A 57,671-nucleotide genomic window follows, 5' to 3' on the forward strand; every position below is an offset into this window, starting at 1 on the left:
AGTAAATAAGTATATTGCACATATAAGTGGTACGATGATTTGTAATAAGAGTGTCATAATTGATTCCCCTAATATATTGATTCTTATATTATATACAAAATTGTAATAAAAAGGAATACGACTTATTTGATACTAACAAAACTACTCTAATCATATTCTTCTATAAAAAAGAAGAAAAAGGGGTGTACAGTTAATTGACAAAAGTTAAAGTTAGTTTACGACCCATTGTTCAAAACGTAAATTTACCAACCGTATTGAAAACAACGATACTTCCAGGTGAATCGATCGAAAGACTATTTATCGCAACCCAATTAGGAGAGATTTTTTACATAGGGGACGGAGTTATAAAGACATTTTTAGATATTCGTCACCTAATTATTAAATTAGGTACATTTGAAGAAGGTGTTTCTAGTAGCGGTTATGATGAACGCGGATTGCTTGGACTTGCGTTCCATCCACAATTTTATCAAAATGGGTTATTTTATCTTCATTATTCAGTAGCTGGAACTCAAGGGCCAGGTGCATTTTCTGAGCAATTTAAACCGAATCCTTGTGACCCTAAAACGTTAAATTTAAAGTGGGTTAATAGAAATACGCAATATGATCACATTGATACAGTAGAAGAATGGACTTTACAATCTAATGGTCAAGCTCAAAAGCGACGAACATTACTGAATGTAAGAAGACCATTTTTTAATCATAACGGAGTCAATAGTTTAAACTTTTCACCTGAGACTGGAAAACTTGTTTTTACAAATGGAGATGGCGGGTCAGGTTATGATCCATTTAATTTAAGCCAAGATGATTTAGAAATAGCAGGTAAAATAATTGAAATCGATGTAAGTAAAAATACATTTATAAATAACCCTCCTGTAGTTACACGCTTTAATGAACTCCCTTTATCTATACAAGAAACACTTACAGTAATTGCAAAAGGAGTACGTAATATAACCGGCATTTCATTTCAAAGGTTTTATAATCAATATATCAAATACGCCGGAAATGTCGGACAAGATATTGTAGAGTCTATTTTTTCATTTATTCAATATAAACCTATATTGGTTACAGAACTTGTTCAAATGCATTTTATGAGGTTAACTCCCAATCAAGATGGGGTTATCAATTTTGGGTGGCGAGGATGGGAAGGGGATTTACCTACTTCTTTTATACGACATTGTTCTGAGAATCAGACTTTGGATGAGAGAACAATAGTTTATTATGATGAAACAATACAAACTTCAGTGAAGCGTATTCTGCCTCTACTTAGTTATTTTCATAAAGATTCTAGAACAGATAAGTTTGGAGGAACTTCACTTACAGGAGTTCAGCCATATATGGGAAATGCAATTCCAAATTTAACAGGTAGCGTTGTGTTTACTGACCTTGCCAATAAAGGAGAATCTCAGTCTCCAATTAAGGGTGTTTTAGCCTATACTAGAGCAGGTACAGACGGTAAACATGCTGACTTTCATGTTATTGAAACCAATTATGATTTTGGTACGCAACCAGCTTATTATATGAGTTTAGGAACAAATTCGGATCAAACTAAATTATATTTAGGAGTTTACGGTTCTATGAAAGTAACTGATTTTAATAAAGGTACCATTTTTGAAATTATTCCCTGATACGATACACACTCGTAGTTTAATAATCCAAGGAATTTATTTTGTTTCAAAACGCACAATTTATCCCCCTAAAAGCCTTTTATTATATAGTAATTCATAACAAGTAGAAAGCAGCTCATAAACCACTAGTGTATGAATAATATAGAAAGTAATGAATGAGGCATCTTTAGGGGGAGATATTGATGAATTGGTTTGTACGTTATTGGTATCAACTGATGATAGAACATGATACGAGCTTTGTTCATAAAAGAAAATTGTCCCTTGCGAATAAGTTAGTACTTACAGCTTTGATGAGTACATTAGCCACCATGTTTCAAGCAGCAGGAAACCTAGTTCCTGGTATAGGTTTGCTCATTAGTCCATTTTCGACATTACCGATTTTTTTTGCTATTTTCTATTCTATTCGTGAGGGAATACTTTCTTATATTCTTACTATTTTTCTATTATTTATTATTGAGCCAAGTGAACTAATTGTCTTTCCTTTTACTACAGGCTTATTAGGTCTAGCCTTAGGAGTATCCTTTTTAAAATTAAAGAGGAGAATTTGGATTGTTTCCTTTTCAGCAACTTGTCTAATTATTGGTATTATGATTGTTCTCGATGTTTTCCGTTTTCCGGTACTTGGTCCTGCTGTTCATACAACTATGGATATAAAAATTATTTTATCAATATCTATAATGAGCTTTCTATACTGTTGGATTTATGCAGGTTTTTGCAGAATAATGATGAATAGATTATATAAAGTGTTGTATTAACAATGGCATAATGAGGATTGGAGATTGAATTCATGACTAACGTTGCAGTTAGAAGACCGAATTTGAATGATGTAGATGAACTATATTTATTTTTCCGTATCGTTATTACGAATACATACAAAAATGAAGGATTGTCACAATCATTGGATGACATAGAAAATGAAATTAACTCAAAAAAGCAGTATTTGAAAAGTGATTTTGATAGTAACGGAGAAAGTCGTTACTTTTTATTAGCAATTGATACAAGTAACGATAAAATCATTGGAACAATCGAAATCGGTCCAGCAAGTACATTGATTAATAGTTGTACAGGTGGTGTACTTAAAAATTTGTATGAAATAGGAACTGTATTCATACTTCCGGAGTATCAGAGAAAGGGAATAGGGAGTTTATTACTACATACAATGTTTCTTACATTACTTAGCAGAGGGATAACAGAATATTGTTTAGATAGTGGATATAAAAATGCGCAAAGTATATGGATAAAAAAGTTTGGAAAACCTAGCTATGTATTGAAAGATTACTGGGGAGAATCCAGTGATCATATGATTTGGAAGAAAAGTTTACATGATACACCTATAATATTTGAATTATAAAATGAAATATACCTCTGAACATAGCTTTTCTTACTTATGTATGCTATTATTTATCTTTATAATAAAAGAGGACGTGAATGAACTTGATTAAAATTAATATTCCTGAAGCTGATGTTTCAATTACTGAACGTAAACAAGTTATTAAAGGAGACGAGCCAATCATTACTCCAATTAATGGATTTATCGATTTCCACTTGTTCCCTAGAGATAAAGGCGGCATTTTTATGTTTTACAATATTAATGACGAACTTCTTTTCGTAGGTAAAGCTCGTAAAATTAGACAACGTATTAAGAAGCATTTTGAAGATAATGTTTCACCAATTAAAAATCACCGTGATGAAGTATACCGCATTGATGCATGTATCGTAGAAGATCCAACAGAAAGAGAAATTTACGAAACATATATCATTAATGAATACAAAGCGAAATATAACGTTGATAAAGTATTCTACAAATAATCAACATTAATAAAAAACAATCCTAGCTAATATGCCAGGATTGTTTTTTATTTAGATTTATTCTTCATATCTTTCTCCTTTTTTCAAATGATTAGCAGCAACAAAACAGATTACACCTATAAATATAAGTACAATACCAACCGTTTTATGTTTTCCCTCAAAGAAAGGAATATCTGAAATAACATTTGTCATACATAGTCCTAAAAATACAAGGATAGGGCCCACCCAAAGTAATACATTACCGAATTTTGTGTGCTTCCACATAATAACCCTCCTTAACCCTCTTTACATATATATCCATAAATGAAAAGTAAATTCATAGAGAAATATAGTTTTTTTCATATCGAAAATTTAACCCTCATATATTGGTACAAGCAAAAGAGAAAGGAGACCATCATGAATTGGTTAGAAGCTTTCATACTAGGTATAATTCAAGGTTTAACAGAATTTTTACCAATCAGTAGTACCGGACATCTTTATTTAGGAAGGCATTTGTTCCGATTAGATGAGGCTGGCTTATTTTTAGATACGATGCTGCATATTGGGACTTTACTTGCGGTTTTTATTTATTACAAAAAAGAATTTATATATTTAATTAAAAACCCATTTTCAAAGCTCATGTTATTACTTATCGTTGGGACAATACCCGCAGTTGTAATTGGTTTATTGTTTAAAGATTTCTTTGAAGATATTTCAAAAACAGGAATCACGATCGGTTGGGAGTTTTTAGTGACCGGATTCTTTCTTTACACGGCAGATAAACAAAAGAATGGTCGTAAAAAAATGGATGACATAACATATAAAGACGCATTAATTATCGGTTCATTTCAAGCTGCTGCTATTTTTCCAGCCATTTCCCGTTCTGGAATGACAATTGTCGCTGCATTATGGAGAAAATTAGACCGTGAAACTGCTGCTTACTTTTCTTTTTTACTGTCGACACCAGCTATTGTTGGAGCTATCATTTTGCAATTTGCAGACGTTTTTCAAGGGAAAGCAGAATCTATTTCTAGTACATCTTTAATTGTCGGAACGTTATCAGCAGCGTTTTTTGGATACATAGCCGTTTCATGGATGATTCAATATTTAAAACGTCACTCCTTAAAAGTATTCGCGTATTACGTATGGGGATTAGGTATTTTAATTTTAACGTTGCAATTTACTGATGTATTTTAAGTATAATGATAAAGAAGTTAATTAGTTTAAGATCCTGTTTCATTCATACAAGGCAGGATCTCTTTTTATTAAGGGGGAAAATATGTTTAATAAGGCTATCGTTATTGGTGGAAGTATGGCAGGAAAGTTTGCAGCAAAAGCATTATCAACTTTTTTTAAAGAAGTAATCATTTTAGAAGTCGGTGAAAAATGGGATGGAAAAGCTTCAAGAAAAAGAGTTCCACAAAGTAATCATCCTCACGTGTTATTAAAAGGTGGAGAAAAAGCAATTGAAGAATTGTTTCCTACTATTACGAATGAATTAATAGAAGCGGGTAGTATTATAAACAACTTTACACGTGATTTGAAATGGCATCAATTCGGTCTATGGAAACAACCGTTCATAGGGGAAGTACATATGATTCAACAAAGTCGTCCTTTACTAGAATGGCATATTCAAAAACGAATACATCAGATTTCAAATATTACTATTAAATATGAAACATTGGTTAAAGGGTTATTGGTAGATGAAAAGCTTAACAAAGTGTGTGGAGTAAAAGTTAAATATTTAGAGACAGACATACAAGAAGAAGTTCATGCAGACCTTGTAGTTGATGCGAGTGGATTTGGCTCAAAAAGTATAGAGTGGTTACGAGAATACGAAATTGAAGTACAAGAAGAGAAAGTTCGTATTGATTTATTTTACGCAACGAAAATGTTCAAACTTAAAGAAAATGAGAAATTAGACTGTTGCAATGTGCTAATGTCTCCGAGTTTCCCTGATAACCCTTATGGCGTTCTTATTCAAACGATAGAAGATAATCGTTATTTTGTTACTTTCAGTGGATACGCAAACGAGAAAGCACCACAAACAGATGATGAGTTTTATGATTTTGCTGAAAACCTATCAATTTCTAATGTTACAGACTTCCTAAACAAGGCTGAGGGAATTACTGATATAAAGACATACAAAATTCCTTATCAAGTACGCCGGCGATTTGATTTAGTGAATAATGTACCAGAAGGCTTATTAGTTGTTGGAGATGCGCAATGTCGTTTTGATCCCGTTTTCGGCCAAGGCGTATCAGTTGCTGCTATGGAGGCTCACCAGTTGCAATTACTTCTGCAAGGTAGAAAACAACTCGATAAAACATTTACACAACAATTTTATAAAAAGGCAGCTACTATAATAGAAACCCCATGGGATATGACAACAACGGAAATATCACGTCATCCGCAACTAAAGAGAGAATTAACTACAAAACAAAAATTTCAGCTATGGTATACGAAACAAATATATCGACTATCCGCAAGTAATTCTGATGTTTATATTCGGTTAGTACGAGTTATGAATTTAATTCGTAGTCCATTTCATCTTTTTCATCCGAAAGTGCTACTATCTGTATTACTTAATCGAAAGTAATAGCAGGAATATAATTGATTAAAAAAGAATGTATAACAGTTAGTAAATCTAGAAGGAGAATACGGGATGGAAATATACATAGAGCAACTAAAGAAACAAGATGCTAAGGATTTATTTACGTTTGAACTTACGAATAAATCTTTTTTTGAAACAATGGTACCAAATCGTGACTCAAAATATTTTGAATTTGAATATTTCCAAAAACTACTAGACGATTTATTAATAGAACAAGCAGATGGAGATTCTTATTTTTATTTAATTCGTAATGAAGAAAAAGAAATTGTAGGGCGAATTAATTTAGTAGATATAGATACGGAAACTCGAATTAGTTCGCTCGGGTATCGGGTCGGAGAAAAATTTACTAAAAAAGGAGTTGCAACAGCAGCCGTAAAATTAATTTTAGATGTAGCGAAAAATAATGAAATTACTGAAGTTCATGCTAAAACAACGACTAATAATCTCGCATCACAAATTGTACTAGAAAAAAGCGGATTTTCTTCTTACCAAAACGAATCAGATATAACATCTGTAGAATTACATGGAGAACATGTGAAGTTTGTACACTATATTTGGAGAAATACTTCACGCTTATAATAAGGAGGACTTATTCATGAATGATTTACGTTATCCAATTGGCCAATTTACATACAAACGTCCTATAACTGAAGAAATGATTGATACATGGATTCAAGAAATTGAAGATTTACCTAATGAACTAACAAAGGCAATTAAAGATTTAGATCAGAAGCAGTTAGATACACCATATCGCGTTGGAGGATGGACTGTACGTCAAGTAGTTCATCACGTCGTTGATAGCCATATGAATAGCTACATACGCTTTAAATTAGCACTGACAGAAAAGAATCCAACTATTAAGCCGTATAAAGAAGAGAAGTGGGCAGAGTTACCCGATTCAAAATTACCGGTGGATGTTTCACTAGTAATGCTAGATTCATTACATAAAAGATGGGTTAACCTTTTATATTCTCTAGAAATTGAAGATCTAGAAAAGACATTTAACCATCCTGAAACTGGTGAAACAAAACTTGCTGTTGCAATAGGACTATACGCATGGCACGGACGGCATCATACAGCTCATATAACTTCATTAAGAAAGCGACTAAATTGGTAACATGGAGATTACATTAGAGAAGGCGACAGAAAGTGATGCAACAGATTTATTTCAAATGCAAATAGACTCATTTAGCCCTTTATTACATAAATATAAAGACTATGAAACAAATCCAGCAAATGAAACTATCGAAAAAACTATTTGTAGAATAAATTATGTAGACGGTGGCTTCTATAAAATAATAGTGGCAATGAATCTTGTTGGAGCGATATGCATTTCACAAAAAGAAACACCCTCTAAATTTTGGATCAGTCCAATGTTTATTCACCCGAGTTATCAAGGAAAAGGAATTGCCCAAAAGGTACTTACATTAATTGAGGAAATGTTTCCTGAAGCAACGAGCTGGGAACTTGCTACTATTTTAGAAGAAGAGAAAAATTGTTTTTTGTATGAAAAGATGGAGTATAAAAGAACAGAAGTTATAAAGAAATTAAATGATGAAACTACACTTATTTATTACAAAAAAGAAAGGTAAAGCATATAAAATACGCTTTACCTTTTTATGTTATTTTAGATTAAATATACAAAAACAATGTATTTTCTTCCAAAATACTCGGGTTAGTAATTTTAAAAATGAATAAAAATACAAAAGCCACTACTTGGTCGTAAAGGTTACTAACGCTTTTTGAATGCTTAAAATACTATCGTCACCTTTAAATTCTTTCGTAATTGGATCCTCCATACTAGACACCCAAATTTTAAGTTCTGCATCTAAATCAAAATGCCCAGCCGTTTCGATGCTATATTGTGTAATACTTTTATAAGGAATAGAATGGTATTCTGTTTTTTTGCCAGTTACTCCTTGTTTATCTACTAAAATAAGACGACGATTTGTAAATACGATTAGATCACGAATTAATTTATAAGCATGCTCTACTTTTTCATCGTCTAGCATAATCTTCTCTAAATCACGTTCTACACTTTCAGAACTCGTATTTGATGCATTTCCTAAAATACCGCTAAATAAACCCATATTAAATTCCTCCTTTAATATATGTGGAATGAATTACTTATATTGTAACATGTTACTCACAAAGATATTATGACATTACTTTAGTAGTTTCTGGTTATTGTTGTAATTAGTTTATAAAACCTCATCTTAAAATCTTATGCTAATATGAAATTAAGAAAAAAGAAGCAGAGGGATATAGCATGAAGAATATTGGTTTAGTATTAGAGGGTGGAGGAATGAAAGGTTTATATACTGCAGGTGTACTCGAATATTTCATGGAAAAGAACTTATTCTTTCCGTATGTAGTCGGCGTATCAGCTGGAGCCTGTATGGGAGCAACCTATTTGTCACGTCAAAAAGGTAGAAATAAGAAAGTAAATACAGAGCTAGTATCAGATTACAGGTATATATCTTATCGAAACTTAATTCGAAAACGTGAATTATTCGGAATGGATTTTTTATTTGATGAAGTACCTAATAAAATTGTACCATTTGATTTTCAAACTTTCTTAAACTGTAATGAACAGTTTGTTATAGGGACGACTGATTGCGAATCAGGACAAGCCATTTATTATAATAAAGCAGAACACGGAAATGATATTTTAAAAATCATTCGTGCATCTAGCTCTGTGCCGTTTATAGCACCTGCTGTAGAATATGATAATCGAAAATTACTAGATGGAGGAATTATAGATCCTATACCAGTTTTAAAAGCCCAAAAGGACGGTTATGAAAAGAACGTTGTAATTATGACAAAGCCAGAAGGATATGAGAAGCAGCGGAATAAATTTTCAGGCCTAGCTAAAATTTTATATAGAAAATATCCGAAAATCGCAGAGAATTTAGTAGACCATTATCGTTTTTATAATGAGACGATATCTTATATGAATCGAGAAGAACAAAAAGATAATTTTTATGTAATTCAACCAAGTGTACAGCTTCCTATAAGCGGAATAGAAAGAAATAAGGAAAAGCTTGTTAATCTATATAATCTTGGGTATATCGATGCTCAATATCATTATGAAAACTTATTAAATTGGATAGAGAAATAAAGGAGGAGAAAGTTGAAGTTAGGAAAACAAATTATTTTTAAGGAATTGCAGAAAATGCATAGTCCACTTCATAAACCGTTTCCTTATCGTGCTACAGCAAAATTGCAGCGAGACTTAAAAAGTAAATTTACCGAAGATGATTGTATAAACGCTGATTTTAATCATTATTGGATGCATACAGCAGCTACTTTAAATTCTATACTAAATGGAAACGAACTGAACATTACGTTTCAACAAATAAAGTGGTTAAGAAAATCGTTTTTTGAGTGTTTTCCGCAATATCGTTTTCTAGAAACAGAAATTGTGAATTATCCCATTTTGTATAGAGATTTCATAAGTTATGAGAAGACCAGGAAGCTATTACTTTATTACCTTACTGAATAAAAGCGAAAACGTACAGGTTACATTACTTGTACGTTTTTTTGTTCATAAAACATTCAATTTTAACAACTAGTTTATATAGGAATTCTAACGAGAAGAAAGAAGTACATATTATAGAATGATGTAGGGGAGGAGAGAGGAATAGCTGTTTTCCTTTAAGATATTGTCCAATTCGAATACAGTTAGTTAGTTATTTATGTTAAAATATTTCGAATGAAATCAAGCTTTAAACAAAATAAGTCAACAATGCAGAAGGGACAACATTAACATGGAAAACGTATCAAAAATAGATAAATTGGAATCAATAAAATCTTTACAGTCAACAATCCGTAAACTTGAAAATGCCTTATCACAGATGACTCAAAAGGGCTCAAATACTACTTTAGTGAAAAAAAGACTCAAAGCAGCTAGTATCGGCTTAGCTATGTTAGAAAGTGTTTGGAATCAAGAAACTCATCATTATACTCAAGAAGATTTAGCAGAAGCTCGTAATGTTCTGATTGGTTTGCTTCCATCAATTGAAAAGATTTACGATAAGTCAAAGCTTGGGAGTCCTCAAAGAACACTTTTAGAAAGAAGAATAAAATCATTGGAACTTTCTATTCAAGCGATTGATAATTTTTCTAATCAATAACTTCTCTAAACACATTACTTACGACTACTTTTATATAGGGATTCTAATGAAAAAACTACATATAGAGTACTACAAAAGAGGAAGAGAGGTGACTTCGATCATTAGTCATAAGTTAGAGCAGCTTAAAAATCAATTAAAGAATGGAAACGAAAAAGCTCTTTATACTTTTTTGCATGAAATAAAGTCAAATCACACGCCACTAATAGAACAATGCCCTGCAGATAATCAGTATAAGCTTATAACGTATATATGGTTAGGGGATCAAAACACTGAAAACGTTTATGTATTCGGTAGTTTTCCTGGTTGGGATTTGTCTGTAAATCAATTACAACGATTGTTACAGACAGAAATTTGGTATGTAACGTTTAGGACGGATAAGAGTTTTATTTCAACGTACTATTTTTCAGTAAACGATGTTTTCGAAAATGATTGGATAAAGCGTAGTGAACAGTACGAAATAGACCAATTTAATCGAAATACATTTGGAGAAGGTACCAATAAAGCGTCTGTGTTAAACATAGGAATGGAGGTGCAATATAGCAGTCGTTTTCCTTCAAATGATTATCCATCCGGAAAGATTGAAACATATTCTTTTTATAGTTCGATTTTAAATAACACACGCAAAATTCATATTTATACGCCTCATGATTATTCTCACACTTTACATCTTCAAGAACTTCTCATTGTATTTGATGGGAATTCATTCATTAATGACCTTTCAATCACAAAAACACTTAATTATTTAATTTACAAAAAAGAAATCCCATCGTGTATTGCTGTTGCTATAGATCCTGTCGATCGATTAGAAGAGCTAACTTATAACGATAAAATGAATGCATTTTTAACGAAGGAATTACTTCCGTGGATTCAAGCTAAGTATCACGTTTATCAAGAAAAGAATCATACAACAATTGCTGGTTTCAGTCTTGGTGGCTTAGCTGCTTTTTATGCAGCACTTCAAAATCCACATATTTTCGGAAATGTGTTGTCAATGTCTGGATCCGTACATTGGAAAAAGGATAATTATGAAAATACAATTCCTTGGATTGAAAATCAAATTTCATCAATAAATTCTAATGCGACTCATCTACATTCTTACATAGCAGTAGGTGAACTCGAAAACGAACCTCTTTTAACGGCTAATAGACGGCTATATAAAGCTTTAGAAGCAAAGAAATACCCAAACCACTTACGAAGAGTTTCAAGGTGGACATGATAGCGTATGGTGGCGAGAAAAGCTATTCGATGGATTAAGGGCATTAGAATTTACAAAAACGACATTAGAAAATAAAAAGGAGAGAGAATCTATGAATCAAGAAGAACTAGATAAAAAACTAAAAAAACAAGAGATTTTAGTAAAAGATGAGAAAGTTTGGTCTTATACGTATGAGGATCATATTAGTTCTATCGTTAAACAAGCAGAACAGAAAGGAGCTTTTGATCATTTACCTGGTAAAGGGAAACCTCTTAATCTTGATAAAGATCTTTCGTACAATCCTGAAAAGCAACTTTATAGAACTTTAGCAAATAATCATGTTTTACCTAGGTGGATTGAGCTTTCAAAAGAAATTGATGATTTAAAAGAAAAGCTAAAAGAAAATACAAATACTGCAGAAGCAGCGGATTTAATTCGAACTATTAATAAAAAGGTATTAGAACATAATCTACTTTGTCCACCAAGCGCGCAAAAAATGAGGGTGAAAATGGATTTTTAACGATTTTCAATTAAGCTATCGCTTACTATATAATTAAGATAGGCATTTTCAATTCATTACTAAAAGGAGGCAAATATAGTGAAGAATACGTATCAACTTCAAATTCCGAAAGAACTAGAACAGTATCGTAGTATTTTAGAAGAAAGTGTGAAACCGTATGTTAAAGTGTCTGGAACATTAGCAGAGACAACGCTTTTTGAAAGTAAGTTTGGTGGATATCCGTATTTACCTATAGATCAAGAGCATCCTAAAGACTCAAACGGACAACCTATGATGCTACTTGCGCAGTTAAACCTTGAAGAAATACCAAACATTGAACATATGCCTCAACATGGAATGTTACAGTTTTTCATAAGTGCTGAAGAAGATCTTTTTGGAGCAGATTTTGATCATCCCACAAGCCAAAAAGACTTTCGAATTGTTTATCATTCTACAATCACAGCGGATTTAACTAAGGTGATTACTGATTTTAGTTATTTAAACACTTTAGATTTAGAGAATTTTATCATACCCAAAGCAGCAAAACTAAAGTTTGAGTTGGCATATCAACCAGTAACACCAAGAGATTATCGATTTGAAATGATTTTTAATGATAACATTGATTGGGAAGAAATTGTTGATGAAGAAAATAATACAGAATTAGGCGAACTGTATGATGATTTATGTAAGGATCAAGGACATAAAATTGGTGGTTATCCATTTTTCACACAGACAGATCCAAGGGAATGGGAAGAAAAATACCAGCAACATGACATATTATTGATGCAAATCGATACAGACGATTCATTAAATATTATGTGGGGAGATTCTGGCGTTGCTAATTTCTTTATACGTAAGGAAGATTTGTTAAATCTAGATTTTTCCAATGTCATTTACAATTGGGATTGTTACTAGAAGATATAAATAAAATAATAGCAAACAAAAAATCTTCCTGAAGGTGAGGAGGATTTTTTTTATGTTAAAAATAAGCGTTATGTTAACTAGAATAAAAAACAATGAGTGTACTGAAAGTCAAGTCTAAATAACAGAAATAACAACAAATAATGTAAAGTTGTAAAACATGTGCAAATAGCAATAAATTCATTAAGTAAAACATAAAATAAAATTACTAATTTATATTTTGTATAGAAATAATTTTTCTGTATAAAAATTTCTTGCCAATCAAAAATGTTTTTAATTCGTTAAATCTTAAGCGATTATTGATTAAGATTTGCTGTGATGAATTTATAACAAATAAAAACGATAAAAACTGAAGAAATTTGTTTAGATAAGATTTAATGTAAATCTCACCAAAAATCTCCGTTTCGTCTCATTAAGTATAGTTTACTTGGGTTTTGATACCTGGTATTACTTTGTTTCTATAACTGCCTATAATATATATTATGTCTACTAGAAAAAAGTAATAAACTTATTATAGGTTAGTTTCATTTGGTATACTTCCCTTTTCTTTATTTATTAGTGAATAGTTCGTTGATGCAGGATTAGTGTAAATAATCATTAATAAAACATAATAAAAAGCAACTTGTTTAATTATTAAATTTAAACAAGTTGCTTTTTATTTGACTAAACTATATTTATAATTTGTTTGCTTTAGCAATTACTTTGATTTCAATTAATAATTCATCGTGAATTTTAATTTTATAATTGAACTTGTTTGTGAATTATTCGATTATCATTACAATTATTCTTTTTCTTGAAAAATATTGTATTTACGCTTTAAATGTAAACCTTTATCTTTATAAATCCACCGTGAAAATTTATTAACATTATTTTTACCACTTAGGTAAATACGATATTGTTTTTCTTTGTCAACAAAACTTAATTGGAATTTATTATTCTCAAGGATATCTTTAAAAGAATTCATAAAATTATATGATCCACCAACAAAACTAACAAAGTATTTGTGAGAGTTAACATGACCATCCCCATCAAAATACCCACGAACAAAATGATGCAAATATTCTTCTGGTACAAAAGGAAATTCGATGTTAAATGATTTACATGACATAATTCCGTGTATGTTCATAAGGTCGTCTTTTATTGTTTTGCTATTAATATTTAGCATATATACGCCTGTTTTTTTGTTTTGATAAAGTGGCTGGTTTGTTTTTAGTTCTTTTTTTATATCTTCTAAAATATAACTTTCTTTTTGAGATATACTAACACATTGATTTTCTTTCTGTATAACACCATCTGCTGCTATAAACCCTAAAATATAAGCCATATTGTTTGACCACGTTTTAAAATAATCTTCTGTTATGTCATACTTTCTCTTCCAACTCCCTATAGCGCGTCTTGGTACGTTATTGTCTGATAAAACCATACGAATATACCTTGCAGACACATTAGCAAGCATGGCGATTTCTGAGGTGCTCTTCCCTTCAGTATACAAATGCATGATTTCAGATTTTGATAGTTTACATTTTGATTTCTTTTTTCGCTCTATGTGCACTTACATCCTCTCCTTCCTTTCTTTTATTAGAGACATATTTTCTTCTATAACATACAACGAAACGTATGTTCTTTGTTGCGTATAAGAAGGAATTTACTAAATAAAAACAATTTACATGTACTTAATATTTGTTTTAGCTGCCACTGTGCAATTTGTACTTTATAGATACAAATAATGAATTTGACGAATTTATGAAATACAAGGCAATTTAGATGAAAGGTAAAATAATATAGTTTAAACTACAAATAGCTACAATAACAACATACATAAATTGTTAATCGTAAAAAGGAGAACGAATGAATAAGAAATATACAAATCAAATTCATACTGATATGAGTTTTAAACCGAAAGATATTATAAGTTTAATGACGGATTACTTTAAAATAAAATCAAAGCTGCGTCCTATAAAGGATTTGCCTATCGTTTTATCAAATAAAGATAATGAATCATTAGAGAGTGTTACATGGTTTGGCCATTCTGCTTCTCTTTTGAAAATAGAAGGTAAAAAACTATTATTAGACCCTATGTTTGGAGATGCCTCTTCCCCATTTCCTTTGTTTAATAGTAAACGCTATAGTGGTACTTTTTCTTTAGAACGTGATGACCTTCAAGAAATTGATGCGATTATCATTTCTCATAATCACTATGATCATTTGAATTACAAAAGTATTATGCAGTTAAAAGATCGCGCAAAGCACTTTTATGTTCCAACTGGAGTTGCACAATATCTTATTAAATGGGGTGTTTCGCCTAGTAAAATTAGTGAACATAATTGGTGGGACGAAATTACGTTTGATAATATTAAGTTAGTATGTGCGCCTGCAAGGCATTTCTCGGGACGTGGCATGACAGATAGAGATCGTTCATTATGGTGTTCATGGCTTATTCTTGGTCAAGAGACTAAAATTTTCTTTAGTGGTGATAGCGGTTATGCCCCTCACTTTAAGGAAATTGGTGATAAATACGGTCCATTCGATCTTACATTAATGGAATGCGGGCAATATGATCCGAGGTGGTCTGCGATTCATATGTTGCCTGAAGAAACTGTACAAGCTCATATTGATGTACAAGGAGAATTACTTCTTCCGATTCATTGGGGTGCTTTTACATTAGCATTACACGAATGGAGTGATCCGATAGAGCGTGTTACGAAAGAAGCTAACCGTTTAGGAGTTAAAATTACAACGCCTCAAATTGGCGAATCTATTACGTTAAAATCTACAAACTATCCTTCAACAGCTTGGTGGAGAGAAATTTAATTATAAATAGAAAAAGAGCGAACTCTCTTATAAGGAATTCGCTCTTTTTCTGTATTTAAACTTATTTCACTATATTTGATTTCCCGCTATCTAAAATTCTATTTGCTGGTACACTGAACATTTCAATCACTGTATTCATACTTTTATCAGTTAGTTCAATGAGTTCGTTTTCATGTTTTATTTTATTTAAATCCCACACCATCCCATGAAATTCATTATACTGACCACTTACTTTTATAATGCTTTTTGTTTTATTTGAAGGCTGTATTTGAAGATTTGTAAATTGATTCCCACTAATTTCATTTGGCGTAGTTACTTGACTATCCATATAAATCATATTCACACAGTCTTCTAAAGAAAAGTTCATAAAACGATTGGCATTTATCCAAGCTTGTCCGGTGCTCGTTTTTTTTGCTACTAATTTTAGTCCGGTTTCCATTCCTACAATTTTAATGTTTTCGAAGTTAACAAACGAAATTTCATTTTCTTTTCCAGCAGAGTATAAAGAAATTCCGGTACCTTTATTCGTTTCCGTCCAATTAATAATATTTATATCTTTTATTTGTGTTTTGTTCCAAGTGTTATAATATTTATTTTTACCGTCTAAATAAATAACTTCAGAGTTAAATTTAGGATCGTCAATAGCTATATACGCTCCTTCAATGGATGCGTTGTTCTCCAGTTCTAGAACTCTAAAGTTTCCCTCAACTACAAATTGGGATCCATAACCAAATAATAATTTCACACCTTTTTTAACAATGATTGGTGACGTAATTTTATACTTCTTATCATCAAGTAATACCGTTTTAATTTTACTAGATTCTGCTTTATTAATAGCAGATTGTATTTTTATTGAATCATTTTCCCCTTTAAAGTTTTCTACATACAAGTTAGTACTTTTAGCTGCATAGTCTTTTTTGTTGTATTGATAAAAAGCAAAAATAATTAAAACTATACCAATGAGTAAAACAATTATTTTCTTCATCATACTCACCCCATATCGATTAATCTATGGCTTTTATATTGAGGTTATTATTATTTTACTTTGTATTTCAGATTACCATTGTTGCTTTGTCTATGAATTATATTATGTAGGAATTAGTAAACTGTTTGCTTTACTAATACATCATTCTTATAATGTATTGATTTATGATTTCATAAAACAAAAGTCTGCTTGTACATAATGTAATTCCTTCATCTATCCCTAATACGCTCTTACTGGTGATATAAGATGTACTGCTGCAGATTGTTCTCCTGCTTCAATCAATATCGGTCTCATAGAACCGCCAAAGCTTAAAGTAATCGTTTCTTCTTTTATTGCTCGTAAAGCATCAACCATAAAACGCCCATCGAAAGATATATTTAATTGTTTTTCACCTTGAATTGCATCTATTTGTTGCGTTTCGGATATTTGTCCAATTTGAGAAGCGTTTGAAGAAATTTTAATTGTGGATTCGTTTATGATTTCTAAGTTAACATTGTTATTGGCCCATTCACTTGCTAATAAACTTGATCGGTCTACACCTTGTAATATCTTTTTTCTATCTACGTTAATAGTCGTTTTAAAATCATTTGGAATAAGGTTAGAAATATTAGGATATTTCCCTTCAATTAGTCTTGAATATAATGTAGTTGTTCCAAACGTAAATATAATATGACTCTCCGAAAAGTAGATATATACGAATTCCGAATTGCTGTTCATTAATTTTAGAAGTTCATTAATGGTTGCGCTTGGTACAATACAATTTGCTTTTACATCTGAGGAAAGTAGCGTTTCACGTATCGCTAGTCTATGTGAGTCAGTTGCAGCACAAATTAACTTATTATTAGATAACTCTATATGCACCCCAGTAAGAACAGGTCTAGATTCATTTTTCGCTACCGCAAAAACTGTTTGTTTAAATACTTCAATCAATTGCTCTGTCTCTACTTTGATTTCTGCATGATTGTCTATAAGTGGTACTTTCGGAAACTCATCTGCAGGAAATCCATTTAAACTTAATGTGATTTCTTCTGATTGTATCTTAATAATTTGCTCATTCTTACTTTTTATTGCTATATCACTTGGCATTTTCTTTATTATTTCAATGAAATACTTTGCAGGTACAACAATAGTTCCTTCCTTTAAAATAGTTGCAATCTTTTCGTCTTCAATTAAAACAGGAATGAATTTTTCAATAAAAATATTCGAGTTACTTGCAATTAAAGTAATTCCAGATTGATCTGCAGTTATTTTTATACCAGATAATATAGGAATTAAAGATTTTGTTGATATTGCTTTGTTGACTTCTGAAAGTGCTTGAGTGAATTGTTTGTGATTAACGATAAACTCCATGTTTTCCCCGCCTTACATGAGATAATATTTTTATGAAGATTGATGAACGATTGTTCCGTTAAAAAAATAAGGTACTGTTTCTTTCTTTTGTAATAAATCTAGTAAATGTTCTGGTATGCGTAAATATGGAGCTGCTATATATAATTCCATCCAAGTAATCTCTTCAATTTCTTTTGGCCTTGATATATATGTCTCTCCGCCAATTATTTCACCTAGAAAATTAAAGAAAATTGCATGATGATCTCTTTCCTCGAAAAAGGCTTCGCTGATAGAACAAATCCCTTTTACGTTTATATGTAACCCTGTTTCTTCTTTTACTTCTCGAATTACTGCTTCTTCCAATGTTTCTCCTAATTTAACTGCGCCACCTGGTAATGTATAATAAGAACCATTTTCCCCTTTGTTTTTTACCATTAAAATCTTTTCATTAGTTTTATCGTACAAAATCGCGTATGTAACATTAACTTTTTTCATATGTACCTCCTCTATTTTTAATAAAAGGAATTTTCTGTCTTCTATTCATTCTACCATTAACTCCTTTTAATATATATAAGTTAGTTAAGTCTTGCCTTTACCACTATTGGTGGAGTTAATAAGAATAGGCTACTGATAAAAAAAAGAACGTACCTTAGGAAGATTATCCAAAGTACGTTCTTGCAGTTTTAGAATAAAAATTGATCCAATTAATACTGAAATTAATAATAACCTCGCCCTTATTGCATTTGTATTCCAAATACTAATGTTAACAAATTCTATATACTTTTTAGCCGTTTTTCTAAATAATAATGATTATGTCCTTTCGGATGATCTTCACTTACTCCGATTACTTTATATCCATGCTTCTTATAAAAATCAGGCGCCTGAAAACTAAAAGTATCTAAATTGATTAACCTGCACTCTTTTTCAATTGCAAATTCTTCAATAAGTTTTATTAACTTGGTTCCATAACCTTCGTGTCTATATTCTTCAGAAACCCACAGGAAATCAACATGTACGTGGTGCCAAAATGTAATTGCAGTTATTCCACCTACAATTTTTCCCTTTTCATTTCTCACTATAAAACTAATTTTTTCTGAAGGCTTTTTCTCTTCATCTGAAATATGTTTTTGGTTATATTCAATTACTTTTTCTCTTATGTAATCACTATCTTCTTGGACCCATTGTTTTACTATTTTCATTTTAATTATCACGCTCCTTTTACGATAGCTATTCAACTTCATAATGCTAATGTCCTGTCTAAATAATAGTCGTAGATCACTAATACAATTGTTTCATTTCACTAAAATAAAAAAAGCCCTACTACATTTCATCTGTAATAAGACTTATATACGTTGTGTAGAATCTAATTAATCTCAATGAATATAATTGCTCAAAAAATATTAAAATTGTTCAATTCTTTTTTATGAAAACTTCCGTTATTTCAACACCTTAGGAGAATAGTCCAATTGTACCACTACGAAAAAGAATGAACATTCCTAAACCAATTAGAACAATTGGAACAATAATATGACAGTTTTCCTCAAGTACTTTAGCTAGTATAGGAGCTTTTATCAATTTGTAGCTAATAAAACACCATATCGCTATCATGGAAAAAAAGATAACTAATGTAACGATATTTGTTTCAAGAGTTTGACTAGCAAACATTGGTATATAAATCGAAATATTGTCAGCTCCATTAGCTAATGTAATTGAAGCTACTTTAAATAATGAAACAGTAACGTTATCGATAACTTCATTACTTTTATAAGAACGAAGTGACAATAGTCCTTTAACCCCCATATAAATTGGCACGAATCCTAATAATCCAATCCACGAAACAGGAATGAAAAAAGAGCTTAAAGACCCAATGATACTTAGAAAAATAATCATACTAAATCCTAAATATTGTCCAATAACAATATAAAGTTTTTTTCTCGTAGCTTTTTCGCGGACAACTCTACCTTCTTTCCTAAGTACTTCTGTTCTTACTTGTGAAAATAAAACAAGCAGTATAAAAATGTCATCAATATTTGTTGTAGCGAATGCCACAACAGAAGAAATTATGGTTGTAATCAATGTAAGCCAATTACTTTCATTGTATTTCATTGTAAACTTATAAGAAAATAATGGTCTATGAATGAAGTGCACGTTCCATCACAAAGTTTGTTAACTGTAATTCTCTAAATGTTTTTAACAACATGTTAGTTCCTTTATAAAACAATATGAGTATTCTAAGTATCTGCTACTCATTTCATTTTAAATTAAATAACTCTATTCTCTCTACACAAAAAATGTTTTGTACTAAAAAGAGCCCTATATTAGGACTCTTTTTAGTATTACGCCACTTTCCGATGTAGATGTTTTAGTTCCTTTGTCTTCTCTACAGTTGGTGGACGGATTAATATTGAAATAATGAAGGAAATAACACTTAAAACACCGATTATAATGAAAGTTGGTTGAAATCCCCCGAGTATCGCTCCAATAAATGATCCTGCAAGCGCACCAAATCCGAAACCTTGGTAGACAATCCCGTAATTTGTACTATGGTTTTTTAATCCAAAGAAATCTCCGACAATAGCTGGGAATATAGTTATATTACCGCCGAAGCAAAAGGCGACACTTGCTACACAAGCAAAATAGATCCCGTAATTTAGCGGAATAAAACTTAAAGTAAAGACTGACAAACCTATAATAATAAACGTTGCAGAGACAATTTTCATTCGCCCGATTTTATCTGATAACGTCCCAAGAATGATTCTACCTACTGTATTAAAGATTGCAATCATAGCAACGGCGTTTGCAGCGGTTGCTGCGCTAAGTCCAACAAGTTGTACGCCGATATCTTTTACCATACTGATTAAATACAAACCACCCATACACGAGGTGAATAACATAAAAAATAGCAGATATACTTGTTTCGTTCGCATCATTTCACGCGGAGTATAGTCATTGTGTAATGTTTCAGTTACAGCATTACTTACAATTGCCTCACGTAAGAAGAACGATCCGATTAACACTAAAAGTAACACGATAATACCCCAATATAAGAATGCTTGTGATACACCAAGGTTATCGATAAGATTTCCGTTTATATATCTAAAGATTAAGCTGCCCATTCCATACGCTGATACAGATATACCTGAAATAAGCCCTTTCCGATTTGGAAACCATTTAATTAAATTAGATAGTGATGTAATATAAGCTGTTCCATCCGCATAACCAACAACGACACCAGCTAATAAATATAATAGTGGTAAGGAAGAAACTTGTGAACTAAGTATTAAGCCGAGTCCTAAAACAATTCCTGCAGTAGCAATAAGTTTCCGAAGTCCTAATTTTTTCTGCAACTTGGCTGCAAATAAAGTTGAGAATGATAAAGAAAAACTTGTTATGGAGAAAGTTATCGCTACTGAATTAAGATTCCATCCAAACTTACTTACAAGGGGTTGATTAAATAAACTCCATGTATAAATTGTTCCAAGGCCAATTTGAACAATGATTGTACCTAGAACAATTAGTAACGGATTTATAGAAGTTTGTTTCATACTAACTGTCCCCTTCTTTTATCTTGACATGAATTTTCACAGTTAGTATATCCATCATAAATTGCAAGATACTGTACGGAAAATGGTAATTAAGTTCATATACACAAAAAGACACTTCATAAAGAAGTGCCTTTTGCAGGTTATATCAGATATTTCTAAAGAAAGCTTTGTTAAGATAAGACATTTTCAAATGCTTATGTATATATGTTATCAAATAATTTCTTAAATGTTATGAGACTTAAGACGTATTTTTCATTCATCATATAGTCGGATGAAAAATTAATATTCGATTTCATCAAAATCCTTCGGCTGCGGTACAGTTTGCATATTAGCTGCATCTTTAGGATCGCTATAAATTGCATTTTGCTCTGTATTTACATCTTTTATATTTTGCTTTTTATTTTTGTTCACTTTATCTTTCATTTTCAATCACTCCTTTTCGTTATAGGAGTAATTATGCCCTATTACCGTTACTAAATGTATCTGCGACTAAATTACTAAATTCACGTAAATAATATAAGTAATTATCACCACCGTAGTTATATTTTTTATTATACATTTTTGCAACAACTACATTATATTCAGGTATTACTAAAATGGTCGGTCCAGTAATCCCTAATATTTGATACGACCCTTTTGGAACACGTTCACCAAGTTCGCTTAATTGCGCAGGCTCATTTTGGATGAACCAAAACAATCCATTTTGTGGTAGCTCTTTGTTTATATATGTTGGACTCTGCAAACTCGTAGCGATTTTTATAACTTCTTTTGGAACAATTTGTTTACCATCTATCCCACCTTGATTTAAATGAAGATTGCCCCACTGCGCAAATTCTCTAGCTGAGACAAACAAATTTTTTTCAGTACCGTCATCTACCGTACCAATTTCACTAATTGCGTCTTCATTTGGATTATTAACAACGTCAACTAAATTTTCATCTCGCTGAACTCTCCAACCTGTTTCTTGAAAATTAGCAGGCTTAAACACACGCTCCTTTAACAATTCAGGAAAACTTTTGTTATATAGCTGATAAATAAGACGTGTCATCATTCTTACATTAATATCTCTATACGCCCATGATTGCCCCGGTGCAAATTCACGAAAAATTGTCCTGTCATTCGTTTCTTCTAATCCGTGCGAATGTGTTACTAAATGTCTTATCGTCGTTTTACTAAGCAATGCAGGATCAAAGTCTTTAAAATATTTTATCGCTTCATCATCAATAGAGTTTATTTTCCCCTCATAAAGCGCATACGCTATCATTAATCCTAAATAACTTTTTCTAGCAGAAGCAACGTTAAATTGTGAAGATGCTGTTACTCTCTTGGTTGTAGATGTATTTGAGTGATAACCACTATAATGCTCTAGTACGATTTTATTATCTTTTATAATACAAAGTGCTGTAGCAGAACTATGATTTTTTTCTTTTATATCCTCTACCCAAGAAATCAACTTATCATATGTATACAAATAAATCCCCCTTAATACACATCAAAATTACAGCATGAAAGAAAAGTGCAAAATAGTTTTTACACCTTTCTTTCATATAAAATAACTTGAATTTTCTATACTTAAATAATCCACCAGTTCCAGCAATTAAAGCAACTGAAACATCCTGCGCATCCTATGCATCCGCCGCAACGACCTGCACAACCACCACATCTACCGCCACATCCACCGCAACGTCCACCACAACCGCCACATCCGCCGCAACGACGTGCATCGTCTTGAATGTAATAGTATGGATATTGACTTTGTTGTTGATCCCAATACACAACATTGCCAGTTTGATAATCATTAAGGTTTAATGATTGTAGTTCTTGTTGAAACTGATTCATTATGAAACCCTCCATTTATAAATGTAAATTTCGTCCAAATATTAAAGTTAATAAATTCTTGTAAACAAAGTAGAAACAAGACTATAGACTAAATGCGTACATCAACAAAATATGAACTTACACTAGGTGATGTACCTTGTTTTTTAGCCTATTTTCTTTATATTCATTTGATGGACGTATTTACTATAAATAAAGTGATTTAAAAATTACTAATCCAACAATTTAGTAGTTCATCATTTACCTTTCTTTTTAGTAATTCCTTCACTAAAGGCATTGGCATGATTTCATAATGATTTAAGGCTTCTTTATTATAATCTATCCAGTGAAATGCTAAATGAGACTCGCTAGATTTCGGTGTTAAGTCCGTATGTAAATCTTGTGACTCTACTTCAAAAATGTGGTTAATTTCATGATGAAGCACTTCTTTATCTTGCCATTGATTTTCTATGACGCCTAAAAATTGTTGTATAATACAGTTTACTCCAAGTTCTTCTCTTAACTCTCTTTTTAATGCATTCTCTGCTGATTCTCCAATTTCAACATGGCCACCAGGTAAAAAATAATGATGGTCAATATATTCAGCAACTAATAATTTTTCATCTTTTATCATGAGTGCTCGTACAATATGATGAAATTTACTTTTCAATTGGTATTCCTCCTAGTTATTCAATGTATAGTTGCTCAAAATAGTCATTTAGTATTGGTATAATATAAATCATAGGTGTTTCATACGGATGAATATCATTAATAACTTCAAGAGCATCTTTTACAAGTTCTCGTTTACACTTTATTTCAACTTTACATTCTTGCCCTTCGCATATTCGCCCAATTTCTCCATTAAAAGGAGATGCCTCGTCTAAAGGTCTCCAATATCCTTTCACTGAACTATAGGAAAGACAATGGTCATATTCGCCCGTTTTACATGCTCCAATTTTATTTAATTCATCCCTTAATGTTTCAATATATTCTTCAGGAATGAACACTTCAATTTTCACTTCAGTAAATTGCATATTTCATTTCACACCTTTACCTCATAATAGTTAAACGAATAAACGATATACTTGCTCACCATCATACTCCTGTTCTAATGATATGAAACCATATCGTTCATATAGTTTCTTTGCAGAGATATTATCTTTATGTACTGTTAATCTAATTTCTTTACACGATTTAAAAGTATTTTTTATTATATTAATACTTTCTTGTAATGCTGCTTTTCCATAACCATTACCTTGTTGCGATTGATCAATAATAAATCCGTTAATCCAATACATATCCGATGTCTCTATTACAACAGCATGCATAACAAAACCAACCATAAGGTCATCATCGTATATAGCGAATGGTATGTACTCTACATTGTCACCATCTGGTTTTATATATACTTTAGCAAGTGAAACTGCTACAGCGGGGACAAATTTTCTTTGATCTTCTTTCACTTGTAACTTTAATGCATCTTCCCAATTGTCTCTCGTAACAACCTTTAACTGGACATTCAATATTGTAAGCTCCTTTATCTAGAGGATGTATTTTTATATTCAACGCATTGAAATAATTCCCTTTTTCGACAGCAACTTATAACATAATTTTTATAAAATCTTGAATGAATTTTTCTGCATCTATTTCTAAAGCTATACGGGCTCCTTCAGATTTAGAGTTAGGGCGAAAATCAGCAAATGTTTGTCCTTTCGTATCTCCGTATGTATCTACATTTACTGTACGATGCACAAATTCAAAAAAACTTGGATTTACTAATCCGCTTATTGCAACCACATCATGTAGCAAAGGTCCTTCCATAGATGGATTAAGTTTTTGGTATGCGGATAGATAGTAGTCATACATTGGTTTCATTATCATATGAAATGGATTCTTTGCATTAGCTTGAATATAGTTAAATACATTTGGTGTTAACACAGCTTTGTTTGTTACATTTAAAGGGAATATGAATAAATTCTTTGCTTGATGGAAAACAATTTTACTTGCTATCGGATCTCCATACACGTTTGCCTCTGCTAATGGCGTAACGTTTCCTACTTCTAAAAAAACACCACCCATGAAATAGATTCCTTTTACATTTAGCATTAAATCATTCCATAAATTAAAAGCAATTGCTAACGAGGTAGATCTTCCTACATCAACAATCGTTAAATCTTTTCCGTACTTTATAAGAATCGCAGCAATACTGCCGAAATTATATATTGGAATAGATAATATATTTTCTGGAACATGGATGGGCCCTAATCCTTCTGCTCCGTGAATTTCAGGATAGTACGTAGTGATTTCTTCTGTCAGTGGTTTTGTTGCACCACTAATGACAGGAATGTCTTGTCTATTTGCTAACTGTAAAATATACGCTGCATTATGTGCAGCATGTATATGCTCAACATTTCCGTATCCGGTTACAATACCGACAATTTCAATTTCGGGATGCAGTAAACCATACATAATGGCAAATGAGTCATCAATACCTGGATCTCCGAAAAATAATACTTTTTCCAAGAAATACTCTCCCTTCATAAAAACATAGAGTCATCAATAACTATGTATATGAAAAAAGCAAGTATATCTATGCGAATTTTAGAATGGATAATGTTTTACAAAACATTAAAAAGGAACTAGCGAATGCTAATTCCTTTCTTCAGTAACCATTCTCAAATTTAATTAATTATCGTATCCTTCATAAATCGCATCATTTGTTAGATTTTGTGTTTTTTTATCATCAGGTACAGGCTTCCACCAATTTCCTGTAATAAATAACATAGTTAATAAATTATAACTATCACTAAAATAACTTTCTCTCTTATTCTTCATCCAATCCCAACCACTATTTACCCACTTTTGATTATTGCTACTCGTTATACTTGCAGCAATAAACGGTGAAACGAATACAGCAGTTGGATAACTACCAATATTGGATCCATTTAATTGATAACCATCCACAATTTTAGAAGGATTTCCATTCGTTTTATTTTGAATCCATGAAGAGACTTTATCAGAAATGACTTTACTTCGCTTCTCGCCGTACATCGCATAGTCCATTACAATTCTTAAAGGTACTCGACTAGCATTATAATAATATGCATTTGTATATTCTGACTCATCTAAGAAGTCTTTAGGTGCGGGTTGTGGTGGGTTTTTTACAACGAAATCTGAAATAAGTCCTGTATTTGGAGAGTACTTATTACTAAATTGCGTATAAACATCGTACAAATTATTAATAACAGTAAGCCAAGTTTTATCACCTGTAAATTCATAAAATGCTCTAAGGTGTGACATCATCCAATCAGATGGTCTCGTATCAAGTGAACTTTTAGAATCCCAATCTCCTAAATTTAGTCGGTTATTATTTGTAACATTACTAGCTTTAATACCTTTTGTAATCATGTCTTGTGCTTCTTTCAAATAATTAACTGTTCCATTAGATCCCCACTGCTTATGAGCAAGAAGAAGAGAATACGCAATATCTAAATCTCCATCAGTAGCAGAATCAAAATGACCTTGTGCTTTTTTACTATCTGCGACAACCCATCCCATTAAATTAGGATTTTGAGAACTTTTAAAAGTTCTTGCTGTTTTAAATAAACCGTCATAGATTTTTTGAGCATTCGAATCATAACCAGCCATTAATACTGTAATTATCATCCCATACCCTTGACCTTCTGAAGTTCCAAGTGGCTTAAACCCATCAGCATCACCTGTAATCTCTCCTTTTACATAATAACCACCAGGTAAAGAAGATAAATCATTTTTCAAATATTTCTTTTTCCAATTATCGTAGTAACTTCTTACAGAAGCATTTAAACTTTCCTGTGTAACATGATTCGGTTTTATAACACCTGCATAATTAACTTGCTGGGGAAATGGTTTCATTTCCTTTGCAGCAGCTACTTGTTGATTAACTACGGGAATAGAATTTTGTATTGAATTGTCCGTTACACTTGCTGCGAAACTAGAATTAGAAAAACTAGCTAGTCCGATTCCTACAATAGAAATACATGTGAAAATTTTTCTTTTTCCATTCATTATGTTGTCAGCTCCTTTTAAAATGCTTACTACATAAAATGTAACATACAATATTTAACTGAAATACAAAATATTATATTTATCAACATAAGAAAGAAACTATATAAAAAAGTATCATAAAATTATTATTGAATTACATTATACGGATTGATTATTTGCTAAATTCCTATGTTTTTCTTTTCTTAATACCGGTATATGAGCAATCACAATTCCAAGTATAGTAATTCCTCCGCCAATTATCGAAACTAAAGTTGGCACTTCTCCTAACCATATCCAAGCAATGAAACAAGCAGTTATTGGCGTTAAATATAGAGAACTTGTTGCTTCAGAAGCACCAGCACGAGATATAATATAGGCCAATGCAATATACGGGAGTACTGTTGGAAAGACACCTAAATATATAACGCTCAAGTTAACTTCAAGAGGAGCTGCTAGTATTTTTTGATAAACTCCGGGTAAGAAAATAAGCATACATACAGTACTAGACAAAATTGTATATATGGTAAATGGTAAGAAGCCGTATTTTTTTAAGTAAGATGTTTGGAAAACGAAAAATAGACTTTCTGAAATCGCCGCTAATAATATAAATAATCCCCCGCTATTCAATTGAATAGCGTCGCCTTGGCTAAATGAAATTAAGGCAATTCCTGCAAAACTCATTACACCACCGATCCAGCCATTTAATTTCATTTTTTCATTCAAAAAAACAGAAGCAAGAATTGCCGTTACTATTGGAGTGACTGAAATTATTAAACTTGCAGATCCAGCATTTACTGTTTTTTCGCCGTAGTTTAATGCGATGTGATAAATAGTAAATCCTAGAGCACCAAATATAAAAATTGCTGGGATATCCTTTAAATCCGGTAGTCGTAGTTTGTATATAAATGAAAATAACAAAAGTATAAATGAAGCGATTAATAAGCGTAGTAAAGTAAGGTGTTCAGGCGTATAAGATTCAAGCCCCATACGAATTGCTGGAAAAGCAGTTCCCCATATAAGAATTGTAAAAGCGTGAGCACATATAATGCGTAAATCCCATTTTTTATTATGCATATTTTCTCTCCTTCCCTAAAAAACCAACCATTTTTAAATTACCAATTATTTCTTTTCATCATATTTAATAGTTGATACAATGTCTTCAACCAGTTATTTATCGGAAAAACCAACCACTTTGAATCTTTTAAATAAACGAAGGAGTTTTTTATATGACGACCGATAAAAAAGTGCCCAAATATCAGCAGATAATAGACTATATGAAAGAAAAAATTGAAAACGGAGAATGGCCAATTGGAAGTAAAATCCCTAGTCAGCGGCAGTTAGCAAAATTATTTCATGTAAATCGAAGTACTGTAATAAATGCGCTAGATGAACTTATGGCAGATGGTTTAATTCAAGGACAAATCGGAGCAGGAACAATTGTAACAAATAATACATGGTCATTATTAGCAACTAATCCCCCGCCCGATTGGAGTGAATATGTAAAGGCTGGTATTCATAAACCAAGTAAGTTAATGGTGCGAGAAATAAATGAAGCAGAAGCAAATAAAACGCTTATCCATCTTAGTAAAGGTGAACTTGCACCTCACCTTTTCCCGCTCGAAACTATGCAATCTATAATTAAAAACGTCAGTGAGGAATTAGATTATTTCGGATACGAAGAACAAAAAGGTTTTTATCCGTTACGTGAAGCAATAAGCAAATACGTAAAATCATTTGGAATACATGCATCACCGGGTTCTATATTAATAGTCTCTGGTGCACTCCAAGCATTACAATTAATATCAATTGGTCTTTTACATAGAAAATCAACTGTTTTACTTGAACAACCTTCTTACTTATATTCACTTCATGTTTTTCAATCAGCAAATATAAATTTATCCGGTATATCAATGGATCATCACGGTATTTTACCTAACGACTTATTAAAACGAATTAAATATAGTCAAAAGAATAATATTTTATATTCAATCCCTTGTTTTCAAAATCCAACGGGGATATTGATGTCCAAAGAGCGAAGAAAAGAAATATTAAAAATATGTGAAAAAGAGCAATTGCCTATCATCGAGGATGATATTTACCGAGAGTTATGGCTTGATGAATCACCTCCAGCTCCTTTAAAGTCGATGGATAAACATGGACATGTATTATATATTGGTAGTCTCTCTAAAACACTTAGCCCAGGACTTAGAATTGGATGGATAATCGGACCAGAACCTGTTATTGATAGATTGTCAGATATAAAAATGCAAACAGACTATGGATCCAGCTCTTTATCTCAAAGAGTAGCTGCTGAATGGATAAATGAAGGTTTTTATGAAGAACATGTAGCAAACGTAAGAATGCACCTGAAAGAGCGAAGACAAATAATGATACGAGCTTTAAATAAATATTGTGCAGATATTGCATCGTGGGATATTCCTATTGGTGGATTTTTTATATGGCTAAAGGTTGTACATAACATTCCGATGAAAAAACTATTTTCAGAGGCTCTATCAAAAGGAATTCTTTTAAACCCAGGACGTATTTATGAAGAAGAATCAGATCAGTACATTCGTTTATCATATGGATATGCTTCACCAGAACAAATGACTAACGGAATTAAATTGCTCAGTGAATTAATTCGAAAGTTAACGGCATAAAAAAATCCTCTTTTGTTTTTGGAGGATTTTTTTATGTATCTTATTTACCACAATTTCATTTCCTGCCCTAATAAAATAAGCTCTTCATAAGGATCTCCGTCAATATTTAATACTTGAGCAAAAGCAGGTTCTGTTTTTAAACCTTGTTCCTTTAAGCGAATAACTTCTTCCCTTATATGGGGATGCTGCATTAATAACATGTGCTCCACTATCATATGTCTATATGCATTTTGATTACGCACTGGCTTAGGTTGAGCAAATAATTCAAATTCAAAACCTTCGAATTCAAAATTCACCTTTATCGATTCAGTACCTTTAATTTTTTTCTTTTTTATGTTGAACCCTCCATAAGAACCATATAAAGATCTCATTTCCTGCTCAAAAACATCAAAATTATAGACTTCCATTACAATATCTAAGTCAGATTGAGGAGTATCAATTCTTATAGGGATTGTCCCGCAAAGAACGGGATTATATAAAGCTAAATCCTCCATTATGTTTAGGCTATTCAAAACATCATATATTTTTTGTTGTTTCTCATTGCCAGATTGTAAATATGTAATAGATGTAAACATAGAAGTCTCTCCTTCATTTAACATAATAATCATCTCACTAAATATTTAAATCATTGGGTTTTGTTCTAGGAGTACCTTTATTTCAATATATTAAGCCGAACTAACTATATTTTTCAACTTTTCTCCTATACTGCAATACTATAAAAATAAAAAAGGAGGAATTATTATGAGCATTTTTAACATTCTTTTAACCATACACATCCTATTTGGAACAATATGCTTAATCACTGGTATTGTAGCGATGGTTGCCCAAAAGAAGAAAGGAAAACATACCGAATGGGGCGAAATATATCATGCATCCTATATTGTCATTACCCTTACGGCAATAATATTATCCATTATCAACTGGGATAAAGTCGCATATTTATTTTATGTAGCAATCTTCTCTTATTCATTTGCGATTTATGGATATCTTGCACGAAAAAAACGCTGGAAAAATTGGCTCCATCACCACATCAGAGGTATGTTAGGTTCTTATATAGGTGCAGTCACCGCACTTTTAGTAAATGTCGGCATCCATATTCCCATTATAAATTTACTTCCGCCAATATGGTTTTGGTTTTTACCGACCTTAATTGGTATCCCCCTCGTAGCCAGTGTATCAAAAAAATATAAAAAGCGTAGTTGAAATTAATTACATTTTGATTACTTTCTGATTATTAGAATGAAAAATTATACTCTATGTATCACGAATGATATTATGAGTGCTCACCCTATGAATATTTAAAATAAAATGCCGCCCAACAGGACGGCTCTTATATTTACTTTATAAACGTAACATATTCACCAGAAACCCATTGATTTCCACCAACATTATACCAACCATCTTTATATCCAAACGATTGATATTTTTCACCTTTATACACGTTTTTCACAATACCGTAATTTGTTCCTGGGCCGGTACGAACACGCAATACATCAGCGATTATAGTAACTACACCTACACCATCGTTTGATGATTGTGAAGATGTTGGTACATTTCCTCCCGTATAACGAATATATGATGGATCGTTATAAATCCACTGATCGCCACCGAGATTTAACCAGCCATTTGATTGTCCAAATACTTTGTAGGACTCTCCTTTCCCTAATTTACGAATAACGCCATATCCAGTACCAGGTCCTTTTCGTAAATTTACATTAGTACCGTTAATATAAGCAACCCCTACACTATCATTCGACGGGGGAGGAGTCACTACGTTTTGAGCACCTTTTCCAAAAGCATCCGTTCCATATCCTTTGTAGTTATATTGCAAATGCGGGCTATCCACAAATCCTTTCCAGTCACCGCCCCATTCAAAGCCAATTTGTTTAGCATAACGAATTGCTGATGCCCACGGTTCTTTATTATAGCCATTCCAATCTTCTGTACCATTCGACTGAATTGGAACAAAATCTAATGCCTGTCCTACTAAATGATATGAGCGCATCGTTTGTGATGCTCCTTTACGAACATATTCACGTTGTTGCTCGACCGTACGGATTGTTTCATAAATTAATACTTCAATTCCATTGTCGATACAGTACTGATACCACTTAAAAGCTGCAGCTTTCGTATTATCCGCTAATTTATTCAGATTACTTACATTTCTATTGTGGTATTTCAATATGCAACATCTCCTTTTCTATTATCCTATGCAAAATTCATCTCATGGGTTGTACATATACCTAGAACGATACGAAGTACAAATACATAAGAAGCCAATTCATCTAAAAAGGTTTTCACTTCTAGCTTCAAACTTTGTAAACTGAAATGGAAGCAATAAAAAAACCACAACCTAAGTCTTTCAGTTGCGGTTTTTGGTATTTTCTTTTTATATGCTACATGCCTTCTTGCATTGATAATCCTAGTATACAGGTTGTGTAAATTTTCCCTTTATGAATAACACTACTTATTCATGATTTTTCAAATCCAATATTGAATGTAAATGATCCGGATAATTAGTAAACATTCCATCGACTCCCCATGCAAGCAACTTTTTCATATCATTTTCATTATCTACTGTAAATGGATGAACTTCTAATCCGCTTTTCTTTATTTTCTTTACATAATCTAAATCAATATATTTGTAATTCATACCAAGACCTATGCAGTACATTTTATACTTTTCTATCTCTAATTTTGTTAATTGAACCACTTTTTTATAAGGTAATAATTGTACTATGGATATATTACTATTTAGGCTATGAATCTTTTGTAGACTTTCTTCACTAAACGATTGAATAATAACTTTATCATGTATTTCGTAGTGATTAATAATTTCTAATAATTTTTCTTCCATTCCTGGATATTCATCAGGTGATTTTGTTTCGATATAATAGTTCGCGTTATGCCCAAACGTTTCAAGAATTTCTGTTAATGTTGGGACTTTAACATTTTCAAATTCTTTCTTTGCTAAGTTCGGATATTTTTCATTGAAAAAAGAGCCAGCATTTAGTTGCTTTATTTCTTCTAATGTATGCTCTTTCACCAGCCCAGTACCATTCGTTGTACGGTTTAATGTTTCATCATGCATAGCCACTAAATGTCCATCTTTTGTCATTTGGAGATCAATTTCTATATAATCCCCATTCATTTGTTGTCCTAATTGATATGCTGCTATTGTATGTTCAGGCGCATATGCAGAAGCACCTCTATGTGCGATATTTTTTATATGATTTGATTGATTCATAGCTTTAGTATACTTATGTTCATTTATTTTCTGAAAAACAAAGATACTTATTACTATAAAGGCACAAATTATTGTAACGAGGTATATCTTTTTCATAACGATTTATAAGCTCCTATATAAAGACGATTTAACTTGAATGATTTACTCAATTAAATGTCGATTTTCCAATACAGTCATTTTGCCGATAGCTTGAAATCCCGATTTTTTATAAATATTGATTCCATCGGGTGAAGCTTGTAATACACAATACGTATTTTTAAATTTATGTGCTTCTTGCAGCAGGAAATTGAACATAGCAGATCCGAACCCTCGTCCTCTCATTCCTTCTTTCGTTGCTATGTCATAAATACCAATACTATCTTTTGAACATATCAATGAACCAACAGTTACGACTTCACCTTCATATAACCCTAAAAATAATTTCATATTCTCACTGTTACATATATCAAGATTAGAAATTTGATTATAGAATGCTTGTACATGTATACCTTCTTCTGATGTGCCGAATAGATCAGCTAACGTTTCTCCAAATTTTTTTATTAGTCCAGGTGAAGATGCTTGTTGAATTGTAAAACTTACTGGCATGTGTATTGTTGGAGAAATTGTTTTTAAGTCTGCTACCATCGCAATATTTTGCTCCGTTTCTTTTAAACCGATTTTATTTAACCCGCTTTTTATATCCCGCTCTTGCTCCTCATCCCATAACCAAACACTCATTGGAAACTTCTTTTGATTATAGTATTCTACCTCCTTATGTAATTTCTCGACCCCTTCCGTTAAATTATTGTTCAGTAGAGTAATGATATTGAATGTATCGGCAGGTAATCCACAATCAACAGCAATATAATCTTTCGTTTCTTTTATACTCATTCCGGGCACAAATTGCGCAACATATGAAGTTTTAAATGCAAAGTTATCTATTAGTAATTGTTTATAATTCATCAATAGTTCTCCTTTTCATAAAAAGTAATACTCGAATCTCTCTATATTAAATATAACATATTAGAAATTTACCTTTTTTTATAAAAAGTACCTCTTTAAATTGTGCTCTATAGTTTAAAATAATTAAAAATGATATAACGTTGTCGGAATGAAAAAAGTGGTATATAATAAATATTAACATTACTAGTAATTATTTTAGGTATTCCTAGAATAAAGGAGCGATACATATGAAAATTACTATTTATTTCGGAAGTCATGAAGATCAAGATGTTCGTACTATGGACTGTCATTTAGATGTAGAAGATACTGAAGAGATTGTTTCTGTATCATAATATAAATAATTAGGGTAAACCCTATTCCCTACAGCGTTTAAGGCACCTTTTATAAGGTGTCTTTTTTGTTATATTTTCATCAAAAACCCTTTACTTTATAGCGTTTTAATAGTAAAATATAAATATACGAACAAATGTTCTTTTTTTATTTCAAACGTACATGAAGGGATGATTTTAACAATGGCTCCATTAAAGCGCAGAGGAAGAAAAAAGCAAGCACCTATTATTTCAAATACAGGCTTTATCGGCTCTGTCTTTATTGATACATTGGAGTTACAAAAGAAATCCTATTATTTCGCTCGTAAAAAACTTCAAATTGTTCATCACGTATTAGATGGTCTCTCTGGAGCAACAAGCGCTTTGTTTAAAGAACATAACATTTCAGTATACATGTCATGTGTATATTTACATAAACAAAAGAAAATTGGCTTTGTTCTTTCAACGAAACCATTTGAACAAAGTGATGGCGTTGCTTATTTTGTAAATTATTTAATCGAAAAGAATTTTTACGGCGGCCATGACGAAGATATAGAATATCAAGAAGTATTTAATACAGGTTTTATCGGTGTAGTATTCGCTGATTTATCTAGTATAGATCGCTTTAATTTCGAGTTTGAAATGGGTATGCTAACGAAATTAATGAAAGATATGATTATTCCAGTTAAAGAACTCTTTTTACGCCATAATGTACCGGCTTACATCTCCACTTCTCACTTAGAAGAACAAAACAAATTAGGTTTCGTTCTCTCTGTAAAGCCATATGACGAACGCACTGAAGCAGATTTATATTTTGAAGCATATTTAAAAGAGCGCGGATTATTTATTGGTGATGAAGAAGATGATATTGATAAGATTGTCATTAGAAAAACCGCTGAATTACGATAGAAAAGCGCAGGATGCTGATCCTGCGCTTTTTAAGTTACGTTAAACACTATAATCTTTTGAATGAATTTCTAAATTAAACTTATTTGCTAAAATTTTATTCAAAGTAAAAAATACAATCCCCCCTGCAATGGGAAGCGTGTAGGCTGGAATGAAATTTAATAATAGTCCTGATATTGCAAGTGCTATTGGTTGCATTATTTTACCTAAGCTTAATCCAATACTAAGAACTCTTCCTCTATATTCTTCAGGAATCTCATTTTGCATGAAATACATTAAAGGAATATCAATTTGTGCTATCATAAATCCTAAAAAGAACATAATCATGCAATACGTAGTAACATATACCAAATTATTTACTACAATAGATTTAAATAAAACAGGTATCCCTGAAACTATCATAAAAATTGCCAACATAAAACTTATTTTTTTCAATAGATAAGAATAAGAATAACAATCAGTTATCTTTTTCACTAATATTGCACCAACTATCATACCTATCGGAAAAGTCCCTTGAATCATACCAAATTGTTTAGAACCAAGATCGAGAACTGTATTAATAATGTATGGCAATGGAACAGTTACAGCAAAGCCTAAAAAGAAATTAAGGGAAATTAAAATACTAAAAGTATTTTTTAAGCTTTTCCGCTCCAATAAGTAAGAGTATCCCTCCTTTATATCTTCAATAAAATTAATTTCTCTAATTGAACATTCCTCATTTATGTTTTGCTCGCACAATTTAAAGTTTATAAACAATATGGATATAGCCGAAAGGATAAATGAAATACCGTTAATAATTATAAAAATTTTCATATCAAAGACTGCAAAAACAATGCCCCCTAACATAGGCCCTAAAATTAAAGATATAGAATCGATAATTTTACTTATAGAATTAATACTCATTAACCGTTCTTTAGTAACCATATTCGGTTTTACGGCCTCTAATCCTATTCCAAAAAACGTTGTAAATACGGTCATAAGAAAGGTAGTAGTATAAATAATGAATAAGTTTAATCCATAATAGTTGCTTAATATATAAACAGTTATTAATAAGCACCCGCTTAATACATCCATGCAAACGACGAGTTTCTTTTTATCAACCTTATCAGCAATGACACCGGCAAATGGATTCATAACAATCATTGGAATCGTTCCTAAAATAAGCGTAATCGCGAAATTTAAAGCAGATCCGGTTATTTGTAATACATACAATCCTAATGCGAAACTATAAATAGAGCTACCAAATAGTGATACTGTTTTTGCAATTGAATATAAACAAATATTTCTTAGTTCTTGGTTTCTATTTTTATTTTCTATATGTAATCGTAAACTTCCCATCATTTTCCCCCCTGCATAACTTTGTATTACGTACATTGTAAGTTCTTGGGTCAGCCCAATAGCAATATGTACGATTTGAAAAGTTTTAAGGGAAAATAAATAAAAGATGGAGTTAACCCCATCTTTTTCCGAAAAATGAATATGTATAAATTTCTTCTCCTTGAACAAAGAAATCTTCGTACTTTCCGCCTCTTTTTAAATAATTTGAAGTGCTTTCATCAATCGATTGAAACTGTAAATTTTGGATTTCTTTCGTTACTTTTGCAGATGTAAAATTCCCTCGGAGTCTAGGTACAATTTGGCTATTTATACTAAATTTATTAAATAAAATAAATGAACTTAATAAATAACAATTTTGTTTAAAAAGGGAATTTAATTCGCGCAATAAGAACTCCTCATGTTCAAAACTATAATTACTTGTACCTGATTGATCGATTACAATATCAATAGAACTACTCTGAATAGGTATGTTTAGAAAGTCGGCACAAATAAATACAATATTTCTTTTCACATTTCTTCTCTCAATTACATCTTTTAAAAGTAAAAGTTTATTCAAATCTCGATCAACAGCAATATATAAACAATCTTCCGGTAGTTCTTCATAAATATTTCGTAAAAAGAACCCAATACCAGACCCTAAATCAAGTAGTATTTTTTCATTTAAATCTAGTTGCATTAGTTTCTTTTTTGACCATTCTCCTCCTCTTTGAACATTTTCCAAAAAAGCAGTATCCGTTTCATGGATATAATCTGAAATAGAATCTTCAAGTGATTTCCTCTTATACACCTCAAATAATTTTCCAGCTGTTAAAACTCCGGAAGTAATCGCGTATTCTTCACCACAATTACAAATTAATTTCCCCTCAACAATTTGATTTTTATTAATAATGCCATCTTCAAGAATTAAATTTCCGTTACACTTAACACATTTAAATAAATGAAGCACTTTTAAATCTACCCCTAAAATTGAACTCGAAATTTCAGTTTCTATAGATAAATTATGTAACACTTCCTTTAATTTATCCCGTTTCTTCTCCAAAAGTTCTATTTCCTGTTCCATTTTGTCATATTTTAGTTTAAATAAAGATTGGTAAAAGGTATTTTTTTCGTAATTCATAGATTTTGCTAAATTTTTATAAAAAAATAGTTCTTTAATTTCATTCAAGCTAAATCCTAAATCTTTGTAATGTAATATAAGTTCTAAATCTGTTTGACAATACTCATCAAAAAAATAGTGTCCTCCTTTTTTTTCAGGAATAATGAGACTGAGATCCATATAATGTCTAATTGTATCAATACTTATGTTATTTACTTCTCCAAACTTACCGATTTTCATAATATCCCTACCATTTAGATATTTTTTTATATAGATTTCTATTTTTATCTTTAAAAATCCTTTCACCTTTTTTATCAACATTATTTATATTGTTGTGCCTAATAATATAACATGCAACTTTTGGTTTTATGTATGTCAAATTATCAGTATTAAAATTATTAAACCTCAATAAATTTATTACTTTCTACTTAATGAAATGTACCTATAAACGGACATTATAGCATCGATTTATTGAACTATTGGAGTAGGATTACTATAGAAGGTTACATAGGGATAGCATCAGGAAAATGCCAATTTACAACGATAAGGGAATTCAAAATTAAAAAGCCCAACTTCTCTGCAAATCAAAATAGAGAAATTGAGCTTTTTAGTTATTTCATTTCTTTATTGAATTCATTAACTGGAAGAAGTATTCAGGTTTATAAGTCTTATTTAGGTTATACCATGAATGTAATGCATCTGGTGTAAATACATCTATTTTTTTAAGTACCTCCATTGCAAATTCCAGAGGAGCTATTCCTGATGCAGTAACTAAATTCACATCAGATACCGCAGATTCCAACTCATAGAACTTTTCTCCTTTATAGTTAGGACATACCATTTTAGTATATTCTAAGTTATTACTTGTATGCTTTCTAGTATCCAAGTATCCCATATTCGCGAGGGCATCAGTTGCACCACAAATTGCAGCAACAATAGTGCCAATCTTTAAAGCTTGGCCAATTCTTTCCAAGATAGGTTGATGAATTTCTTCACTCCAAGTAGTCCCTCCGGGTAAAATTAAAAGATCTTTACTCTCAAGAGTACATTCATCAAGGGAAATATCTGGTTTTATGCTCAGTCCTCCCATAGTAGTAATCATTTCTTTATTAGCTCCTACTGTAATTACTTTTAAAGGTGCTAAATCTTTTTTGAAATATCTTCCTGAGTTTAGTTCAGCAATTAAATATCCATATTCCCAGTCCGACATTGTATTAAATACATATAAAAAAGCTTTTTTTGTTTGCATCTAATAACACTCCAATCACAATTTATATAGCTATTATAATATAACTTCCCTGACAGTTAACGTCAGGGAAGTTATCATACTTGATGAAATTTTATTAATTCAGACAGAACTTCAATAATTCTATTCTTAAGACTTATTGGCTCAATAACTTTAATAGATTTATTGTACGGTAAAAGTAAATAAGGTACATATGTGTGTATCATGTCTTTTTCAAGAAGAAACACTGCTTGATTTGAAGTCCGTTCTTGTAAATAATGTCCTAAAAACCAATGTTGGCAAATATCAGCCAATACACTTTTATCCCCATTAATAACCAAAGAAATAATAATTTCCTTATCTTCTATAGGTGGAAGAAGACTTTTTATAAAAAAGTCACGTGCTGAAAAATTTTCTGGCTGGTTAAACTTATTTTCGGTTAACATTAAACTTTCAATTCGATCTACTCTAAAACTACGTATATCATTCCTAAGATGACAAAATCCAATCATATACCATTTATTATTCCAATAGATAATTCTGTATGGATCGACCAATCTATAATTTAATTGCTTTTCGCCACTTTTATGGTAAAGAATTTTTACTGAGTACCCGTCAGCTACGGCCTGCTCCAACTCCTTCAAAAAAGTTTCTACAGAGAGTGAATTTAATCGACTTATTACTTCAAGACTAGTTAAATGTTGGTTTATTTTTGTTTCCTGCTCTTGATTTGAGTATTTACTTAGTTTTGAAATGGCCCTATTTAACGCTTCACCTCCATAATATCCGGCTTCTTCTGCAAAAACAGCAGCGTGAAATAGTGAAGTTTGCTCCTCAAAATCAAAAAAAAGAGGAGCCTCTACAAAATTGTTCAATAAAGTGTATCCACCGTTATGGCCTGGTTCTGAAATTATAGGTACGCCACTAGTTGAAATTGTATCAATATAACGATACACAGTCCTTATATTTATCTCTAACTTTTCTGAAATCTGTTTTGCAGTAATTTTTTCACCTGAACGTAGCATCCATAGAATTGCTAGCATATTGTCAATTTTAGGCATATAATTTCACCTCTATATGAAACTTATTTTCTATTATATATTTCCGATATTTGGTATAACTCATCAACTGTTCCTTTCCGATAGCTTTCTATATAATGAGGCCTAGACACATTTGTAATTTCATAATTTTTTATTTACAGTCATATCTCCCTCTCTATAAAGCTTTACTGCATAATTCATTCCTGCATGATTTTTATGGTACTTCTTTGACCGACTTTTAAACTTTCCTTATTTCTTAGCTAGTTCAATGCCTTCACGCTATCGCATACGGATAAGATCACGTTCTAATCGGTTTACACCCGCCATAACAGTAATTAAGAATTGGATGTAGGGATTATCTTCTTATAAATCTAGCCATGTATCTTTTAAGGATATTAAATTTGCCTTTTTACTCCGTATGTTATCGATTAATTCAAATAAATCTTTTGTACTACGAGTAATTCGAGTTAAGTCCGTAACATAAATGATGTCACCTTCTTGTATACCCTCTAACATTTTTCGGGGTTTATTACAATACTTTGTTTATATGGAAACTTTTTCTCGAAATTAATATCCAGTCCGATTTCGTTCAGTTGCTGAAATGGCCTTGAAGAATTCTAGTTAATTGAACTGACACGTATAATAGCATAAATGGTACTGCAAGCGTAACTAGTTTCTTTACTTTCATATTAACCTTTTCCCTTAAAACTAAAGAGATTTATACCTATGCATATAAAAAGATACATCTTTTATATACTGTTGGTTAAATTTGGATGAATATTATTTTATATTGAAAAAATAAATACGTCAAAATTATTTTAGGGAAATTATAAAAATCATATTATATATAGATTAGCAAGCTAATGAAAAAATGCCAAAAAAAAAAGCGAAAAACGTGTTTCTATCTGTGAATTTATAAGAAAGGATGACGTTTTTATTTCTATTTGTATGTGTGATAAATTACACCTATTTCCTTGAGAATTTTAAAAATCCTCATCCCCAATACCATACGAGTTGTTGCTACGGGTCTTGGTTTTGTACAAAAAATCGATAGAAACCAAGAAAATGATTTTATATCTTTTTATGTTTAGAGGAATTAAAAAATCACTACACCTCCTTCATATACGTGTAATATACAGGGATTTATAACTTGATATAGAACATAAAAAGGAGATGTTTATATTATAAATAAAATGATATACATAAGTGGAGGGTTAGAAAATGAAAATTGCAATAGTCTGCTTCGATAACTTTACTGATATAGATGTTTTTCTACCATGGGATTTATTAAATCGTGTACGTTTAGTCGGTGGTCTTTCTGATTGGGATGTACAGCTTTTAGGAACGGAAGAAACTCATATATCTATGTCTGGCTTGCGTATTCCCATGACAGGAAGCATATCTGATATCCCTTTTGCCGACGCTGTAATATTTGCAAGTGGTAAAGGTGTAAAGGATTTATATAAAAATCAACAATATATTAATAGCATTCATGTAGATCCTCAAAGACAATTAATAGGATCTATGTGTTCTGGTTCACTACTATTAGGGGCTAAAAAATTACTAACTGGTAAAAAAGCTACTACATATCCCTCAGCAGTAGAACAACTTAAAGAATTTGGTGTAGACGTTATTGAGAAAAGTTTCGTAAACGAAGGAAATATCTCGACTGCTGCAGGTTGTTTTGCTGCTCAAGAACTATCAGCTTGGATTATAAGGACCCTACTTAATGAAGAAATGGTTGATATTGTACTAGAAACTGTTCAGCCAGTAGGAAAAGGTTTATATTTTTAATCTCAAATCAAGTCAAGAAATTGTGGTTGCTCCCCAAAAATGATAAAATAAGATTTTTGTTTCGAGTTAACACAAATTTCGTTCTAGAGCGCTATAAAAATTCAACTTGATGATGGCGTGACGTGCACCATTTATAAATAAAAAACCCGTAAATAATTCACGGGTTTTACTTTAATAACTAATTGCTATTGTACCTTCACCTGCATGAACCGCAAATGAAATTGGTAATGGATATAATTTGAAATCCATTTCAGGGAATGCTTGTCTAATATCTGCAATCCATTCTTCAGCTCCAGCTTTATCGTTAGCATGGAACATGTGAAGTACTTTTGGTAATTCTTTTTCAAGTTCATTTTTAATATATTCTCGACATTTTTGTATTTTACGAACTTTCTTTTCAAGTAAAAGCTCTCCACCTTTTACTTCTAATATTAAGTTAACACTTAATAAACTTCCAAGTAAAAATTGAATGCCCTTTACACGACCACTTGCATAAAGGCCTTTTAAACTTTTCGGGAATACGTGGAAAGGTCTTCTTTTTTCATCTACTAATGTTTTGTGTATATCTTGTAAAGTCATACCATCATTGTATAACGATTTCGCTTTTCTAATTAGTTCATCCATTGGATAACTTGTTGTTTCACTGTCTAATACCGTTAATGGAAAACCTGCCATTTCTGCAGCTAGCTTCATATTTTGATAGGTTCCACTTACTTTTCCGCTAATAGCAACTGCAAATCCCTCTTCATATTCTTCTTTGCATTTCGAAAATAAATCTACCATTTCCCCTATGTTAGGCTGTGATGTAGTGACAGTTTTACCTTCATTCAAAGCATTATAAACGCGCTCACGCACACCTTCTTCACAATCTTTGTACGACACACCATCAATAATAACTTCAATTGGGATAACAAAGTTATCTCCTTCTGTTTTAAAACTCGCAGTTGTACTATCAGTAATCCAAGCAACACGCTTCATGTTGTTCCTCCCTTAATTCAATTCCTCTTTTCTGACTTTTCTATATATTTATGTTACGAAAAGAGAATATCCCTGTAATAGTAACAGGACTTTATTGTTTTGGCTATAGTAGATGCATATTAATTGTGACTATTTCTTGTCTATTTCACAAATAAAAAAGAAAATCAAGGAATTTGCTCGATTTTCTTCTTATCATATACTATTTAAAAGTTTCATTATCTAAAATTACTACATAATCATTCGTTAATCGTCCAGCTTCTTTTGTATAACTAACAAGCCTTTGTATATTATCACAGCAAATTTTTGCTCCCCATACGAGTAACGGTACGCCAATAAAATCAATATGGAACCTTCTAGAAAACAGCCCACCGAAAGTCATCGGTAAAGGCACTGTTGGTGATGTATTAGAAAATATAATCTTTTCATGGCTTTGATAATGTTTTTGCAAGATTTCTCCTAAATACTTCATCGCAGGTACAACAACTTTTGATGCGCCGCATCCAATCGTATATACAGGATGACCATGTTCATCGATTCCATGAAAAATAATTTTTCCCATATCTTCTGTTTTCAATTTATTAAAGTAATCTACATTCAAAATTTCTTCTTTCGTTAACTTACGATCCGTTGGTAGTTTATTTAAATGATACGCTGCAGCTAGTGAGGTAGTATGTGTTCCACCAAAATCTGTGTAAATGTATATCATATTATCATCCCTTGTTGTAAAAGTTCAATGTTAATTAGTATTACCGTTCTTAGCAATGTTAAACAAGGGATGTTATTTGTCCCATATGAATAATGGACTGGATTGTTACAAAGCACAACAAAGCCGGAATGAGCCAAATACGGTTTATTTTCACTTTTCGTTCTTTACTTTGCATCAAAACAATAATAAGAACAACAAGTAAAATATCCATTTAGAATCCTCCTATAAACTTGCTTATCTTTAAAGATTATATTCTCCTCTTTTCACTCCATACTTGAAATACGATAGCTACTTTCAAGTGTAAGATGGAAAATGTGATTTCTCATCAGCCTTAAGCATTATTTATAAAAATAAAAAAGACGTACTTTTTACTCGTACGCCTTTAATAACTCGTTTAAACTCCTATTTATCAACTAATTCCACACCTTTAGAATTAGTTTTACCCAACACTCGAATGTTAAATTTATTAATGGCTTTTAAAAAGATATTATAAATACAATATCCAAAAATAGAACCTAGAACATTACAAATCACATCATCAATATCAGTAATACGTCCCACTCCACTAAATAAAGACTCAATTAATTGTAGCAATTCAATACTAACTGATATAGTAAATCCCAATAAAATAGTATTTTTGAACTTTTTATATTTATCCCATAAAATTGGTGCTAAAAATCCTAAAGGCATTAATAATAAAATATTCCCGCCTACATTTCTTACAATTAGACCAATCATAAATAGGGCATCTCCATCATAAGCACTACCAATTTGATTGATGTCTTTAATAATTGATGCAAATGGTATTATATTGACCGAGCGATTCAGATTTTCAATATTAGAAGGAAAACCGATTGGTAAAGGGAATAAAGTTACTGCAACAACCATACAAATGTAAACCACGAATAAAAAACTTACTATTTCTTTCCACCAAATCACATGTTTTTTATTTTTGGTACCAATTAATATTCCACGTACAATTAAATAACAAATAACCCCTAAAATAATAAACAAACTACCGTTGATCATATACAAATTGTTAACACATCCTTTCATATGAATTAATAATTTAAATTTACAATTATATAGTAATATTTTTAAATTTAAAAATCCATATAAACATATGTAATTGTGCAGAATTACAAAAACCCCTTATTTAATAAATAAAGGGTTCCTCGTTAACTAAAATATTTTTCAGAACAGAAACAATCATAAACCCGTTTAAATTATTTTCGTATCTCTTCTTTTATATCCATATAATTAAAAAGCTCTTTCTATTTCTGTCATTAATTTTTCAGGTCCTGCCTCTTTATTCGATGGAATAACTAAAGTGATTCCTAATTCTGGATATATGGCCGAGCGAAAACTGACGCCTGGATCATATCCCATTACATGATATTTGAATACCTTGTTTTCTCGTGTTTCAATCCATATTCCATATCCGTAAGACTGTTTATCATTTACATGAATGTGGGGAGTTAAAAGTAACTTTGTATATTCCTTTCCTAAAATTTCATTATTAAATAGTGCCGCCCAAAATTTCAACATGTCTGGTGCAGTAACATATGCACCTCCATCAGCCCCTCCTTTTATTGGTATAGAGTAAGCGTTTGTTCTCCAATTTTGGTTGGTTTCGTCCTTTATATATCCTAGAGCTGTATGTCTTGGTAATTTATCTAACGAAAAATAGCCAGAATCATTCATGCCAATCGAATTAAAAATGTTTGTTTCTATATACTCCGTAAATTTAAGTCCCGTCTGTTCTTCTATTATTAATCCAAGTATGATAAAACCTGCGTTGTTGTAGTGAAACTTACTCCCAGGTGCAAACATCATATTACTGTTTTGGAATAATGGTAAAAAGTCTTTTAAGCTCTTTAATAGATACATAGGTGTTTGTTTCCAAAGATCCTCGAAGTTATCTATAATACTTTCATCAAAATAATCTGGTATACCAGAGCTATGCGTTAGTAGTTGATGTATTGTAATATCTTCATCGAAGTTTGGAAGTTTTATCTCTAGACAATCCTTTAATTTTGTATGAAAAGAAATAACACCTTTTTCAACAAGTTGACAGATGCCAATTGCAGTGAAGATTTTACATCCTGAGGCAATGCCAAATCTTGTTTGTATCGTATTGTTTATACATTCACTTTTGTTTGCGTAACCCATTGCTTTTTCATAGATTAAATCTTTTTCTTTTTTTACTAAAACTACTCCAGAGAAATCTATTTTCTTTTGTATTTCTTTTACAATTTTATCAATTTCATCTTTTGTTTTTATCACGAAAACCACCCTTATCTTTCGGTATTGTTCTTTCCTCTTATTAATTTTTCCATATAAAGAGGAAGGAACCCTCTTATTAAATACGATAAATTATTAATGAAAACACAAAGTCCATTTCAAATTTATCCCGCTATTTATGAGCAGTAAGACCCCCACTGATTAAATTTTCACTTTATTGACTCAGTAGAATACAACTTAGATTGTGATGGGAATAAAGTAAACACACACAAGACGATAGTAATAATTAACATTATTAATGACCCTACAATAACTACAAGTTGTATAGAAATGAACTGAGTCGCAACACCAGATAGTATTGTAATAAAGATTGTTACTAACGCAATAACAAGTCCATATATACTCCCGATCCGTCCCATTATATGAACGGGAACATTATTTTGGTAAAATGTATAAAATCCTGTATTTGCATATGCCATAGAGAAAGATAAAATAAAGAATCCAATAGCAGCTATTAAAAATACATTTGAAAAAGCATAAATTAAATAACCAATTGCGATGAATAATGATCCTATTCCAATTAGAAATGAAGGTGCTAATTTTTTTGACAAAATTGTATTTGTTATGGCACCTAAAATAAATCCTGCACCAGCTATACTAACTAGAAAACCATATTCACTATCTGTTAGTAGTAATACATCTTTCGCAAACGATAGTTCAAGTGAATCAGTAGCAGTTGCTAATACGAACATACTTTGAAATAAGAAATACACACATACGACATACACATGTTTTCTACTAAAATTTATAACAGTGTTCCAATCTTTTTTTAATACTGTAAGTGATAATGTATTACTAGTTGTATCCAAATCTTCTTTCTTATCAAGATTCGGTAAAAGTAATGTAATGAATCCTGATAAGAGAAATGCTATAGCATTCATATATATAGCAAACTCTGGTGTACTCGCAATTAATAAAACCCCCGCTATCGCTGGACCAATTAAAAATGCACCAGATCCAATTAAACTGCGTAATGAGTTGAAACGTTGTCTTTGCTCTACTGGAATTAATTTCGTCATATATGTCATAGCAGTTGGCTCATAAATTGCACTGGCCATACTTATAAAGAATACGAATACATAAACAATCCAAAGTGACGGAAGTAAAGGTAAAATAGCGATAAATAACGCACGATATATATCGAGGTGAATCATTAATTTCCGTTTATTTAAACGATCAATCATACTCCCAGACCAAGCGTTTGTAAATAAAGTGGCTAATGGTTTTATTACATATAAAGTAGCAACAGCTAAGGCTGAGCCACCCATATTATAGACAAGTACATTCAGTGCTATTAAGTAAATCCATGCCCCTAAATTCGCAATACCAACTCCGGACAATAGTAATAAAGGATATTTCCAATCTTTAAGTAAATTTTTCATTTTTGGCCCCCGCTTTCAAAATTGTTTTACAACAATAAAAAAATCCCACCCCCAAGACTTTTAATCTTAGGGACGAGATTTATCATCGCGGTGCCACCCTAGTTTGTTAATATGTCACCATACTAACCTTATCAGGTACTGCATTCTAATTCATGCTTATACCATAGCTCTATAACGGGAGCTCCCGTCACACCATCCCCTAATAATAGGTTCCGATGTGCTGCTCAGAGGCTTGGTTCAATAAAGAATTTTTACTCCTTTTCAGCTACATGGAGCTCTCTGTGAAAAATTCATTTTATTTACTCTTCTCTTCACTGCATTTATTTTTTCCATATTATCACATATAAATTTAACTGTAAATAAACAATAATCAGATATTTAACAACGTGTCACTGTTAGTTCTTTTATTTATTATTTTTTCTAAAAATTACGGTGCGTGAAATTACTCGCAACTCTAAAGAAAGAGCTATTTGCATATAGCTCTTTCCAAATGCCTGGATTAATTCGTATTCGCCTCTGTTAACGGTTGTAACGGCGGTTCTAATTCTAGTTCTAGTGTATCTCCTTCTTGTAAATCTTGTCCTTTTTCAATACTTTGACTCGTTACATAACCCGTACCAGAAGTTTTCAAATCTAATTTCAAAAGTTTAGAGAAATGCATAACATCACGCATGGACCACCCTTTTACATTTGGCATTTGTGCGTTATTCCCTAATAAAAATATACGATCACCTTCACTCATTACCTCGCCAGACTGTGGATATTGTTTTATTATTTTTCCTTCTCCTAAAATTACCGGCTGTAGCTTCTCTTTTTCTACACTTTTCTCTATTGTATCCATCGATTGATTTACATAATTTTGTACTTTTAATTGAGATTGTTTCGCTGCATCAGCTATTTGTTTTTCTGTATACGGTTTCACCTTTAAATATTCAAGGCTGTTTTTTATAACAGGTTTAAATATTTCAGCAAGAGGCTGAGCTCCATACTCATCTCCTTTTAACTTTGGCTGCTTAATAGCTAAGTATACGATTAACTCCGGATCGTCAATTGGAGCCATTCCTAAAAAGGAGAAAATGTAATTCTCTTTCCCTTCCATATATCGGCCATTTTCAGGATTCGGGATTTGTGCTGTTCCTGTCTTACCTCCAATTGGATAACCATCCACTTTATACATTGTACCAGTTCCTTTTGAAGATGTTATAACACGCTCCATTAAGCTTCTAACCTTGTCCGCTGTTTCTTTTTTTATCGGATTCCCAATTTCTTTCGGTTGATTTTCCATAATAACTTCTTTGTTTGTTGGATTTACAACTTTATCAACGATATATGGTTGCATCATTTTCCCGTCATTTGCTATAGCAGTAGCCGCTTGGATTAATTGAATCGGAGTTACTGTAGAACCTTGACCGAAAGAAGTTGTAACCTGTTGAATTTGTGTATTTAATAATAAAGTATTTTTCCTTTCTCCAGGTAAATCTATCCCTGTTTTTTGATTGAATCCAAATTTATTCATATATTGCTTAAATTTATTTGGTTTCAGTAACTGATCTTCTAAAATAGAAAAAGCTACGTTTGATGACCTTTCAAATCCTTCATCAAATGTAATTGATCCCCATCCAAATCCACCATTATGGTCTTTTATATCAGATGAACCAACGGAATATTTTCCAGATTGAAAATATTCTTTTCCGTTATATACACCTTCATTAATGGCAGCTGCTAATGTAAAAACTTTCATTGTTGAACCTGGTTCATATGCATTTGCAATCGGGTCATTTAAAAAGTATTCGATATCACCTACATTAGGATTGTAACTAGGTTTACTAGACATCGCTAAAACCTTTCCTGTTTTTGGATCAGCAATAATGCCAATTAACATAGAAGGATCATAATGTTCTTGCGCTTTGTTCATCGCTTCTTCTAAAAAACTATTAATTTGTTTATCAAGCGTTAAATATACGTTATTCCCATTTTTAGCTGGTTCTACTTTACCTATATCATTTGTAAGCGGAATTCCCCTTCGTGTACCCACATATTCTATATTTCCGTTTGTAGAGTGCAAATATTTATCCAAACTCTTTTCAAGCCCAAACTTCCCTTCCGTATTCCCTTTATCATCTGGTCTAGCAAAACCAAGTATATAGGATGCAAAGTCTTCATTCGGATACACTCTTGCTTTTTCCGACATAAAAGATACACCTGGTATTTTTAAATCATTAATTTTTTCCTTCTTTTCCCTAGATAAGTTCCGACCAATTTTCCCAATTTCAACTTGCGTACGCCCTTCATGAAAGTTTTTTAATACTTCTTCTTTATCAATTTCAAGCGCATCGGCTAATTGTTGTGCGGTTTCATCTTTATTTTTCACTTTATCTTTTCCTTTTAAATTCACAACAACTCGATACGTTGTAGAATCTTGTACTAACACCTTTCCGGTTTGATCATAGATAGTGCCACGATTCGCTTCTAAAACACCTTTTTTATTATGTTGTTCATTCGCGAGATCCTTTACATTCACATTATGCACGACTCCTACTGCCTGAATATAGAATATACGCAAAATCATAATAAGAAACAAAACAATAAAAGCAATCATCATATATCGAGCGCCTTTATTCGTTTGGAGTTTTTGCATACTTATCTCCTCTCTTTTGGAATGGATTCGTACGAAGATCCGTTTTAAAATTTGTAGTTTTTGTTTACGATACTATATGTTTCGAAGTTTTCTTTTTAATTCCTTTAAAACAATGCAAAACTAACTGTTGTTATTTTGTGTTATTATTTTATATATTTAAAATACGGTGCGTGAAATTTCAGAATATTAATTAGTACAACTTGATTACAGAGCACTCTAAACTCTTTTCGTATTTCCTATAAAAAAATTCCCCTCTGGATGTCCAAAGGGGAACTTTTTATAGGAAAATTATGCGATATGGTTATATTTCGCTAAGAAAGGAATTCGTCTCGCTACTAATGCATACATTTTGAATACAAGTTTCGCTATTGGTTCAAACATACGTGTACTTTGCATTACTAAAGCACTCGTAATAAGTGTTAAGAATGCTGCACCAAGTATATCTAAAGGATAATGAACACCTACGTACATACGTGATATACCGACTAGTACTGCCCATAATAGCGCGATATATTTCAGTTTTTCTCCTCTAAGAATAAATACGAAGGCGATTGAAAATACAAGTACAGAATGATCACTAACGAATGATGAATCTGCTGCATGTGGTACTAATTGATGTACATCATGTGATACGAACGGACGCGGATGGTAATATACCGCGTGTATAAGAACATTTACTAATAATGCAATAATAACCGAAAGCGTCGTATATAAAACTGTATATTGTTTTCTAATTGCCTTTTCTTTCTTTCCATTATTAAACCATAAGATAAACATAAATAGAACGGCTACGTATGCAGCGCTATTTGTAATAGCAATCATTAACGTATCTAATAGTTTGGATGAATCAGCAAAATTATTAAACCACTGAAATACTGTGTAATTCATTAAACTCTCTCCTTACATACAAGTGTTCTTGATTTACACAGTATACAATACCATTATGAAAATAGGCTTAAACTTTTTTCATCTAATTCTCATTTTACTATTACTCATGTGACAATTATTAAACAAATTTTATACGCTATTTATGTATAAAGCCGGTAAGCCTTTATAATAAGGCGGTTCGTATTTTTTTCATGTTTGAAATACATAACATATTCATTTAAATATACTAATTGCAAAATCATATTTTTTAATTCATTTGAAGTACAATATTTCCGAATTGTTCCCCATGTTCCATACGGCTTAGTGCTCGAATTGCTTCTTCTAACGAGTAAACCTTATCAATAATTGGTTTAATTTGATATTTTTCAATAAACTTTATCATCTCATTAAATTCCTCACGGCTACCCATGGATGTTCCCATAATATCAATTTGATTATAAAATAATGCGCGTAATGGTAATTCAATTTTATCTCCTGAGCTTGCACCAAAATTCACGATTCTTCCATTTGGTTTTAATACATCAAAATATTTCAAGAAAGTTGCCGGCCCGATACTATCTATTATTAAATCTACTTTTTCACCTTGTAAGCTCTCTTCCCAATTTCCGGTACTATTAAAAGAAATATCTGCACCATATTTTTCAGCAAGTTCCCTTTTATTCTCTACCCTTGAAGTAACACTCACTTTTGCGCCGATTGCTTTCGCGAATAACATGGCAAATGTAGCTACACCACCTCCTATTCCCGGAATTAAAACATGTTCACCGCACTTCAATCTACCCTTTGTAAAAAGTGCTCTATATGCAGTTAATGCAGATAAAGATAAAACACCTGATTCTTCCCAAGTAAGATATGACGGCTTTTCTACTACATTTTCAGCTGGTACAATTACATATTCAGCAAACGTTCCATCTTTCGGCCCACCTAGTACTTCCGGTAACTCCGGTACTTCAGTAGCATGTTCCCATCCAATACTAGGATTAATAATAACTTCTGTATGTAGTGTAATATTTGAAACTCCTTCTCCTATTTCTGTAACAATTCCTGAGCCATCTGAACCTATTACTAATGGTAGATCCATTTCTTTTCTATTGTTTATAATAAATAAATCCCTATGATTTAACCCTGCAGCTTTTAACTTTATTTTTACTTCACCTGCATTAGGACTTATCTCAGGTGAAAATTTATATTCTAACCCCTCTAATCCTTTTTCATATTGATGTACAATAGCTTTCATTGCTTAATTCCCCCTTAATATTTCCAATGTACTAGAAATATCAAAATAAATAAAATAGTTTGCCTCCAATAATTAGAAATTATATATTTTGTTATGAAAAAAATCCCCTCCCTATAAAAAGTATAGGAAGAGGTTTCAAAACTAGTTAGATCAGAATCTATAAATTCATTGAGTTCTAGCCAATTCTAATATTTTTCGAATAAACGGCGCTTTTGCCTTTGTATATGAAACACGATCAAAAGCATATGTAATAGCAAGCCTCTCTTTTAATTCTCTATATTCTTTACGTGCCCATTCATTGCTTATTAGAAAGTCACGAAATAAAATATTGTTTCTCCACTCGTCACTATTATAAATATAAACATGCAAATGATGAGTACCTGCTCTCCACTTTCCTTTTCTAAAAAAACGCCAATTCGTTGCATCTTTTGGAACATACTCATATTCAATTTCCGATAGAACTTCAATCCACTTTTCAGTTATTTGCAATTCTGTTACGCCAATCATCATATCAATAAGAGGTTTAGCTCCTAATCCTTCTACTGCTGTGCTTCCTATATGTTCAACAGCAATTATTTCTTGTCCTAACAAGGAACAGAATTTCTCTTTTTCTTTTATATACTCTTCAACCCATTCTTTTTGATACGGTTTAATAACAATTTGTTGATCCATTGTATTCACCTCTCTATAAACATTTATCATCATATTTATAAATTTTTATATTATTAGCATAGGATTTCCATAAAATATGTCGAATAGTGGAATGTACAACTTAATTATATTAAATGTGAGGTAATCTATGAAAGATAATTCCGTAGAAATTCAGTTAAATAACGTAACATTCCAATTAAAAGAATATCATAATTTTGATTGGCTTATTAAATTAGGGACCGTATTTGCAGTTTTTGACCAACAAGATTCAGGTAATATAAGTTTTGGTGTAGAAAAAGATGGGCATAAGAAATTTATCAAATACGCAGGAGCACAAACAATTGCATATGAAGGAACAACGGGTGATGCTATTGAAAGGCTAAAAAATTCAGTTACTATCTATGAAGATTTAAAGCATAAATCGCTCATAAGATTAATTGATCATTTTCCAGTTCAATCTGGATATGTATTAATTTTCGATTGGTTTGATGGTGAGTGTCTTCATTCGCATTGGCGTTTCCCATCTCCTGAAAAATATAAAAATCCAAACTCACCATTTTATAAATTTAGACATTTATCTGCTATAGAACGAATTCATTCCTTACATTCCATTTTTTCTTTCCATACTTATATAGAAAAGAAAAACTATGTAGCATTAGATTTTTATGACGGTAGTATTTTATATAATTTTAATACAAACGAGACTAAAATTTGTGATATAGATTTATACAGTAAGAAACCTTACATAAATAAAATGGGTCGGCTATGGGGTTCCTCCCGTTTTATGTCACCAGAGGAATTTGAACTAAACGCAACAATTGATGAAAGAACAAATGTATTTAATATGGGAGCAATGGCTTTCTCACTTTTAGGCGGTGAAAAAGATCGTTCCTTTATAAAATGGGAAGCAAGTAAGGAATTATATGAGGTAGCGTATCGTGCTGTAAGTGACAATCGGGCAGAACGGTATGCATCAGTTATAGAATTCTACGAAGCGTGGTTAAAAGCAGCTAACGCAGAAAAGATATAACCCTAAATTATTAAAAGAAATATAGAGTTTATACTATTATCATGTATATTAAAAATGGTTTTATGAACGTTTCGTACTAATTACAACTCGAGTTAATGACTATAACATGAATAGAGTTAATAATGATGTGAGAACTCGAAATGTAAATACGACAAATGATTTAAATGATAATCAGAATAAAAATAATAATTGGGCTTGGCTTGGTTTATTGGGACTACTAGGATTATTTGGTCTTAGAAAAAAAGACAAAGATCCAGAAACATGTTAATGTAGAACATTGTATTTAATTTTAAAAGATATTTATTTATCAAAAGAATGCAAAATGAATCGCCTTTAATAAGGCGATTTTTTATTTTTTAAAATCAATAACAATCACAAAAAACGGATGCAATTAATCGGAAACAATGAATTTCTTAACTTAATAGTAATAGAGCATTACATCTATTGGACAAACTACGCTCCTTTTTTATACCTTTTCTTCACTTACCCATATCTTATATTTTGTGTAACTAATTTAAATGCTACAGCCCTGGATATTCATAGCTTCATAACACTTCCTCTTTTGAGTTACACAACACATTAAAAATGAGTAACTGTATAGAATGGGGTAGAATAACATAGTCATCAAGTTAAAAGTTTAATGTACCAACAATTAGGAAGCTTTGTATGTTAGAGAATTTCAACCTAAAAAAGTCGGATTCCTATACGTTAAGTAAAGTGAATAAAGTCTGTTACACTCTCTTCTTTAGGAACGTTTCCATAATATCCTTCTTGAACCATTCATAATCAAACTGAAAAGCTACATTATGCGTTTTATAGCCTGGATTAGTAACAAAACGAAAGTCTGCAATGCTTTGACCAAATCCTTCCCCTTGATCAGGAATTACTTTAATGGGTACCCTTGAAAGACTAACAGCCTCTTGATTCAGCAAATACCACACCGTTACAAAATCATGCATAGGACTTCCACTTATACCAGGATTAGACTTGGAGTAGAAATTATAATAATAATCTAACATAGGTTTGATGATGAGTCCTGCAAGATCCTGTGTATTCCGATGAAATGCATCAATTTGTTGGACCATTTCGGGTGTAACAATCGCATGTTGAGTCACATTTAAAGGAATAATCGTCAAGTTCTTTGCATGCTGTAAAATTAAGTTTGCTGCATAAGGATCTGCGTAAAAATTAGCTTCAGCCACAGCAGTTACGTTACCTGGATAGAAAAAAGCTCCCCCCATGCAAATGCATTCTCTTACATTTCGCATTGTTTCTAAATTTAATACAAAAGTCGTAGCTAGCGAAGAAAGTCTTCCTAAATTGATAATGGTAAGATCTTCTAAATTTGATTCTATAATTTGATAAATATCATTTAAAGGATAAACTGGATATGAAATTTCAGGTGGAATAATAGGTCCTAATCCAACTTTTCCATGTACCTCAGGGAAATACTGAATTAATATACCTGTCAACGGTACAGAAGCACCAAGGAATACAGGTATTTCTTCTCTTCCCGCAATGTACTTTAAATAGTTTATATTTCTTATTACATTTTCTCTTGATACATTTCCATAATCGGCCACAATTCCTACAAGTTGAATGTCTTTACGAAAAAAGATGTACAGTATAGCAAAGGCATCATCAATCCCTAAATCTGTAAACAGGAGAACCTTTTTTTGCATATCTCTTCCTCCAAAAAATTTATAGAATTCTACTTTCACCAATGATGTAGTGATTAGACTACGCTTGTATATATTTTTTTTATGTATTCTTAAAGAAGGGATTCTATTCACTTGAAATAGCTTTGCTCATCTAAATTTGATTTTATGTTCTTAAGTCGTTTGGTCTATTGGGAAGTATTTTAAATCCAAAGTCTCAATACCATCTACAGTAAGTTCTCCACCAATTGGCTTACATTGAAAACAATGAGTGATAGTCTGAGCTTTATCTCCGTTCGGAAACTCACCAGAATATTTAGAATAGACACCTATAAGATGTTCAACTTCAACATTTAATCCTGTCTCCTCAAATATTTCTCGTTTAGCGGTTTCTTCAAGAGATTCTCCAAGTTCCATAGCACCACCTGGAAGACCCCATTCATTTCTATCTCCCCGTTTTTGTAAAAGAATTTCATTTCGTTCGTTATAAACAATACCTCCAGCAAAATTAAGAAATATTAAATCATGCCCTACTTTTCCCCGGATATAACGAATGTAGTCCTTATTTGATTTCTTAAAACAATTTTATCGCAGTTCTAAAAATTGGTGTCCTCTAGTTTTCTAGCCGGACTATATTCTATTTTCAAGCCCATTTCTATCTCCCCATGAATAAAACTCAATGTTCTGTTTATACTACAACTACATCTAGAGACACATCACTGTTTAGAGCGGCTAGGTTTTGTTAGCTGCTCTTTTGTGTTTTACACAAATAAAATCAATAACTCAGCATATAATATCTATGTAGCTAGACTATTACCTCTGTATCGAGCAGTTAGGCTGGGCTAAATGCTCTTTTATTTATGACAAAATAAAACTTTTAAACAAAATTACTTTCGTATAACATTTTCAATCTCGCTTACACTATAACTGTAACTTTAAATTACACATCTATTACTTGTAGGGCCTAATTTTCTTTTGTGGAACAGGTGGTTAGCTCATAAAGTTAACCACTTTGTTGCGTTAAATATTTTTTATTTCTCAATACTTAATACCTGGAATTAATTCTAATTTATTGGTATTAAGTATTGACATTGATTTTCCTCATATGCAATTTTTGAAAAGGCCTTTTCTCTCATATCAGGCTCTTTTATTTATTAAAAAAAGATTATTTTATATAGATTACTATAAGCATCCATAAAGCCAAAGCACCAATGATAGCGAGTACTATACGTGTTGATAGTATCCTTACTTCAAAGTCTGTTTTCTTGGAGGGTTCAGGATATGCAATTATGTAAATTCCCTTTAATAATGCAAGCCATGCAATAACCGTTAGGAATCCCTGCCAGTTGAATACCCATACATTATGTAGAATTACAGTACCTAATCCTAGGAAAATCGATAGAAAACCATACATAATACCAAATCCTCTGTCTTCAACCACTAATTTTTTTAAGTCACGTAGCACAGATGGACGGACGAAAAGTATTCCCGATACGATAACCGTCATCCATCCCCAGAACAGCCCTAAAAAAGTACTAGTTTCCATTATTATTTCACTCCCCTCAATTATATTTATATTTCAGATATTCCTTCCTTTAGAACAATTCCAGCACTTTTCACATTTACAATAACTAAATATCCCCATCTTACCAGTTTTAAAATCTTCATTGTCATGACTATTAATAAGTTTATATCTTTGTATACATTTAGGTTATTTTAATTTACCCAACCAATTTCCTAATATAAATTAATTCCTTTCCTCTCGAAGATATTCTTTCTATTCCCACCCTCTTAAGGATACCTTAGAAAATATTTCTAATTATTGTAACGTGGTAGCTTGTTTTTCTTTAAACAAAAGGCTTATTTTGTTTAAAAATTCATTCCAATTTATAACCACTATATTTTTCCCTATATTTTCTATTACAATTTAATAGAAATATTTTGATAACAAAGGAGCAACCTATGAAGCATAATATAAATCTATGGTCTTTTATTTTTTCATTCATTTGCATTGCTTTTTTTCTTATATATCTTGAAATATGCACACCTGAAATGAATGCGTCGTTTATAAATATCGTTTATTTTCACCCTTTATTTTTTGTACTCATTTTTTCAATAGGAACTTTTTTTGCTGGTATTAAAGGCTTCTCTAAAGCAGGTAATTGGATAGCAATGCTTAGAAGCATAGTAACAGTTCTGCTAACATTGTTATTATCAGTGTTTTTAACACTAACTTTAATCGTTGGTTATGCATTAAGTTAAATGTAATTCTTCACGAATAAAACTAAATATTACGTCAATACTATATATGACATTAGATTTTCTCCTTGTTCCCCCTTGGAGATGAGCAGTTA

General features: G+C 31.6%; 61 protein-coding genes, 3 pseudogenes and 1 other annotated feature (1 of these 65 cut by a window edge). Of the genes and pseudogenes, 23 read left to right on the forward strand and 41 right to left on the reverse strand.

Annotation, left to right across the window (positions count from 1 at the left end; all coding sequences use genetic code 11):
* On the reverse strand, nt 1-57 hold the start of the coding sequence (locus tag ACTFSL_RS05540) for a hypothetical protein (protein ID WP_017657242.1). Its footprint begins 201 nt before the window's first position; 57 of the gene's 258 nt are visible here — the first part of the coding sequence; it begins with the start codon at nt 55-57; the stop codon falls past the left edge of the window.
* Nucleotides 58-194: 137 nt separating this feature from the next.
* Between ACTFSL_RS05540 and ACTFSL_RS05545 the strand changes: the two genes are divergently transcribed.
* From ACTFSL_RS05545 to ACTFSL_RS05560, 4 genes are all read left to right on the forward strand, one after another.
* Entirely contained in the window at nt 195-1,625 is a 1,431-nt protein-coding gene (locus tag ACTFSL_RS05545) for a PQQ-dependent sugar dehydrogenase (RefSeq protein ID WP_088338181.1), read from the forward strand.
* 182 nt (nt 1,626-1,807) lie between these two features.
* Entirely contained in the window at nt 1,808-2,380 is a 573-nt protein-coding gene (locus ACTFSL_RS05550; RefSeq protein WP_001103998.1) for a hypothetical protein, read from the forward strand.
* Nucleotides 2,381-2,412: 32 nt separating this feature from the next.
* Nucleotides 2,413-2,976, forward strand: a complete 564-nt coding sequence (locus ACTFSL_RS05555; RefSeq protein WP_440041334.1) for a GNAT family N-acetyltransferase — start codon at nt 2,413-2,415, stop codon at nt 2,974-2,976.
* Between the two features lie 77 nt (nt 2,977-3,053).
* Nucleotides 3,054-3,434: a nucleotide excision repair endonuclease gene (locus ACTFSL_RS05560; protein WP_001048941.1), complete on the forward strand. Its 381-nt coding sequence runs from the start codon at nt 3,054-3,056 to the stop codon at nt 3,432-3,434.
* Between the two features lie 57 nt (nt 3,435-3,491).
* Here ACTFSL_RS05560 and ACTFSL_RS05565 read toward each other — a convergent pair whose 3' ends face one another.
* Nucleotides 3,492-3,698 (reverse strand): hypothetical protein, encoded by a 207-nt coding sequence (locus tag ACTFSL_RS05565; RefSeq protein ID WP_000265477.1) that lies wholly within the window; start codon nt 3,696-3,698, stop codon nt 3,492-3,494.
* A 132-nt stretch (nt 3,699-3,830) separates the two neighbouring features.
* Between ACTFSL_RS05565 and ACTFSL_RS05570 the strand changes: the two genes are divergently transcribed.
* The 5 genes from ACTFSL_RS05570 (at nt 3,831) to ACTFSL_RS05590 (ending at nt 7,619) form a co-directional block, all read left to right on the forward strand.
* Complete coding sequence (locus tag ACTFSL_RS05570) at nt 3,831-4,610, forward strand: undecaprenyl-diphosphate phosphatase (protein WP_088338182.1); 780 nt, start codon at nt 3,831-3,833, stop codon at nt 4,608-4,610.
* An 82-nt stretch (nt 4,611-4,692) separates the two neighbouring features.
* A complete protein-coding gene (locus ACTFSL_RS05575) occupies nt 4,693-6,012 on the forward strand; it encodes an FAD-dependent monooxygenase (protein WP_088338183.1) in 1,320 nt (439 codons plus the stop codon).
* Nucleotides 6,013-6,078: 66 nt separating this feature from the next.
* Nucleotides 6,079-6,606 (forward strand): GNAT family N-acetyltransferase, encoded by a 528-nt coding sequence (locus ACTFSL_RS05580; protein ID WP_088338184.1) that lies wholly within the window; start codon nt 6,079-6,081, stop codon nt 6,604-6,606.
* Nucleotides 6,607-6,622: 16 nt separating this feature from the next.
* On the forward strand, nt 6,623-7,144 hold the full coding sequence (locus ACTFSL_RS05585; RefSeq protein WP_000999070.1) for a YfiT family bacillithiol transferase: 522 nt from the start codon (nt 6,623-6,625) through the stop codon (nt 7,142-7,144).
* Between the two features lies 1 nt (nt 7,145).
* On the forward strand, nt 7,146-7,619 hold the full coding sequence (locus ACTFSL_RS05590; protein ID WP_088338185.1) for a GNAT family N-acetyltransferase: 474 nt from the start codon (nt 7,146-7,148) through the stop codon (nt 7,617-7,619).
* A 120-nt stretch (nt 7,620-7,739) separates the two neighbouring features.
* Here ACTFSL_RS05590 and ACTFSL_RS05595 read toward each other — a convergent pair whose 3' ends face one another.
* On the reverse strand, nt 7,740-8,117 hold the full coding sequence (locus ACTFSL_RS05595; RefSeq protein WP_000522472.1) for a PH domain-containing protein: 378 nt from the start codon (nt 8,115-8,117) through the stop codon (nt 7,740-7,742).
* Between the two features lie 179 nt (nt 8,118-8,296).
* On the opposite strand from ACTFSL_RS05595, the gene ACTFSL_RS05600 reads away from it, so the two are divergent.
* From ACTFSL_RS05600 to ACTFSL_RS05625, 6 genes are all read left to right on the forward strand, one after another.
* Entirely contained in the window at nt 8,297-9,148 is an 852-nt protein-coding gene (locus ACTFSL_RS05600) for a patatin-like phospholipase family protein (RefSeq protein ID WP_088338186.1), read from the forward strand.
* A 12-nt stretch (nt 9,149-9,160) separates the two neighbouring features.
* Nucleotides 9,161-9,532, forward strand: a complete 372-nt coding sequence (locus tag ACTFSL_RS05605; RefSeq protein WP_088338187.1) for a YxiJ-like family protein — start codon at nt 9,161-9,163, stop codon at nt 9,530-9,532.
* 265 nt (nt 9,533-9,797) lie between these two features.
* A complete protein-coding gene (locus ACTFSL_RS05610) occupies nt 9,798-10,163 on the forward strand; it encodes a hypothetical protein (RefSeq protein WP_088338188.1) in 366 nt (121 codons plus the stop codon).
* 46 nt (nt 10,164-10,209) lie between these two features.
* Nucleotides 10,210-11,379 (forward strand): alpha/beta hydrolase, encoded by a 1,170-nt coding sequence (locus tag ACTFSL_RS05615; protein ID WP_306426783.1) that lies wholly within the window; start codon nt 10,210-10,212, stop codon nt 11,377-11,379.
* 91 nt (nt 11,380-11,470) lie between these two features.
* On the forward strand, nt 11,471-11,878 hold the full coding sequence (locus tag ACTFSL_RS05620) for a J-domain-containing protein (protein WP_002204774.1): 408 nt from the start codon (nt 11,471-11,473) through the stop codon (nt 11,876-11,878).
* 78 nt (nt 11,879-11,956) lie between these two features.
* Entirely contained in the window at nt 11,957-12,772 is an 816-nt protein-coding gene (locus ACTFSL_RS05625) for a YwqG family protein (protein WP_000799803.1), read from the forward strand.
* Between the two features lie 787 nt (nt 12,773-13,559).
* On the opposite strand, the gene ACTFSL_RS05630 is transcribed toward ACTFSL_RS05625, so the two are convergent.
* Nucleotides 13,560-14,330, reverse strand: a complete 771-nt coding sequence (locus ACTFSL_RS05630) for an LAGLIDADG family homing endonuclease (protein WP_088338191.1) — start codon at nt 14,328-14,330, stop codon at nt 13,560-13,562.
* Nucleotides 14,331-14,626: 296 nt separating this feature from the next.
* Between ACTFSL_RS05630 and ACTFSL_RS05635 the strand changes: the two genes are divergently transcribed.
* Complete coding sequence (locus tag ACTFSL_RS05635) at nt 14,627-15,589, forward strand: MBL fold metallo-hydrolase (RefSeq protein ID WP_157418024.1); 963 nt, start codon at nt 14,627-14,629, stop codon at nt 15,587-15,589.
* A gap of 61 nt (nt 15,590-15,650) precedes the next feature.
* On the opposite strand, the gene ACTFSL_RS05640 is transcribed toward ACTFSL_RS05635, so the two are convergent.
* The 15 genes from ACTFSL_RS05640 to ACTFSL_RS05710 form a co-directional block, all read right to left on the reverse strand.
* On the reverse strand, nt 15,651-16,574 hold the full coding sequence (locus ACTFSL_RS05640) for a hypothetical protein (RefSeq protein ID WP_135277855.1): 924 nt from the start codon (nt 16,572-16,574) through the stop codon (nt 15,651-15,653).
* A gap of 219 nt (nt 16,575-16,793) precedes the next feature.
* Nucleotides 16,794-17,924, reverse strand: coding sequence for a DNA polymerase III subunit beta (gene dnaN, locus ACTFSL_RS05645; RefSeq protein WP_135277857.1), 1,131 nt, complete (start codon nt 17,922-17,924; stop codon nt 16,794-16,796).
* Nucleotides 17,925-17,954: 30 nt separating this feature from the next.
* Nucleotides 17,955-18,398, reverse strand: a complete 444-nt coding sequence (locus tag ACTFSL_RS05650) for an NUDIX hydrolase (RefSeq protein WP_088338195.1) — start codon at nt 18,396-18,398, stop codon at nt 17,955-17,957.
* A 278-nt stretch (nt 18,399-18,676) separates the two neighbouring features.
* Entirely contained in the window at nt 18,677-19,102 is a 426-nt protein-coding gene (locus ACTFSL_RS05655) for a GNAT family N-acetyltransferase (RefSeq protein WP_135277860.1), read from the reverse strand.
* A gap of 250 nt (nt 19,103-19,352) precedes the next feature.
* Nucleotides 19,353-19,979 carry a cadmium resistance transporter gene (locus tag ACTFSL_RS05660; protein ID WP_135277895.1) on the reverse strand — a complete coding sequence of 209 codons (627 nt, stop codon included), beginning with the start codon at nt 19,977-19,979 and terminating at the stop codon, nt 19,353-19,355.
* Nucleotides 19,980-20,239: 260 nt separating this feature from the next.
* Nucleotides 20,240-21,448, reverse strand: a complete 1,209-nt coding sequence (locus ACTFSL_RS05665) for an L-lactate MFS transporter (protein ID WP_135277862.1) — start codon at nt 21,446-21,448, stop codon at nt 20,240-20,242.
* Between the two features lie 279 nt (nt 21,449-21,727).
* Entirely contained in the window at nt 21,728-21,871 is a 144-nt protein-coding gene (locus ACTFSL_RS05670) for a hypothetical protein (RefSeq protein WP_000653680.1), read from the reverse strand.
* A 31-nt stretch (nt 21,872-21,902) separates the two neighbouring features.
* Nucleotides 21,903-22,919 carry a serine hydrolase domain-containing protein gene (locus ACTFSL_RS05675; RefSeq protein ID WP_135277864.1) on the reverse strand — a complete coding sequence of 339 codons (1,017 nt, stop codon included), beginning with the start codon at nt 22,917-22,919 and terminating at the stop codon, nt 21,903-21,905.
* Between the two features lie 101 nt (nt 22,920-23,020).
* The gene (locus tag ACTFSL_RS05680; protein ID WP_001071389.1) at nt 23,021-23,287 is read right to left on the reverse strand and encodes a heterocycloanthracin/sonorensin family bacteriocin; all 267 of its coding nucleotides are present in this window, start codon (nt 23,285-23,287) and stop codon (nt 23,021-23,023) included.
* 199 nt (nt 23,288-23,486) lie between these two features.
* Entirely contained in the window at nt 23,487-23,933 is a 447-nt protein-coding gene (locus ACTFSL_RS05685; RefSeq protein ID WP_063536512.1) for an NUDIX domain-containing protein, read from the reverse strand.
* Nucleotides 23,934-23,949: 16 nt separating this feature from the next.
* Complete coding sequence (gene cutA / locus ACTFSL_RS05690; protein WP_001160789.1) at nt 23,950-24,297, reverse strand: divalent cation tolerance protein CutA; 348 nt, start codon at nt 24,295-24,297, stop codon at nt 23,950-23,952.
* A gap of 30 nt (nt 24,298-24,327) precedes the next feature.
* Nucleotides 24,328-24,786: a GNAT family N-acetyltransferase gene (locus tag ACTFSL_RS05695; protein WP_088338197.1), complete on the reverse strand. Its 459-nt coding sequence runs from the start codon at nt 24,784-24,786 to the stop codon at nt 24,328-24,330.
* 76 nt (nt 24,787-24,862) lie between these two features.
* Nucleotides 24,863-25,786 (reverse strand): nucleoside hydrolase, encoded by a 924-nt coding sequence (locus ACTFSL_RS05700; RefSeq protein ID WP_075677084.1) that lies wholly within the window; start codon nt 25,784-25,786, stop codon nt 24,863-24,865.
* A 162-nt stretch (nt 25,787-25,948) separates the two neighbouring features.
* Complete coding sequence (locus ACTFSL_RS05705; protein ID WP_001013591.1) at nt 25,949-27,310, reverse strand: glycosyl hydrolase family 8; 1,362 nt, start codon at nt 27,308-27,310, stop codon at nt 25,949-25,951.
* A 138-nt stretch (nt 27,311-27,448) separates the two neighbouring features.
* Entirely contained in the window at nt 27,449-28,363 is a 915-nt protein-coding gene (locus tag ACTFSL_RS05710; protein WP_078993712.1) for a DMT family transporter, read from the reverse strand.
* Between the two features lie 152 nt (nt 28,364-28,515).
* On the opposite strand from ACTFSL_RS05710, the gene norG reads away from it, so the two are divergent.
* Nucleotides 28,516-29,949 carry an efflux pump transcription regulator NorG gene (norG, locus tag ACTFSL_RS05715; RefSeq protein ID WP_440041337.1) on the forward strand — a complete coding sequence of 478 codons (1,434 nt, stop codon included), beginning with the start codon at nt 28,516-28,518 and terminating at the stop codon, nt 29,947-29,949.
* Nucleotides 29,950-29,993: 44 nt separating this feature from the next.
* Here norG and ACTFSL_RS05720 read toward each other — a convergent pair whose 3' ends face one another.
* Entirely contained in the window at nt 29,994-30,524 is a 531-nt protein-coding gene (locus ACTFSL_RS05720) for a DUF4269 domain-containing protein (RefSeq protein ID WP_000495197.1), read from the reverse strand.
* Between the two features lie 166 nt (nt 30,525-30,690).
* On the opposite strand from ACTFSL_RS05720, the gene ACTFSL_RS05725 reads away from it, so the two are divergent.
* Nucleotides 30,691-31,152 (forward strand): DUF2306 domain-containing protein, encoded by a 462-nt coding sequence (locus ACTFSL_RS05725; protein WP_088338199.1) that lies wholly within the window; start codon nt 30,691-30,693, stop codon nt 31,150-31,152.
* 133 nt (nt 31,153-31,285) lie between these two features.
* Here ACTFSL_RS05725 and ACTFSL_RS05730 read toward each other — a convergent pair whose 3' ends face one another.
* From ACTFSL_RS05730 to ACTFSL_RS05740, 3 genes are all read right to left on the reverse strand, one after another.
* The gene (locus tag ACTFSL_RS05730; protein ID WP_088338200.1) at nt 31,286-32,131 is read right to left on the reverse strand and encodes an SH3 domain-containing protein; all 846 of its coding nucleotides are present in this window, start codon (nt 32,129-32,131) and stop codon (nt 31,286-31,288) included.
* 285 nt (nt 32,132-32,416) lie between these two features.
* A complete protein-coding gene (locus ACTFSL_RS05735; protein WP_088338201.1) occupies nt 32,417-33,292 on the reverse strand; it encodes a glycerophosphodiester phosphodiesterase in 876 nt (291 codons plus the stop codon).
* 45 nt (nt 33,293-33,337) lie between these two features.
* Nucleotides 33,338-34,138 (reverse strand): GNAT family N-acetyltransferase, encoded by an 801-nt coding sequence (locus tag ACTFSL_RS05740; protein ID WP_135277866.1) that lies wholly within the window; start codon nt 34,136-34,138, stop codon nt 33,338-33,340.
* Nucleotides 34,139-34,650: 512 nt separating this feature from the next.
* On the opposite strand from ACTFSL_RS05740, the gene ACTFSL_RS05745 reads away from it, so the two are divergent.
* Nucleotides 34,651-35,355, forward strand: coding sequence for a hypothetical protein (locus ACTFSL_RS05745; RefSeq protein WP_440041339.1), 705 nt, complete (start codon nt 34,651-34,653; stop codon nt 35,353-35,355).
* 39 nt (nt 35,356-35,394) lie between these two features.
* Here the strand turns inward: ACTFSL_RS05745 and ACTFSL_RS05750 are convergent, their stop codons facing one another.
* The 5 genes and pseudogenes from ACTFSL_RS05750 to ACTFSL_RS05770 all read right to left on the reverse strand — a co-directional run bounded on the left by ACTFSL_RS05750 (nt 35,395) and on the right by ACTFSL_RS05770 (nt 40,704).
* Complete coding sequence (locus tag ACTFSL_RS05750) at nt 35,395-36,690, reverse strand: MFS transporter (protein ID WP_440041340.1); 1,296 nt, start codon at nt 36,688-36,690, stop codon at nt 35,395-35,397.
* Nucleotides 36,691-36,802: 112 nt separating this feature from the next.
* A complete protein-coding gene (locus ACTFSL_RS05755; protein ID WP_440041341.1) occupies nt 36,803-38,026 on the reverse strand; it encodes a methyltransferase domain-containing protein in 1,224 nt (407 codons plus the stop codon).
* 376 nt (nt 38,027-38,402) lie between these two features.
* Nucleotides 38,403-39,035: a type 1 glutamine amidotransferase family protein gene (locus ACTFSL_RS05760; RefSeq protein ID WP_048567649.1), complete on the reverse strand. Its 633-nt coding sequence runs from the start codon at nt 39,033-39,035 to the stop codon at nt 38,403-38,405.
* Between the two features lie 74 nt (nt 39,036-39,109).
* On the reverse strand, nt 39,110-40,072 hold the full coding sequence (locus ACTFSL_RS05765) for a helix-turn-helix transcriptional regulator (protein ID WP_152122413.1): 963 nt from the start codon (nt 40,070-40,072) through the stop codon (nt 39,110-39,112).
* A gap of 63 nt (nt 40,073-40,135) precedes the next feature.
* Nucleotides 40,136-40,704, reverse strand: a pseudogene (locus ACTFSL_RS05770) (recombinase family protein).
* Between the two features lie 568 nt (nt 40,705-41,272).
* On the opposite strand from ACTFSL_RS05770, the gene ACTFSL_RS05775 reads away from it, so the two are divergent.
* Nucleotides 41,273-41,845, forward strand: a complete 573-nt coding sequence (locus tag ACTFSL_RS05775) for a DJ-1/PfpI family protein (protein ID WP_000684454.1) — start codon at nt 41,273-41,275, stop codon at nt 41,843-41,845.
* Nucleotides 41,846-42,016: 171 nt separating this feature from the next.
* Here ACTFSL_RS05775 and ACTFSL_RS05780 read toward each other — a convergent pair whose 3' ends face one another.
* The 10 genes from ACTFSL_RS05780 to ACTFSL_RS05825 form a co-directional block, all read right to left on the reverse strand.
* Entirely contained in the window at nt 42,017-42,823 is an 807-nt protein-coding gene (locus tag ACTFSL_RS05780) for a DegV family protein (protein ID WP_326235607.1), read from the reverse strand.
* 199 nt (nt 42,824-43,022) lie between these two features.
* Nucleotides 43,023-43,529: a DUF3189 family protein gene (locus ACTFSL_RS05785; RefSeq protein ID WP_440041344.1), complete on the reverse strand. Its 507-nt coding sequence runs from the start codon at nt 43,527-43,529 to the stop codon at nt 43,023-43,025.
* Nucleotides 43,530-43,587: 58 nt separating this feature from the next.
* Nucleotides 43,588-43,740 (reverse strand): hypothetical protein, encoded by a 153-nt coding sequence (locus tag ACTFSL_RS05790; protein WP_000353713.1) that lies wholly within the window; start codon nt 43,738-43,740, stop codon nt 43,588-43,590.
* Nucleotides 43,741-43,931: 191 nt separating this feature from the next.
* A complete protein-coding gene (locus ACTFSL_RS05795; RefSeq protein ID WP_440041346.1) occupies nt 43,932-44,564 on the reverse strand; it encodes a VanZ family protein in 633 nt (210 codons plus the stop codon).
* A gap of 225 nt (nt 44,565-44,789) precedes the next feature.
* On the reverse strand, nt 44,790-45,815 hold the full coding sequence (locus tag ACTFSL_RS05800) for a serine hydrolase domain-containing protein (RefSeq protein WP_440041347.1): 1,026 nt from the start codon (nt 45,813-45,815) through the stop codon (nt 44,790-44,792).
* A gap of 167 nt (nt 45,816-45,982) precedes the next feature.
* A complete protein-coding gene (locus tag ACTFSL_RS05805; protein ID WP_440041348.1) occupies nt 45,983-47,215 on the reverse strand; it encodes an MFS transporter in 1,233 nt (410 codons plus the stop codon).
* Between the two features lie 65 nt (nt 47,216-47,280).
* Nucleotides 47,281-47,539: a binding site (T-box leader), on the reverse strand.
* Between the two features lie 175 nt (nt 47,540-47,714).
* The gene (locus ACTFSL_RS05810; RefSeq protein WP_001170943.1) at nt 47,715-49,853 is read right to left on the reverse strand and encodes a penicillin-binding protein; all 2,139 of its coding nucleotides are present in this window, start codon (nt 49,851-49,853) and stop codon (nt 47,715-47,717) included.
* Nucleotides 49,854-50,141: 288 nt separating this feature from the next.
* Entirely contained in the window at nt 50,142-50,741 is a 600-nt protein-coding gene (locus ACTFSL_RS05815; protein WP_001110124.1) for an undecaprenyl-diphosphatase, read from the reverse strand.
* A gap of 247 nt (nt 50,742-50,988) precedes the next feature.
* Entirely contained in the window at nt 50,989-51,978 is a 990-nt protein-coding gene (locus ACTFSL_RS05820) for a zinc-binding dehydrogenase (protein ID WP_000644512.1), read from the reverse strand.
* A 165-nt stretch (nt 51,979-52,143) separates the two neighbouring features.
* Nucleotides 52,144-52,650, reverse strand: a complete 507-nt coding sequence (locus tag ACTFSL_RS05825) for a GrpB family protein (protein ID WP_440041350.1) — start codon at nt 52,648-52,650, stop codon at nt 52,144-52,146.
* Between the two features lie 127 nt (nt 52,651-52,777).
* Here ACTFSL_RS05825 and ACTFSL_RS05830 point away from each other — a divergent pair, with 127 nt between their 5' ends.
* On the forward strand, nt 52,778-53,659 hold the full coding sequence (locus tag ACTFSL_RS05830; RefSeq protein ID WP_000654539.1) for a protein kinase domain-containing protein: 882 nt from the start codon (nt 52,778-52,780) through the stop codon (nt 53,657-53,659).
* 79 nt (nt 53,660-53,738) lie between these two features.
* Nucleotides 53,739-53,927, forward strand: a pseudogene (locus tag ACTFSL_RS05835) (WGxxGxxG family protein); the annotation flags it as partial.
* A 463-nt stretch (nt 53,928-54,390) separates the two neighbouring features.
* Here the strand turns inward: ACTFSL_RS05835 and ACTFSL_RS05840 are convergent.
* From ACTFSL_RS05840 to ACTFSL_RS05850, 3 genes and pseudogenes are all read right to left on the reverse strand, one after another.
* Nucleotides 54,391-55,341, reverse strand: a complete 951-nt coding sequence (locus ACTFSL_RS05840) for a nucleoside hydrolase (RefSeq protein ID WP_001170283.1) — start codon at nt 55,339-55,341, stop codon at nt 54,391-54,393.
* 159 nt (nt 55,342-55,500) lie between these two features.
* Nucleotides 55,501-55,872: pseudogene (locus ACTFSL_RS05845) on the reverse strand (NUDIX hydrolase); the annotation flags it as partial.
* A gap of 610 nt (nt 55,873-56,482) precedes the next feature.
* Nucleotides 56,483-56,863 carry a hypothetical protein gene (locus ACTFSL_RS05850; RefSeq protein ID WP_000450247.1) on the reverse strand — a complete coding sequence of 127 codons (381 nt, stop codon included), beginning with the start codon at nt 56,861-56,863 and terminating at the stop codon, nt 56,483-56,485.
* Between the two features lie 416 nt (nt 56,864-57,279).
* Between ACTFSL_RS05850 and ACTFSL_RS05855 the strand changes: the two genes are divergently transcribed.
* Nucleotides 57,280-57,579 (forward strand): hypothetical protein, encoded by a 300-nt coding sequence (locus ACTFSL_RS05855; RefSeq protein WP_025710268.1) that lies wholly within the window; start codon nt 57,280-57,282, stop codon nt 57,577-57,579.
* Nucleotides 57,580-57,671 lie beyond the last annotated feature (92 nt).

The sequence above is a fragment of the Bacillus cereus group sp. MYBK108-1 genome, from assembly GCF_051917185.1.
In the GTDB taxonomy this organism is placed as follows: domain Bacteria; phylum Bacillota; class Bacilli; order Bacillales; family Bacillaceae_G; genus Bacillus_A; species Bacillus_A cereus.

What these genes read in the sequence shown, in the direction of transcription:
- ACTFSL_RS05780 (WP_326235607.1), bottom strand. Translation starts at nt 42,823, where the DNA reads ATGAAGCGTGTTGCTTGGATTACTGATAGTACAACTGCGAGTTTTAAA.
- ACTFSL_RS05580 (WP_088338184.1), top strand. Translation starts at nt 6,079, where the DNA reads ATGGAAATATACATAGAGCAACTAAAGAAACAAGATGCTAAGGATTTA.
- ACTFSL_RS05740 (WP_135277866.1), bottom strand. Translation starts at nt 34,138, where the DNA reads ATGAATTATAAACAATTACTAATAGATAACTTTGCATTTAAAACTTCA.
- ACTFSL_RS05850 (WP_000450247.1), bottom strand. Translation starts at nt 56,863, where the DNA reads ATGGAAACTAGTACTTTTTTAGGGCTGTTCTGGGGATGGATGACGGTT.
- ACTFSL_RS05710 (WP_078993712.1), bottom strand. Translation starts at nt 28,363, where the DNA reads ATGCATAATAAAAAATGGGATTTACGCATTATATGTGCTCACGCTTTT.
- ACTFSL_RS05840 (WP_001170283.1), bottom strand. Translation starts at nt 55,341, where the DNA reads ATGCAAAAAAAGGTTCTCCTGTTTACAGATTTAGGGATTGATGATGCC.
- ACTFSL_RS05665 (WP_135277862.1), bottom strand. Translation starts at nt 21,448, where the DNA reads ATGAAACAAACTTCTATAAATCCGTTACTAATTGTTCTAGGTACAATC.
- ACTFSL_RS05825 (WP_440041350.1), bottom strand. Translation starts at nt 52,650, where the DNA reads ATGGATCAACAAATTGTTATTAAACCGTATCAAAAAGAATGGGTTGAA.
- ACTFSL_RS05765 (WP_152122413.1), bottom strand. Translation starts at nt 40,072, where the DNA reads ATGCCTAAAATTGACAATATGCTAGCAATTCTATGGATGCTACGTTCA.
- norG (WP_440041337.1), top strand. Translation starts at nt 28,516, where the DNA reads ATGACGACCGATAAAAAAGTGCCCAAATATCAGCAGATAATAGACTAT.
- ACTFSL_RS05725 (WP_088338199.1), top strand. Translation starts at nt 30,691, where the DNA reads ATGAGCATTTTTAACATTCTTTTAACCATACACATCCTATTTGGAACA.
- ACTFSL_RS05640 (WP_135277855.1), bottom strand. Translation starts at nt 16,574, where the DNA reads ATGAAGAAAATAATTGTTTTACTCATTGGTATAGTTTTAATTATTTTT.
- ACTFSL_RS05655 (WP_135277860.1), bottom strand. Translation starts at nt 19,102, where the DNA reads ATGAAAATAGTAAAACAATGGGTCCAAGAAGATAGTGATTACATAAGA.
- ACTFSL_RS05600 (WP_088338186.1), top strand. Translation starts at nt 8,297, where the DNA reads ATGAAGAATATTGGTTTAGTATTAGAGGGTGGAGGAATGAAAGGTTTA.
- ACTFSL_RS05670 (WP_000653680.1), bottom strand. Translation starts at nt 21,871, where the DNA reads ATGAAAGATAAAGTGAACAAAAATAAAAAGCAAAATATAAAAGATGTA.
- ACTFSL_RS05635 (WP_157418024.1), top strand. Translation starts at nt 14,627, where the DNA reads ATGAATAAGAAATATACAAATCAAATTCATACTGATATGAGTTTTAAA.
- ACTFSL_RS05830 (WP_000654539.1), top strand. Translation starts at nt 52,778, where the DNA reads ATGAAAGATAATTCCGTAGAAATTCAGTTAAATAACGTAACATTCCAA.
- ACTFSL_RS05565 (WP_000265477.1), bottom strand. Translation starts at nt 3,698, where the DNA reads ATGTGGAAGCACACAAAATTCGGTAATGTATTACTTTGGGTGGGCCCT.
- ACTFSL_RS05755 (WP_440041341.1), bottom strand. Translation starts at nt 38,026, where the DNA reads ATGAAAATCGGTAAGTTTGGAGAAGTAAATAACATAAGTATTGATACA.
- cutA (WP_001160789.1), bottom strand. Translation starts at nt 24,297, where the DNA reads ATGCAATTTACTGAAGTGAAAATTGAAGTGTTCATTCCTGAAGAATAT.
- ACTFSL_RS05550 (WP_001103998.1), top strand. Translation starts at nt 1,808, where the DNA reads ATGAATTGGTTTGTACGTTATTGGTATCAACTGATGATAGAACATGAT.
- ACTFSL_RS05855 (WP_025710268.1), top strand. Translation starts at nt 57,280, where the DNA reads ATGAAGCATAATATAAATCTATGGTCTTTTATTTTTTCATTCATTTGC.
- ACTFSL_RS05575 (WP_088338183.1), top strand. Translation starts at nt 4,693, where the DNA reads ATGTTTAATAAGGCTATCGTTATTGGTGGAAGTATGGCAGGAAAGTTT.
- ACTFSL_RS05680 (WP_001071389.1), bottom strand. Translation starts at nt 23,287, where the DNA reads ATGAATCAGTTTCAACAAGAACTACAATCATTAAACCTTAATGATTAT.
- ACTFSL_RS05775 (WP_000684454.1), top strand. Translation starts at nt 41,273, where the DNA reads ATGAAAATTGCAATAGTCTGCTTCGATAACTTTACTGATATAGATGTT.
- ACTFSL_RS05745 (WP_440041339.1), top strand. Translation starts at nt 34,651, where the DNA reads ATGGCTCCATTAAAGCGCAGAGGAAGAAAAAAGCAAGCACCTATTATT.
- dnaN (WP_135277857.1), bottom strand. Translation starts at nt 17,924, where the DNA reads ATGGAGTTTATCGTTAATCACAAACAATTCACTCAAGCACTTTCAGAA.
- ACTFSL_RS05805 (WP_440041348.1), bottom strand. Translation starts at nt 47,215, where the DNA reads ATGAAAAATTTACTTAAAGATTGGAAATATCCTTTATTACTATTGTCC.
- ACTFSL_RS05705 (WP_001013591.1), bottom strand. Translation starts at nt 27,310, where the DNA reads ATGAATGGAAAAAGAAAAATTTTCACATGTATTTCTATTGTAGGAATC.
- ACTFSL_RS05815 (WP_001110124.1), bottom strand. Translation starts at nt 50,741, where the DNA reads ATGAATTACACAGTATTTCAGTGGTTTAATAATTTTGCTGATTCATCC.
- ACTFSL_RS05760 (WP_048567649.1), bottom strand. Translation starts at nt 39,035, where the DNA reads ATGCAAACAAAAAAAGCTTTTTTATATGTATTTAATACAATGTCGGAC.
- ACTFSL_RS05585 (WP_000999070.1), top strand. Translation starts at nt 6,623, where the DNA reads ATGAATGATTTACGTTATCCAATTGGCCAATTTACATACAAACGTCCT.
- ACTFSL_RS05610 (WP_088338188.1), top strand. Translation starts at nt 9,798, where the DNA reads ATGGAAAACGTATCAAAAATAGATAAATTGGAATCAATAAAATCTTTA.
- ACTFSL_RS05615 (WP_306426783.1), top strand. Translation starts at nt 10,210, where the DNA reads ATGAAAAAACTACATATAGAGTACTACAAAAGAGGAAGAGAGGTGACT.
- ACTFSL_RS05620 (WP_002204774.1), top strand. Translation starts at nt 11,471, where the DNA reads ATGAATCAAGAAGAACTAGATAAAAAACTAAAAAAACAAGAGATTTTA.
- ACTFSL_RS05790 (WP_000353713.1), bottom strand. Translation starts at nt 43,740, where the DNA reads ATGGATATTTTACTTGTTGTTCTTATTATTGTTTTGATGCAAAGTAAA.
- ACTFSL_RS05750 (WP_440041340.1), bottom strand. Translation starts at nt 36,690, where the DNA reads ATGGGAAGTTTACGATTACATATAGAAAATAAAAATAGAAACCAAGAA.
- ACTFSL_RS05590 (WP_088338185.1), top strand. Translation starts at nt 7,146, where the DNA reads ATGGAGATTACATTAGAGAAGGCGACAGAAAGTGATGCAACAGATTTA.
- ACTFSL_RS05720 (WP_000495197.1), bottom strand. Translation starts at nt 30,524, where the DNA reads ATGTTTACATCTATTACATATTTACAATCTGGCAATGAGAAACAACAA.
- ACTFSL_RS05570 (WP_088338182.1), top strand. Translation starts at nt 3,831, where the DNA reads ATGAATTGGTTAGAAGCTTTCATACTAGGTATAATTCAAGGTTTAACA.
- ACTFSL_RS05820 (WP_000644512.1), bottom strand. Translation starts at nt 51,978, where the DNA reads ATGAAAGCTATTGTACATCAATATGAAAAAGGATTAGAGGGGTTAGAA.
- ACTFSL_RS05595 (WP_000522472.1), bottom strand. Translation starts at nt 8,117, where the DNA reads ATGGGTTTATTTAGCGGTATTTTAGGAAATGCATCAAATACGAGTTCT.
- ACTFSL_RS05560 (WP_001048941.1), top strand. Translation starts at nt 3,054, where the DNA reads ATGAACTTGATTAAAATTAATATTCCTGAAGCTGATGTTTCAATTACT.
- ACTFSL_RS05650 (WP_088338195.1), bottom strand. Translation starts at nt 18,398, where the DNA reads ATGAAAAAAGTTAATGTTACATACGCGATTTTGTACGATAAAACTAAT.
- ACTFSL_RS05810 (WP_001170943.1), bottom strand. Translation starts at nt 49,853, where the DNA reads ATGCAAAAACTCCAAACGAATAAAGGCGCTCGATATATGATGATTGCT.
- ACTFSL_RS05785 (WP_440041344.1), bottom strand. Translation starts at nt 43,529, where the DNA reads ATGATATACATTTACACAGATTTTGGTGGAACACATACTACCTCACTA.
- ACTFSL_RS05555 (WP_440041334.1), top strand. Translation starts at nt 2,413, where the DNA reads ATGACTAACGTTGCAGTTAGAAGACCGAATTTGAATGATGTAGATGAA.
- ACTFSL_RS05735 (WP_088338201.1), bottom strand. Translation starts at nt 33,292, where the DNA reads ATGAAAAAGATATACCTCGTTACAATAATTTGTGCCTTTATAGTAATA.